Annotated in this window: 43 protein-coding genes and 1 riboswitch; of the genes, 6 read left to right on the top strand and 37 right to left on the bottom strand. The window is 61.1% G+C overall.

From position 1 onward, the window contains the following. Positions 1-254: 254 nt before the first annotated feature. The 11 genes from DW195_RS07140 to groES form a co-directional block, all read right to left on the bottom strand. Positions 255-1,538: an aminotransferase class III-fold pyridoxal phosphate-dependent enzyme gene (locus tag DW195_RS07140; RefSeq protein WP_118206303.1), complete on the bottom strand. Its 1,284-nt coding sequence runs from the start codon at positions 1,536-1,538 to the stop codon at positions 255-257. Positions 1,539-1,607: 69 nt separating this feature from the next. After that, on the bottom strand, positions 1,608-2,588 hold the full coding sequence (gene argB / locus DW195_RS07135) for an acetylglutamate kinase (protein WP_117798353.1): 981 nt from the start codon (positions 2,586-2,588) through the stop codon (positions 1,608-1,610). Positions 2,589-2,669: 81 nt separating this feature from the next. Next, on the bottom strand, positions 2,670-3,938 hold the full coding sequence (gene argJ / locus DW195_RS07130; protein WP_118206302.1) for a bifunctional glutamate N-acetyltransferase/amino-acid acetyltransferase ArgJ: 1,269 nt from the start codon (positions 3,936-3,938) through the stop codon (positions 2,670-2,672). Positions 3,939-4,072: 134 nt separating this feature from the next. Then, a complete protein-coding gene (gene argC, locus DW195_RS07125) occupies positions 4,073-5,143 on the bottom strand; it encodes an N-acetyl-gamma-glutamyl-phosphate reductase (protein WP_118206301.1) in 1,071 nt (356 codons plus the stop codon). A gap of 265 nt (positions 5,144-5,408) precedes the next feature. After that, complete coding sequence (locus DW195_RS07120) at positions 5,409-5,819, bottom strand: pyridoxamine 5'-phosphate oxidase family protein (RefSeq protein WP_118206300.1); 411 nt, start codon at positions 5,817-5,819, stop codon at positions 5,409-5,411. 51 nt (positions 5,820-5,870) lie between these two features. Continuing rightward, on the bottom strand, positions 5,871-6,317 hold the full coding sequence (locus tag DW195_RS07115) for a pyridoxamine 5'-phosphate oxidase family protein (protein WP_118206299.1): 447 nt from the start codon (positions 6,315-6,317) through the stop codon (positions 5,871-5,873). A gap of 30 nt (positions 6,318-6,347) precedes the next feature. Continuing rightward, a complete protein-coding gene (locus tag DW195_RS07110; RefSeq protein ID WP_118206298.1) occupies positions 6,348-7,148 on the bottom strand; it encodes an energy-coupling factor transporter transmembrane protein EcfT in 801 nt (266 codons plus the stop codon). Continuing rightward, entirely contained in the window at positions 7,148-9,052 is a 1,905-nt protein-coding gene (locus DW195_RS07105) for an energy-coupling factor transporter ATPase (RefSeq protein WP_118206297.1), read from the bottom strand. The genes DW195_RS07110 and DW195_RS07105 overlap by 1 nt, the downstream gene beginning before the upstream one ends. Beyond that, positions 9,049-9,639: an ECF transporter S component gene (locus DW195_RS07100; protein WP_118206296.1), complete on the bottom strand. Its 591-nt coding sequence runs from the start codon at positions 9,637-9,639 to the stop codon at positions 9,049-9,051. Before DW195_RS07100 ends, DW195_RS07105 begins: the two co-directional genes overlap by 4 nt. A gap of 5 nt (positions 9,640-9,644) precedes the next feature. After that, a riboswitch (FMN riboswitch) is annotated at positions 9,645-9,837 on the bottom strand. Positions 9,838-10,206: 369 nt separating this feature from the next. Next, a complete protein-coding gene (gene groL, locus DW195_RS07095; protein WP_006234938.1) occupies positions 10,207-11,844 on the bottom strand; it encodes a chaperonin GroEL in 1,638 nt (545 codons plus the stop codon). A gap of 96 nt (positions 11,845-11,940) precedes the next feature. Continuing rightward, on the bottom strand, positions 11,941-12,234 hold the full coding sequence (groES, locus tag DW195_RS07090) for a co-chaperone GroES (RefSeq protein WP_040358989.1): 294 nt from the start codon (positions 12,232-12,234) through the stop codon (positions 11,941-11,943). Between the two features lie 283 nt (positions 12,235-12,517). Between groES and DW195_RS07085 the strand changes: the two genes are divergently transcribed. Together DW195_RS07085 and DW195_RS07080 are read left to right on the top strand one after the other, a co-directional pair. Next, on the top strand, positions 12,518-12,886 hold the full coding sequence (locus DW195_RS07085) for a hypothetical protein (protein WP_118206295.1): 369 nt from the start codon (positions 12,518-12,520) through the stop codon (positions 12,884-12,886). Positions 12,887-13,238: 352 nt separating this feature from the next. Continuing rightward, a complete protein-coding gene (locus tag DW195_RS07080) occupies positions 13,239-15,302 on the top strand; it encodes an LTA synthase family protein (RefSeq protein WP_118206294.1) in 2,064 nt (687 codons plus the stop codon). A gap of 604 nt (positions 15,303-15,906) precedes the next feature. Here DW195_RS07080 and DW195_RS07075 read toward each other — a convergent pair. Then, entirely contained in the window at positions 15,907-17,544 is a 1,638-nt protein-coding gene (locus DW195_RS07075; protein ID WP_233539792.1) for an amidohydrolase, read from the bottom strand. 168 nt (positions 17,545-17,712) lie between these two features. Between DW195_RS07075 and DW195_RS07070 the strand changes: the two genes are divergently transcribed. Continuing rightward, complete coding sequence (locus DW195_RS07070) at positions 17,713-19,176, top strand: M20 family metallopeptidase (RefSeq protein WP_118206293.1); 1,464 nt, start codon at positions 17,713-17,715, stop codon at positions 19,174-19,176. 106 nt (positions 19,177-19,282) lie between these two features. Here DW195_RS07070 and DW195_RS07065 read toward each other — a convergent pair whose 3' ends face one another. The 13 genes from DW195_RS07065 to DW195_RS07000 form a co-directional block, all read right to left on the bottom strand. Next, the gene (locus DW195_RS07065; RefSeq protein WP_158566344.1) at positions 19,283-19,780 is read right to left on the bottom strand and encodes a DUF2752 domain-containing protein; all 498 of its coding nucleotides are present in this window, start codon (positions 19,778-19,780) and stop codon (positions 19,283-19,285) included. Continuing rightward, on the bottom strand, positions 19,773-20,450 hold the full coding sequence (locus tag DW195_RS10535; RefSeq protein ID WP_199576336.1) for a DUF4234 domain-containing protein: 678 nt from the start codon (positions 20,448-20,450) through the stop codon (positions 19,773-19,775). Before DW195_RS10535 ends, DW195_RS07065 begins: the two co-directional genes overlap by 8 nt. A 195-nt stretch (positions 20,451-20,645) precedes the next feature. Then, on the bottom strand, positions 20,646-22,007 hold the full coding sequence (locus DW195_RS07050) for a zinc-ribbon domain-containing protein (RefSeq protein WP_158567917.1): 1,362 nt from the start codon (positions 22,005-22,007) through the stop codon (positions 20,646-20,648). A gap of 149 nt (positions 22,008-22,156) precedes the next feature. Beyond that, the gene (locus tag DW195_RS07045) at positions 22,157-23,179 is read right to left on the bottom strand and encodes a YitT family protein (RefSeq protein ID WP_082435553.1); all 1,023 of its coding nucleotides are present in this window, start codon (positions 23,177-23,179) and stop codon (positions 22,157-22,159) included. A 206-nt stretch (positions 23,180-23,385) separates the two neighbouring features. Continuing rightward, complete coding sequence (locus DW195_RS07040; RefSeq protein WP_055251999.1) at positions 23,386-23,901, bottom strand: Asp23/Gls24 family envelope stress response protein; 516 nt, start codon at positions 23,899-23,901, stop codon at positions 23,386-23,388. Between the two features lie 44 nt (positions 23,902-23,945). Then, complete coding sequence (locus DW195_RS10595) at positions 23,946-24,323, bottom strand: DUF2273 domain-containing protein (RefSeq protein WP_040358983.1); 378 nt, start codon at positions 24,321-24,323, stop codon at positions 23,946-23,948. Further along, entirely contained in the window at positions 24,316-24,861 is a 546-nt protein-coding gene (locus DW195_RS07030; protein WP_147356496.1) for a hypothetical protein, read from the bottom strand. The genes DW195_RS10595 and DW195_RS07030 overlap by 8 nt, the downstream gene beginning before the upstream one ends. A 166-nt stretch (positions 24,862-25,027) precedes the next feature. Continuing rightward, positions 25,028-25,834 (bottom strand): YebC/PmpR family DNA-binding transcriptional regulator, encoded by an 807-nt coding sequence (locus DW195_RS07025; protein WP_006234926.1) that lies wholly within the window; start codon positions 25,832-25,834, stop codon positions 25,028-25,030. A 167-nt stretch (positions 25,835-26,001) separates the two neighbouring features. Beyond that, positions 26,002-28,185, bottom strand: coding sequence for a DUF6020 family protein (locus DW195_RS07020; protein WP_233540836.1), 2,184 nt, complete (start codon positions 28,183-28,185; stop codon positions 26,002-26,004). Between the two features lie 135 nt (positions 28,186-28,320). Further along, complete coding sequence (gene lgt, locus DW195_RS07015; RefSeq protein WP_118206289.1) at positions 28,321-29,142, bottom strand: prolipoprotein diacylglyceryl transferase; 822 nt, start codon at positions 29,140-29,142, stop codon at positions 28,321-28,323. A 109-nt stretch (positions 29,143-29,251) separates the two neighbouring features. After that, positions 29,252-29,530, bottom strand: coding sequence for a NifU family protein (locus DW195_RS07010; protein ID WP_118206288.1), 279 nt, complete (start codon positions 29,528-29,530; stop codon positions 29,252-29,254). A gap of 172 nt (positions 29,531-29,702) precedes the next feature. Continuing rightward, entirely contained in the window at positions 29,703-30,227 is a 525-nt protein-coding gene (locus tag DW195_RS07005) for a dCMP deaminase family protein (RefSeq protein ID WP_099432128.1), read from the bottom strand. 84 nt (positions 30,228-30,311) lie between these two features. Further along, positions 30,312-31,163: a type III pantothenate kinase gene (locus DW195_RS07000; RefSeq protein WP_118206287.1), complete on the bottom strand. Its 852-nt coding sequence runs from the start codon at positions 31,161-31,163 to the stop codon at positions 30,312-30,314. A gap of 192 nt (positions 31,164-31,355) precedes the next feature. Between DW195_RS07000 and DW195_RS06995 the strand changes: the two genes are divergently transcribed. Continuing rightward, the gene (locus DW195_RS06995) at positions 31,356-33,059 is read left to right on the top strand and encodes an OPT/YSL family transporter (protein ID WP_118206286.1); all 1,704 of its coding nucleotides are present in this window, start codon (positions 31,356-31,358) and stop codon (positions 33,057-33,059) included. Positions 33,060-33,259: 200 nt separating this feature from the next. On the opposite strand, the gene DW195_RS06990 is transcribed toward DW195_RS06995, so the two are convergent. After that, complete coding sequence (locus tag DW195_RS06990) at positions 33,260-36,769, bottom strand: CAP domain-containing protein (RefSeq protein ID WP_118206285.1); 3,510 nt, start codon at positions 36,767-36,769, stop codon at positions 33,260-33,262. A gap of 307 nt (positions 36,770-37,076) precedes the next feature. Between DW195_RS06990 and DW195_RS06985 the strand changes: the two genes are divergently transcribed. Next, positions 37,077-38,216, top strand: coding sequence for a DUF389 domain-containing protein (locus DW195_RS06985; RefSeq protein ID WP_118206284.1), 1,140 nt, complete (start codon positions 37,077-37,079; stop codon positions 38,214-38,216). A gap of 67 nt (positions 38,217-38,283) precedes the next feature. Here the strand turns inward: DW195_RS06985 and DW195_RS06980 are convergent, their stop codons facing one another. From DW195_RS06980 to DW195_RS06935, 10 genes are all read right to left on the bottom strand, one after another. Beyond that, a complete protein-coding gene (locus DW195_RS06980; protein ID WP_118206283.1) occupies positions 38,284-38,793 on the bottom strand; it encodes an aryl-sulfate sulfotransferase in 510 nt (169 codons plus the stop codon). Positions 38,794-38,877: 84 nt separating this feature from the next. After that, complete coding sequence (locus tag DW195_RS06975) at positions 38,878-43,665, bottom strand: 2-hydroxyacyl-CoA dehydratase (RefSeq protein WP_118206282.1); 4,788 nt, start codon at positions 43,663-43,665, stop codon at positions 38,878-38,880. Between the two features lie 11 nt (positions 43,666-43,676). Beyond that, positions 43,677-44,387, bottom strand: a complete 711-nt coding sequence (locus DW195_RS06970) for a TetR/AcrR family transcriptional regulator (protein WP_117821071.1) — start codon at positions 44,385-44,387, stop codon at positions 43,677-43,679. Between the two features lie 119 nt (positions 44,388-44,506). Then, a complete protein-coding gene (locus tag DW195_RS06965) occupies positions 44,507-45,364 on the bottom strand; it encodes an HAD family hydrolase (RefSeq protein ID WP_118206305.1) in 858 nt (285 codons plus the stop codon). A gap of 116 nt (positions 45,365-45,480) precedes the next feature. After that, a complete protein-coding gene (locus DW195_RS06960) occupies positions 45,481-46,743 on the bottom strand; it encodes an MFS transporter (RefSeq protein WP_118206281.1) in 1,263 nt (420 codons plus the stop codon). Between the two features lie 100 nt (positions 46,744-46,843). Beyond that, positions 46,844-47,506: a TetR/AcrR family transcriptional regulator gene (locus DW195_RS06955; protein WP_158567916.1), complete on the bottom strand. Its 663-nt coding sequence runs from the start codon at positions 47,504-47,506 to the stop codon at positions 46,844-46,846. Between the two features lie 74 nt (positions 47,507-47,580). After that, positions 47,581-47,919: a P-II family nitrogen regulator gene (locus DW195_RS06950; protein ID WP_117629936.1), complete on the bottom strand. Its 339-nt coding sequence runs from the start codon at positions 47,917-47,919 to the stop codon at positions 47,581-47,583. Between the two features lie 191 nt (positions 47,920-48,110). Then, entirely contained in the window at positions 48,111-49,388 is a 1,278-nt protein-coding gene (locus tag DW195_RS06945) for an ammonium transporter (RefSeq protein WP_118206279.1), read from the bottom strand. 198 nt (positions 49,389-49,586) lie between these two features. Continuing rightward, positions 49,587-50,606 (bottom strand): putative ABC transporter permease, encoded by a 1,020-nt coding sequence (locus DW195_RS06940; RefSeq protein ID WP_233540835.1) that lies wholly within the window; start codon positions 50,604-50,606, stop codon positions 49,587-49,589. 3 nt (positions 50,607-50,609) lie between these two features. Further along, positions 50,610-51,146 (bottom strand): HD domain-containing protein, encoded by a 537-nt coding sequence (locus DW195_RS06935; RefSeq protein ID WP_118206278.1) that lies wholly within the window; start codon positions 51,144-51,146, stop codon positions 50,610-50,612. Between the two features lie 228 nt (positions 51,147-51,374). Here DW195_RS06935 and DW195_RS06930 point away from each other — a divergent pair, with 228 nt between their 5' ends. Beyond that, a complete protein-coding gene (locus tag DW195_RS06930) occupies positions 51,375-53,156 on the top strand; it encodes a 1-deoxy-D-xylulose-5-phosphate synthase (protein ID WP_118206277.1) in 1,782 nt (593 codons plus the stop codon). 340 nt (positions 53,157-53,496) lie between these two features. Here the strand turns inward: DW195_RS06930 and DW195_RS06925 are convergent, their stop codons facing one another. After that, entirely contained in the window at positions 53,497-54,699 is a 1,203-nt protein-coding gene (locus tag DW195_RS06925; protein WP_117821065.1) for an iron-containing alcohol dehydrogenase, read from the bottom strand. Positions 54,700-54,873 lie beyond the last annotated feature (174 nt).

Raw genomic sequence — 54,873 nt, 5'->3', positions numbered from 1 at the left:
ACTTGCAGCGACGGACCTCGGGACGCTCTTACACCACGTCTGCGCGCGCCACCATTTCGACTTGCCATCTGGTCTTATTAGTCCAAAATTGCTGCGACCAAATCGGTAACAGTACTCATATTTAATGTTTTTTGACCAGCAGGTCTCCCCGCCTTAGCAAATCTAAGGCAAAACGGGCTCCAGACCGCTGAATCATGCCACATAGGGCACGTCCGCAGTCCGGAACCCGGTCCAAATTGAGTTATTGTGCCGCGTTAGCCCAAGACACCCGCCAGGATCTCGATCAGACTGTCCACGTCGGCTTCCTCGCAGACAAGCGGCGGCAGGAAACGCAGCGTGTGGGCACCAGTAGCGTTAATCACGGCGCCGGCGGCCAACGCGCGGGCAACAATATCATGCGCATCGCCCGCAGCGTCATCTAAATCGCAGCCGAGCATTAAGCCGCGACCGCGTACCTCGACCACGTGCGGCAGCTTGGTGAGCTTTGCCTCCATATAAGCACCCACCTTGGCAGCATGCTCGGCATAATCGCCGCGCACGAGCGCGGAGAGCGTCGCGGCGCACGCCGCGACAGCCAAGCAGCCACCGCCAAAGGTCGAGCCGTGGTCGCCCGGCTTAAACACGTCGGCGATCTCCTTCTTTGCCACCACGGCACCCATGGGCACGCCATCGGCAATGCCCTTGGCAAGGCTCATAATGTCGGGTTCCACGCCATAGGTCTGGAATGCAAACGGCTTGCCGGAGCGGAAGATGCCACACTGGACTTCGTCGGCGATAAGAACGGCGCCTGCCTCGTGTGCCAAGTCACGCGCCGCCGCCATAAACTCCTCGGTCATGGGGTGCACACCGCTCTCGCCCTGAATCGGCTCGAGCATGACAGCGCAGACCTCGCTTCCCAGCTGCTTAAAGATCGAACGCAGTTCGTCGACATCGTTGGGCGAGCAGGCCACAAAGCCACCCGGCAGCGGACGGAAGCTGTCCTGTAGCCAATCCTGCATGGTGGCGGCAATGGTCTCGAGCGTACGGCCGTGGAAGCCGCCGCGCATGCATACGATGGTGTTGCCGCCGTTACCAGCACGCTTGGCGTACAGACGTGCGAGCTTCATCGAGCCCTCGTTAGCTTCGGCACCAGAATTGGCAAAGAACGTCTCCCACACCTGCTCGTCCGCAGCCGGGGCACCGAGCGCAGCGGCCGTGGTCTCATCGCCGGCGGCAATGGCATCGGCCAGCACGCACGCACCATCTACGTCGTCGTTGGCAAGCTTGGACAGCAGCGCCGCGACCTGTCCGCGCTGCTCGATGTAGAAGTAATTGGAGACATGCATGAGCTTTTTGGTCTGCGCCTCGAGCGCCGAGAGCACTGCAGGGTTGCCGTGGCCAAGGCTGCACACACCGATACCGGCAAGAAAGTCAAGATACTCACGGCCGTCATCGCCGGTGAGCTTCATGCCGTGGCCTTCGACAAACTCTACCGGAAAGCGACCAAAGGTATGCATAACGTAATGGGATTCGAGCGATTGTTGAGTTGCAAGTGACATGGGATGCCTTTCGTTGGGCGCCGTACGGCGCAGGGCTATGGGTGCAGGGACGCGATGACCGCGGGTCAGCTAGACCGTCTGGAGCTTCTCGACCTCGTCGAGGTTCTCGGTCAGGCGCGCCGCAAACGTCGAAAGCGGGTGCGGATGCGTATCGAATTCGTAGGCCGTCTCGGTGGAGTGGATCACGGTACCGACGCCAGCATCGGTCAGCAGCTCCAGCAGCAGCGAATGCGGCGTCGTGCCGTTGATGATGTGGGCTCGGAACACACCGGCGGTAAGCGCATCGACGGCGGCGCGCAGCTTGGGAATCATGCCCTTGTCGACCTCGCCGCCGTAGAGCATCTCATTGACCTCGTCGAGTGTCAGGTTGGAGATGAGCGAATCCTTATCGCTAAAGTCCTTGTACAGGCCGTCGACGTCGGTCAAGAAGATCGCCTTGTGCGCATGAAGCGCCGCCGCAACGGCGCCGGCGGCGGTATCGGCGTTGATGTTGAAGAAGCCACCGTCCTCCCCCGCTGCGACCGTGGCGATAACGGGAATGTACTCGCTGTCGAGCAAACGCTCGATATAGTCGGTGTTGACGTGCGTGACCTTGCCTACGCGGCCGAGCTCTGGGTCGAGTGGCTCGGCGATAAGGGTACCGGCGTCGCTGCCGGACACGCCCACGGCCAGGTTGCCGTGGTGGTTGAGCGCCGCGACCAGCTCCTGATTGACCTTGCCGCCCAGTACCTCGCGCACGATATCCATGGTGGCAGGCGTGGTCACGCGCTGGCCGTTCTTAAACTCGACGGGGATGTCGTAGTGGCCGAGCGCCTCGTTGATGGCCTTGCCGCCACCGTGCACGATAACAGGGCGCATGCCGATAATCTTGAGCAGGACGATGTCGCTCATCACGTCACGGCGCAGCTGCTCGTCGACCATGGCGGCACCGCCGTACTTGATAACGACCGTCTTACCGGTCAGGTTCTTAATCCACGGCAGCGCCTCGAACAGCAGCTGCGCGGTAACTTCGTTGGATTCGCTCGAGCGACAATCGCGTGCGAACTTCATAGTCTGCCTCGTCTTTCGTGTAGCTATCGCGCCGCACCTCGTTGCCCGCGATTGCAGCGGGACGCGCGGCACATCGGGAGTCTAGGAACGGTAATCGCCGTTAATGGAGATGTACTCGTGCGTGAGGTCGCAAGTCCACACGGTGGTCGCCGCGTCCCCTGCGCCCAGGTCTGCCGAGATCACAATCTCGGGCGCCTCAAAGCGACGCAGCGCCTCGTCCTCGTCAAAGGGAACGGTCAGGCCATCACGGCAGACGGGCATACCCATCATGTCGATGGACACATCTTCTTGGTTAAACTGCACGCCGCACTTGCCGAGCGCCATGGCAACGCGGCCCCAGTTGCAGTCGTGGCCGGCGATGCAGGTCTTGACGAGCGGCGAGTTGGCGACAGCACGAGCGGCGATATCGGCCTCCTCGTCGTTCACGGCGCCGGTGACGTTAACCGTCACGAGTTTGGATGCACCCTCGCCGTCTGCGGCGATGTTGCGCGCCAGGCTCTCGCACACCTCATGCACGGCAAAGGCCAGCTCGTCGAAGGCGTCAGAGCCCTCGACAATAGGCTCGGCATCTGCGGCAGCGACGCCGGAGGCAAGCATGATGCAGGTGTCGTTAGTCGAGGTGTCGGAATCGACCGTTACCTTGTTGAAGGTCTGCTTGACGGTGGAGAGCAACAGGGCGTGGAGCGCCGCCGGCTCAACGGGGGCATCGGTAGTGATGACCGCGATCATGGTTGCCATGTTGGGCATGATCATGCCCGAGCCCTTGCACATACCGCCCACCGTATAGGCATTGCCTGCGTGCCCCGCGGCCTCGCTGCGGTAACACACGGCATACTCCTTGGAGTGCGTGTCGGTCGTCATGATAGCGCGGGCGGCATCGGCGCCACCGTGGGCGGAGAGCGCCTCGTAGGCGGCAGGAACGGCAGTCTCAAACGTGTCGATCGGCAGAATCTGACCAATTACGCCCGTGGAGGCGACCAGAATCTGCTGGGGCTCGCAGCCGATGACCTGCGAGGCGATGTTGCAGGTCTCGAGCGCGCAGGCAAGACCGGTCTCACCCGTGGCGGCGTTGGCGTTGCCGGAGTTGACCGAAACGCCGGCAATGACGCCGTAGCCCTTGTCGGCGCCGCCCAAGTTGGCACGGCTCACCTGCACGGGCGCCGCACAAAAGCGGTTAGTCGTAAACACGCCGGCACCGGGACAGGGTTTATCGGGGACGACGAGCGCGTAATCCAGGCGCTCGGGATTCTTGCGGAATCCGGCATGGATGCCCGCCGCCTTAAAGCCGGCTGCCGCCGTTACGCCGCCCTCTACGGCACGAATCTTGATGTCGAACTGCTCAGCATTCATCGTCTTTACGACTCCTTATGTCAAACAAAAAATGGACATCGGTTGGTGCGCCATGCCAGCCACAATCATGAGACCAGCTTAAGAGTGGCGCCCCACTCGATGCCCGACTACCAAATCGTTAACAATCGAATGTGCTACACCGGGCACGCCACTGTGGGCAAGCCTCGTCGCTCGTCAAAACCAAAGACGACGTTGGCGCACTGGACCGCCTGGCCTGCTGCACCCTTGCACAGATTGTCGATGGCGCCCGTAGCCACCAGAACGCCCGCGCGCTTGTTGAGCGCGAGGCCGATCTGGGCGGCGTTGGTACCGACGACCGAAGCCGTCTTGGGCTGCTGGCCGGCATCGAGTACGCGCACGAAGGTGCGACCGGCGTAGAACTGCTTGTAATGGTCGACAACGTCCTCAAGGGTCAAGGTATCGATAGCCTGCGGCGTAAGCGGCATCGTCACCGTAGAGAGCAGACCGCGCTTGAGCGGTGCCAGATGCGGGGTAAAGACGACACGATCGGTTAGGCCCAAGATCTGCTCGATTTCGGGCGTGTGACGATGCTTGCCCACGCCATAGGCCTCCAGGTTTTCGTCCGTGCTGCAAAAATGCGTACGGGCGTTGCAGGACTTACCGGCACCCGTTACACCGCTGATAGCGTCAACGATCACGGGGCCGCTCTGGGCAACCCAGCCAGCGCGCACGGCAGGCGCGGCGGCAAGGCTCGTTGCGGTGGGATAGCAACCGGCGCAGGCGACCAGTACGGGTTTGCCATCGGCATGGTCAGATGCGGCGGTCTCCAAATCCTGGCAGAACAGCTCGGGCAGACCAAAGGCGCGGCTCTTGAGTAGCTCGGGGCTCGTGTGCTCGGCGGCATACCAGGCCTCAAAGGTGGCCGGATCGCTCAGGCGATAGTCGGCCGAAAGGTCAATGCAGGAAACTCCCGCGGCAAGCAGGGCGGGCACCTGTGCCATGGCAGCTGTGTGCGGCACGGCCAAAAAGACCGCGTCGCAGTTCTTGAGCTCGGGGGCATCATGCGTCGTGAAGACAAGATCGCTTACGCCGGTGAAGCTCGGGTACACCGCAGACAACGGCTGGCCGGCATCGGCGTTGGACGTAATGGCAGCAAGTTCAAACTCGGGATGACCGAGGACGAGGCGAATGAGCTCGGCACCGGCATATCCAGCCGCACCGACGATTCCAACCTTTAATGACATATCAGACTCCTTGTCTGCAGTTATGCACCAATACGCATCATGCAGCCGTCGTTATGAAGTGAGTTGAAACTTTAGCACCAAAAGATGCATATATACGCAAATCTTTTGCATATTCATGCATTGAAACAGTCCCGACACATTCACTCAAAGGGATTGACAAATAAATACGGGCCCCATATTGCCCAGTGCGCCTTGCGGTGACGTTGCAATGTGGGGCCCGCTACATGCGAGAATTTGAATTGTCTAAGCTTGCTGAGAGACTCGTTTAGAGCTCGACCGGCACCCATTCGTCATGGTTGCAGATAAAGGCCTCGGGTTCCTCCACGCTAAAGAAGATGAGCGTTGGATCGTCTGCGCCCTCGTAGTGCTCGCCTAGGCGCTCCAGGTGCTTCCAGCCTGCCTCGCGCATATCGGGAGCGGCCTGGTCATCCAGACCCGCATGCCCGCGCAAGATGAGCCAGCCATGGCCCGGCCACCAACTCGTGGCCTCGAAGCGTTGATTTTGCAGCAGCTCTTGCCACACGTCTTTGGTGCGCGCCGTTACAAACCACAGCTTGCCGTCCTGGATCTGCGCAAACGAAAACGGACGCACATGCGGCTGCCCGTCAACGCTCGTCGCCAAATACCATGCCGGCACCGACGTCAGATACTCCAACACTGTATTCAATCCGTCCATGTGTCCTCCTGACGCTCGCCATTTTGAGATGGGTAGTTAATTTGAGACGCGCTAGAGCTCCAGGCGCTCCTCGCTGCCGTCGATATCGCAGAAGCGGGCGGCGATGTTGCGCACCGAGAAAAACGCAAGGCGACCGTCATTGGCGCTCTCGTGGTCTTCGCCGATGCCCACCATGTGCTTAAAGCCGGCTTGGCGCACCCGGTCGCTCACGACCGCGTCGTCCTCGAGCGCGGCCTCGCCGGTCAGCACAATCCAACACTCCCCCGGTTTCCAACCCGAAACCTCAAGCTTGGGGTTCGTGCTGAGCTCGGCCCACACGTCCTTATCGCGCGAGGTGCAAAACCACAGCTTGCCATCATCGACCATGGCAAACGAGAACGGCCTCACGCGCGGCTGATGTCCGTCCGTCACGTCAATCGTGGCGAGATACCACGCCGGAATACGCCTAAGATACGAACAGGCGCGCTCGAGCTGCGCCGTGCGGTCGTTGTCGGTCATAGGAACCCCTTTCCTGCGCTCGAATCGCGCCTAAACAAGTTGAAGATTGATGACGATGACGCAGATGAGCAGCAGCATCGTCACCACCGCTGCCAGCGCATCGCCGCGGCCAAACACAAGCGTATGCAGGCGCGTTCGGCCCTGTTCGCCATGATAACAACGGGCATCCATGGCGGCAGACAGCGTTTCGGCATGACGGAACACCCCCGTGAACAGCGGAATCGCCACACTGCCGAGCATACGCACGCCGCCGAGCGGGCCTCCCGTCACGCGCGCACCGCGGCTCGCCTGCGCATCGGCCGTCTGCTTTATCTCGGTGGCAAACTGCGGCATAAAGCGCAGCGCGATACCCATAATCATACCGAGCTCGTGCGCAGGAAGTCCCACACGCGCAAACGGCGCGAGCAGGCGCTCAAAGCCCGCGGTGAGGTCGAGCGTCGGTGTGGTGAGCGTAATGGCGCTCATGCCGGCCATCATCAAGGTCAGGCGGCACGCCATAAAGGCGGCGGAATGTAACGAGCCCTCGCTTATCTGCAAAAAGCCGAGCTGCCACAGAATGCGCCCGCTCTGGTCGGAAAACAGGTTGAGCACCGCGACCACCGCGACGATCGCCAGCAGCGGCGCCATCGATGACAGGACGCGACGAGCCGGCACCCGGGACACGGTATAGATCAGGACGACGAAGATTGCGACCGGGACCAGTCCGCGGAAGCTGTTGACCGTGAGCGTCGTGATCAGAAACACAAAGCCCAAGAGCAACTTGGTTCGCGGGTCCATGCGGTGGATTGCACTATCGCCGGGATAGTAGCTGCCAAACGAAAACGCCTCCATTAGCAGCCCTCCTCTCGCGCGACCGTCTTGGATTTAGCAATGTCCGCGACGTTAGAAGGACCGTCCGAGCGACCGATTAGCAGGTCCACCAACTCGTCTGCCAGCGACTCAACCGTATAGAGCCCGCCGCAACGCAGCGGCACGCCCGCTTCCGCAAGCGCCAGCGCCATGCGCTGGGCAGCGGGAACACCCAAGCCGATTGATTTAAGCTCATCCGCACGCGCAAAAACCTGAGCGGGCGTGCCCTCGGCAAACACCGAGCCCTCGTTCATCACGACAATACGGTCGCAGCAATTGGCAAGGTCATCCATGCTGTGTGAGACCATGACGACGGTCAGGCCCCCATGGTGAAGTCGATCGATGAGCTCCAGGAAATCGCTGCGCGCCGCCGGATCGAGCCCCGCCATGGGCTCATCGAGTACCAGGACCTCGGGCTCCATGGCAAGCACGCCGGCAAACGCCACGCGCCGCTGTTGGCCACCCGAAAGCTCAAAGGGGCTCTTGTCGCCCACCGTGGCCAGGTCGAGGCCCACGCGCGCGAGCGATGACTCAACGCGGCGGGCAACCTCGACCTGCGACAAACCAAGGTTATGCGGACCAAACGCCACGTCCTGTGCCACGGTCTCGGCAAACAGCTGACGCTCTGGATACTGAAACACCACGCCGACCTTTGCCTTAACCGCGGCGGCATCTTTCTTGTTTGCCAGGTCGAGCCCCAACGCGTAAACGGAACCCTCCTGGGGACGAATCAGGCCGTTGAGATGCTGAACCAGCGTCGACTTACCCGAACCGGTATGGCCCGCAAGGCCCAGGAACTCGCCACGGCGCACCGTTAGCGATACATCACGCAGTGCCCACGGACTGCTGGGGTCGTTGCCCCAAAGGGCTTGCTTGTTCGATTTGCCCGCAACAGCTGAGCGCTTGTGCCAGCGACGACGCTCGCGGGCGCTCAGCAAATAGCTATACGAAAGGTGCGAAATCTCGATGACGGGCTCCAGCGCGTCTGCGCTATCGATTGCAGAGGAGACGTTGTCGGGAATACGAGGATCGGATGCGAAAGGCCGCCCGGCGATGTCTGTCCTACTCCGCTCGGCATAAGCCTGCGCTATATCGGCGACCATATCCGCCTCGCGCACCTGTGCGCAAATGGGCACGCCCTTCGCGCGAAGCGCCCTGCCAAGACAGCACGATGCCGGCATATCCAGGTTCAGCCGCGCGAGTTCGTCCGCCTGCGTCAAGATCTCCTCGGGCGCACCGAGCATGGCGACGCGGCCCGCTTGGAAGACGGCAACGCGATCGGCCTCAGCGGCCTCTTCCATAAAGTGCGTAATCATCACGATGGTCATACCGCGTTCGTGCAGCGCGTGGCAGGCCTTCATAAGGCCCTTGCGCCCGCGCGGATCGAGCATCGAGGACGCCTCGTCCAATATGAGCACGCGCGGCTCCATGGCGAGAACGCCGGCAAGCGCCACACGCTGCTTTTGTCCGCCCGAAAGCGCATGGGTCTCGTGGCGCTCAAAGCCCACCAGGCCCACGCCTTTCAGCGCCTCGCGTACGCGCTGCGCAATTTGCGCCGATGGCACGCCTAGGTTTTCGGGACCAAACGCAATGTCATCTTCGACAAGCGTTGCCACCAGCTGGTCGTCGGGATTCTGGAACACCATGCCAGCAGTCGAGCGGATGTCGTAGACCAGCTCGGGATCGGACGCGTCCATGCCGTTGACGCACACCGTTCCCACATCGGGCTGCAGCAGCGCGTTCAAATGCTTGGCAAACGTCGACTTGCCCGACCCATTGCCACCGAGGATGCAGAAAAACTCACCGTCCTCGATGTTCAGATCGACACCGTCGAGTGCCGACACGGCACCGTCATAGCTAAAGGAAACGCCCCGACACTCAATCATGCGTGGCCTTTGACCTGGTCCTTTTTAGGCGTGATGAGATTGGAGACTGCCTTATACACCGCCAGCGTCAACACCGAATTAAGCACGGTCTTGATAAGGTTGAACGGCAGCACGGCAGGAATCATGAGCGGGGCGATCACATCGACCGAGCCATACCAGAACCATACGCCAATGGTAAGGTTTGCGACCATAGACAGCGCCGTAGCGGCAATGACGCCGAACACCAGGCCAATCACGGCACCCTTATAGGTGTGCATCTTCTGGTAGACGATAGCCGCGGGCAGAATGTAGCCCAGCGTGGCAACCAGGTTCATAAGCGCGCCGACCCAGTCACCCGTGGTGAGCGCATGGATAACGATAGCCATAGCGGCAACAGCTGTGCCGGCACCGGGGCCATACGCAAACCCGCACACCATCGCCGGCACCAGCGACGGGTCATACGTCAAAAACGGTGCCGAAGGAAGGATGGGCAGCTGCACGTACATAAACAGGGCGCCCAGGGCGCACATCAGCGCCATGGTAACGAGCTGTTTGGTGCTCCACCTATTCGTATTCTCAAAATGGATATGCTGCGACTGTTCAGACATAAGATCACCTGCCTCTTTCATCCGGACTCTAACCGTTGGTACTGGGATCTCACCAGTTCAGCCGGCATGCGAACCAACACACGCACGGGTCGCGGACTCATCGACTCAGTCGCAGGCACCTCGCCTGCTCCACGGCGCCCCTTTGGCACCGCCCGATTTACCGCCAGTGGGGAATTTCACCCCGCCCTGAAACAGCAATTGCAAGTGTAGCACGAGCAATCGTTCGCGCAAGTATGCCGAGGGTAATTTGTGGCGGGGACTAGTTGCCGCAACAACCACGTTCCCCACCCATCCCAAAGTAACGCGCCTTTCGCGGCAAAGCCGCGAAACAGCGACCGGGACACGTATCCCCATCAGCCACGATCTCCGCCCACGCCGACCTCAAGGCCGTAAACGCAGGGGATCCGGGGGCGTGACGGGGTTTCTCTCCGGAACATTCCGCAGGACGCAAAGAGGCTCCGCAGCGCGAAGCGCGATGCGGAGCCTCTTTGCATGTCCGAGGACGTTCCGGAGAGAAACCCCGTCACGCCCCCGGATTCCCGGTGGGAGTTCTAGACCTTGTCGGCCTTAGTACATACCGCCGCCCTGCTGACCAGCGGTGGCAGCAGCAATAGCGTCCTCAAGCTGAGTGTTCTTGGGCACATCGGAGACGGTGGCCTCGGTGATAAGGATCAGGCTGGCGACAGAAGCAGCGTTCTGCAGGGTGACGCGGCTGACCTTGACGGGGTCGAGAACGCCCATCTCAATCATGTCGCCCCACTCGCCGTTGGCAGAGTTGAGACCCTGGCCGGCGGGCAGCTCGGCAACCTTGTCGACCACGACAGCGCCCTCAAAGCCAGCGTTCTTGGCGATGGTGGCAACCGGGGCGGTCAGAGCCTTCTTGACGATGTCGACGCCGATCTTCTCCTCGGGGTCGTCGATCTCGACAGCATCGAGCGCAGGAGCAGCGTCCATGAAGGCGACGCCACCGCCGGCGACGATGCCCTCCTCGACAGCAGCGCGGGTAGCCTGCAGGGCATCCTCAACGCGGTGCTTGATCTCCTTGAGCTCGGACTCGGTAGCAGCGCCGACCTTGATGACGGCAACGCCACCGGAGAGCTTGGCCAGGCGCTCCTGGAGCTTCTCACGGTCGAAGTCAGAGGTGGTGTTCTCCATCTCGCCCTTAATCTGAGCGATACGGGCGTCAATGGCCTCCTTGGAGCCAGCGCCGCCGACGACAACGGTGTTGTCCTTGGAAATGGTGACGGACTTAGCGGTGCCGAGCATATCGGCGGTGATGTCAGCGACCTTCACGCCCAGCTCGTCCAGAGCAGCCTGACCACCGGTGAGGACGGCGATGTCCTCGAGGATGCGCTTGCGGCGATCGCCGTAGCCCGGGGCCTTGACGGCGCAGACGTTGAGAGCGCCACGGATCTTGTTGAGGACCAGGGTCGGCAGAGCCTCGCCGTCGATGTCCTCAGCGATGATGAGCAGGCCACGGCCGGCGCGCTGGACAGCCTCGAGAACAGGCATGATGTCCTGGACGCTGGAGATCTTCTGGTCGGTGATGAGGATGTACGGATCCTTCATCACGGCCTCCATGCGGTCGTTGTCCGTGACGAAGTAAGCGGAGACGTAGCCCTTGTCGAACTGCATGCCCTCGACGGTGTCGATGGTGATGTCGAACGTCTGGGAATCCTCGACGGTGATGACGCCGTCCTTGCCCACGACCTCCATGGCCTCGGCGATCTTCTCGCCAACCTCGGGGTCACCAGCGGAGATGGTGCCGACAGAAGCGATCTGCTCCTTGGTCTCGACCGGCTTGGCCTGCTTCTTCATCTCGGCGACGGCGGCGTTTACAGCCTTGTCGATGCCGCGACGGATGGCCAGCGGGTTGGCGCCGGCGGCGACGTTGCGCAGACCGTCGTTGACGATAGCCTGAGCGAGCAGGGTTGCGGTGGTGGTGCCGTCACCCACGGTGTCGTTGGTCTTGGTGGCGACCTCCTTCACCAGCTGGGCGCCCATGTTCTCGATGTTGTCCTCGAGCTCAATCTCCTTAGCGACGGAAACGCCGTCGTTGGTGATGGTCGGGGCACCGAACGTGCGCTGCAGAGCGACGTAACGGCCCTTGGGGCCCATGGTGACGGTAACGGCGTCGGCCAGAGTGTTGACGCCCTTGGCGAGCTTGGCGCGGGCATCGGTGTTGAACGTAATGTTCTTTGCCATGGTAGGTAATCCTCCAAAAGAAATGTGACTCGCGTCGCCGCTTCCGAGTCCTATGCGGCGGGCGCGTTCAAAGACGAATCAGAGATTCTGACGAGACTAGGCCTCGACGACGGCGTAGATGTCGTCGGCGCGCATCAGCAGATACTTCTCGCCGTCGACCTTGACCTCGTTGCCGCCGAACTTACCGTAGATGACAACGTCGCCGACCTGAACGTCCATAGGGATGCGCTCACCCTTGTCGTTGACCTTACCGGCGCCAACGGCAACGATGGTGCCGCGCTGCGGCTTCTCCTGAGCGTTGCTGGCGATATACAGACCAGAAGCGGTCTTCTGCTCGGCCTCGTCGGGCTTGACCAGGACGCGATCTGCAAGCGGCTTCAAAGACGACATGCTTGTTTCCTCCTTTGTGGGCCGCGCGGTCATGCCGCGCGGGTTAACCCTTTTTGTTTGCGTACGCGTTGAATGGTACCCACGAATGGCGGGTTATACAACACGGAGTCAAAAAATCTTATTTTTTGGCACTTAGATTTTCTGAATGCCGGGGGATAACTTATGCTCGGCCCCAAGGCGGACCGGAAAGCATGAAGTTTTAGCGCGGCAACTTTGTGAATCAGCTTCTCAAGACTACAATCCTCCAGATGAAATATGCCCAGATGAGAGGAAGGGAGGGCAGATGACTGATGAACTGAGCACCTCGGCGTGGCGAGATATAGCACCGAATCGCGATGCACACGACTCCATGCCGCCCGTTCGCACTCGCCTGCTCGCCCTGGCTCTCGTCTTCGCCCTTCTCGCGGTAACCATCCTCTCCCCCATCGCAGCCGCCCATGAGTTGCATCATGACTGCACCGGCGCGGGCTGCACCATCTGCGCCGAGCTCGCCGGCAATCTGTCGATCGCCCGTGGCGGTGACACCGTCCCCGTGGGCGCGACATCGTTCATCATCCTCTTGCTGATCTCCGCCCTAGCCGTCATCGGCACCGAGCGATCTTCATATGCCCCGGTCACCCTATTATCCCTCAGGGTCCGTCTGGACGATTAGCGGCTCCCAATTGAATCAAATAGCTACCGCGTGCCACAGCGGCATCGCCTTCGGCCGTCGGCACCCCGACGCAGCCGTTTTCAATTCAGGAGCAATCTATGGACAACCGAATCTACCGTCGCCATCCCAAGCGGCGTCCTATTCGTCACCGTGGCCCCATGGCGGCGGCATATATGCCCCTTTTAAGTGCGGTCTTTGCTCTCGCCGCTTCTGACGACAATGCGTCCAGCTCGACCCCGTCGAGGGGCTCACTGACAAACAGCTTAAAGCCGGCGAGGATTACCCACCCATCATGAACGACAACCTGGAGAAGCTCGTGAAGACGCTGAACTAGGAGTAAGGAACAGAGACGATGAAGATGAGCATGAAGGATCTGAAAAGCTGGATGACCGACCATCCCTACCCCCGTACGCTGGCAACGATCGGCGGCGCATCGATATGCTCGATGCTCGCCCTCGAGCTGCCCTCCAACCATGAACTATGGAAGATGCAGGCCGGACCGGCACTTTTAGAGCTTTTGCTCATCTTCTGCTTCTTGTGCCTGTTGTTCTATCTGCCGCACCGCCGTAAGACCCCCGCAATCGTTGGCATCGTTGCGCTCGCCAGCATCGGTATCGCCGAGTACTTCGTAATCACGTTCAAATCGATGCCCATCCAACCCGGAGACCTGTTCGCCCTCTCGACCGCTGCGACGGTCGCCGGCAGCTACACCTATGAGCTCAGCACTTTCTGCTTCATGGGGCTTGCCGCCGCGGCCTTGGGAATCGCGCTTATCGTCCTCATTCCGCGTGATGCATGTGGGCGACCGCCGCGCCGCGCATCGGAAACGTCCCCCGAGTCCATCGACCATGCGATGTCTGCGTCCTTGAAATCGAAGGACTCAAAGGCGTCTCCGGCAACCGAGGGGACATCGACAGCGCCGAGGGAGCATCCAGTCGCAACCAAATCCAAACTCCCCCTCTCCGTCGACCGTCGTACCGCACTTGTTGCCGGAGCCGCACTGGGGGCGCAGGCCTTCATCAGCTATTACGACACCTTGGGCATCAAGCTTCATACCTGGAAGCCCCTCGAAAGCTATTACAGTCAGGGGTTTCTCCCCACCTTTATTTCGAGCGCGCAAAAAATGGTGCCGCCTAAACCCAAGCACTACAAGAGCGGTGAGGCCTCGGCGATCATCAAGCGCCTTGCCGCGCGCTGGAACGCGGGCACGAACGGCATCGCCGACCCCTCCCGTGCCGCTGCCGTCGAACAGTTTGACCAGCTCAAGCCCTCAGTCATCTGTATCATGAACGAGTCCTTCGCCGACCTTTCAATCTTTAACGAACTGGGCTGTGGCTATAAGGGGCCCGAGCGCTTCAAAGCCATCGATAACGCGCTTCTGCAGGGAGTGAGCTACATGAGCGCCTTCGGTGCCGGCACCTGTAACAGCGAGTTCGAGTTCTTAACCGGACACTCCATGGCATTCCTGGGCGCTGGCGTCTACCCGTTCATGAGCTACAACCTGGCCCCGAGCGAGAACCTCGCCCGTCAGTTCAAGAGACTCGGCTATCGCACCGTGGCCATGCACCCCAACCACGCCACCAACTGGAATCGCGAGAACGTCTTCGCGGACATGGGATTCGACGAGTTCCTCTCGATCGAGGACTTCGCCGGCGCACCCGAGCTCTGCCGCAAGGTCACCGACGCCGCCACCTACGACAAGTGCCTCGAGGTACTAAAGCAGAGCGACCAGCCGATCTTCATCCACGACGTGACGATGCAAAACCACTCCGCCTATGACACGGGCTTGGTGCCCACCGACCAGCAACTGCACCTTGCCGTCGAAGGTGTGTCCGACAAAGTTATCACCTGGACCAATGAATACTGCTCGCTCATGGAAGCGTCCGATGCCGCCTTCGCCGCCTTCCTGGAAAAGCTGCGTGATCTCGACCGCCCCGTCGTCGTGGTGATGTACGGCGACCACCAGCCGTTCTTCACCGACCGCTACAACGACCTCTACTTTACCGATGAGGACGATGCCACCCATACCGAGCGCATCTGGCAGACACGCTATGTGGTCTGGGCGAACTACGATGTCGCCGGCAACGCACAAACGAGTGGGGAACTCAACACAAGCATCAATAACGTCGGTGCACTCGCACTCAATGCCATCGGTGCCCCGCTCACCGCCTACCAACGCGCACGCTTGCAAAACCGAGCGCACATGCCGGCGATAAACGTGGTGGGGGCGCAGGATGCGCACGGCGTTTGGTATACAGCCGAGGCCAAAAACGTTCCCGCCAAGACCGCTAATGCGCGCGATCGCCTGGACCGCATGCAATATCGTAAGCTCTTCGACCACGAAGGCTCGGTCTTTGCCACCCATAAGCAGGCGGCCGCCAACGAAACCGACCCCAACGCAGCTCCGGGAGCCTAGGGTTGACCAATCTCGGGCCCGGTATTCAGAAAAGTCAGTGCAGCAAAATGGCGATGCGGGCAGCGACTTGGGCATGGTTTTCGCCGCTCGCACGGGTCCCCTGGGGAGCAGCGTGCATTTTTGGGAGTTTTCAGCAGGCCAGGACGGCTGCATACGCGCCGGACACACCATATTGGTCCCAAGAACGCCTTTGACCGGCGATTTGGGTCGACGGGCAAATCCCGTCAGGACAAAAAAGCGTGCCTCGCGCCACACCGGACCCCAAAATGACGTCGATCTCCGCAATGCCACCCGACTGCAGCGGCACCGGCAGAGCTCACGGTGCTGAATACTCCATTTTTTGCACGGCCCAGGCGGGGGTACATCAGGACCGGAAAGAACATCTCAACTTTTTTTGCAATCTGCAACTGGAAGTATGCAAAACGCTAAGAGAAAGCATCGCTGATGTCCCAATTGAGCGCGCGGAGCAGCAGCGCTTCCACCCTGCGCCCAAATCCAGCAGAGAGGGGACGCTCCTAACGAACCCCCATCGGCAAACAAACGCGGCTCGAGCGCCATCCCAAAACAGGCTGCCCGAGCCGCGTTTAACGGTACGGCATGAATATTAGCGCTCGTAGATTAAGTTGCCCGCCAGGTAGGTGGCCTGAACCTTGGTGGCCTGGAGCTCTTGGGGGTCAACGGTGAGCAGGTTTCGGTCCAGGACTACCAGGTCGGCGTATTTGCCGGGTTCCAGGCTGCCGAGGTTTTGCTCGTCGCCCGCTGCGTACGCGCTGCCAAGCGTGTAGCTGCGCAGGGCCGTTGCCGCGTCGATACGCTCGCTCGGCAGCCAGCCGCCCTCGGGCCAGTGGCTGCGGGGATCTTGGCGCGTGATAGCCGTGTAGAGCACGTTCATGCTGGTAACGGCCGTGATGGGGCTGTCGGTACCGAAAGCTTGACGGATACCGCGCTGCTGATAAGTTGCGAACGGCCACATGATGCGGCTGCGTTCCAGGCCCAGGTCGCGCTCCGGGCCACCCGGGTCGAGCGTGATGTGGCAAGGCTGGCTCGAGGCAATGACGTTGAGCTTGCGCAGACGATCGATGTCCTGAGGCAGCAGATTCTCCAGGTGCTCAAGCGTATTGTGGCCGTGCTGGGGCAAGCCGTAGAGCTCTGCCGCCTCCTCAAAGATATCGAGCGCAGCATGGATGGCACCGTCGCCGATAACGTGGATGCGCACGGTATGGTCACGCTCGGCTGCCGCCAAAACCAACTTGCGCATACGCTCGACAGGGACCGTCAGGCGGCCCTGGTCGCCCGGGAAGCGCGGGTTGGTATAGGGCTCAGTGAGGTATGCGGTATGCTCGCTCGACACGCCGTCGAAGAACTGTTTAAAGCCTGGCGCCGAGAGCAGCGCGTTGTTCGCGTAGCGGGTCTGGAGTTCTTCCAAGCGCGACTGGTCATCCAGCAGCGTGGGAAACAGATGGGCGCGGATGCCCAGCTTGCCGGAGGCCTGCAGCTTGTCGTAAACATCGTCGCGAATAAAGTCGCAGCCCGGCATGGGCATGAGCGACATATCGCAGATTGAGGTGATGCCTTGCTCGGCCATACGCTTCATCTGGTCGGCGTAAGCGCTCGCGATGCGGTCCTCGCCCAGCCACTCCAGGCAGCGCGGCAGCAGCTGCATAGCAGCCGCCTCGTGGGCGATACCCGTAAGCTCGCCATTTGCATCTTTGTCGTAACTGCCACCCGCCGGAGGCTCGCTGTCGCGCGTAACGCCGAGCGCCTCGAGTGCGCGGCTGTTAAGCCACAGCGTGTGCCCGTCGCCCGAGTACATAACGCAGGGACGATCGGGAAATGCCGCATCGAGGGAGGCCTTGGTAGGGTGCTCGGGCGGATCCCAGCGGTAATCGCGCCAACCCTGGGTCACGACCCAGGCGTCATCTGGCAAGCCTTGGGAAAACTCGAGCGCATGCTGCACCAATGCTGCCTCGGACGTGCCCATATCCATGAGCATGTACGGCGAGGAGCCAACCGAAGTATGGAAGAAATGCAAGTGCGCATCGTGGAAACCGGGGCAGACAAACTGCTCGCCGTAATCGACCACCGGCGTGGCGGCAGGTGCGGCGTCAATCACGTCATCGGGCGCGCCGACTGCGACGATGCGATCACCCGCGATGGCGATCGCCAGCTCGCGGGCGGTATCGATACCGTCTTGGGCGGTAAAAACGTTCTTGGAGCGGATAATCCGATCGATATGCTGCATGAGCATCCCCATCTCTGGCAGGTAATTCAACATCCCCGAGTGTACTCCCCCGCCCTTGCAACAAAACCCCAAGCGGCAAACGGCAACTTTACCAGCCCTAGCGGCAGGTGGCATACTGGAGAGAGCCTGTACGATTTTGCGATCGAGCCAGCAAGGAGCAAATCGACCATGACGAAGACCAAGGCACAGCAGATTATGGCGGCAACCGAGGTTCGCGCGGCAGACGACGTCACCGCGGCCATCCATGATATCGCCGCCGAGTTTGAACCCTACATCATCAAGCAGCGCCGGCACTTCCATAAGCACCCGGAGCTGAGCCTTGCCGAGGAGCGCACGACTTCCGACATCGCCAACCAGCTCGACGCCATGAATATCCCCTACGAGCGTCCACTCAAGACGGGCCTGGTGGCGACACTCCGCGGCACCGCGCCCGATGCCTACCGCGAGGACGGCACGCCGCGCCGCCGTATCCTGCTGCGCGCCGACATCGACGCCCTGCCCGTCACCGAGCAGACCGGCGAGGAGTTCGCCAGCGTCAACGAGGGCTGCATGCACGCCTGCGGCCACGACTGCCATATCGCCATGATGCTCGGCACGTTGCAGATTCTGCGCCACATGACCGATGACATCCACGGCGAGATTCGCATCGTTTTCCAGCCCAGCGAGGAAAACGGCCAGGGCGCCAAGCTCATGATCGGCACGGGCGTACTCGATGGCGTCGACGGTGCCTATGCCGCGCACATCTGGAGCGAGGTCGATGCCGGCACCGTGAGCTGCGAGCCCGGTCCGCGCATGGCAAACACCGACTGGTTCCGCATTGATGTCCGCGGCACCTCGTGCCATGGCGCCATGCCCCAGCGCGGCCACGACGCCGTTATGGTTGCCGCCGAAATCGTCAACGCCCTGCAGACCATCGTCTCGCGCGAGATTAGCCCCTACGAACCCGCCGTCATCACCGTCGGCGAACTGCACGGCGGCACCGCGCGCAACGTTATCGCCGGCACGGCATACCTCGCCGGCACGGTGCGCACCTATGGCGACAAGACGCATGAGGAAATGCCCGAGCTTATGCGCCGCATCGTGGAGCACACCGCAGCAGCACTAGGCGCCGAGGCCGAACTCACCGACTACACCATCGCCAACTACAAGGTCGAAAACGATGCCGCCTCGAGCGAGCGTTGCCGCCAAGCTGTGCTCAAGTGCCTGGGCCCCGCAGGCGAGGGCCATTACCGCGGCACGCTTTCGGGCGAGGACTTCTCGGAGTACCTGCGCCGCGTGCCGGGCGTGCTCGCCTTTGTTGGCACGCGCAACCCCCAGATTGGCGCCACCTATGCCCAGCACTCCTGCTTCTACAAGATCGACGAGAGCGCGCTCGCCAAGGGCTCCATGGTAGCCGCTCAGTATGCCATCGACTTTTTGGCCGAGCCCACACAAGAGGAGCTCGACGGCCCCACAATCGCCGCGGTTGCCGAGACCAATCCCGACCTGGCAGCCAAGCTGCGCTCTGCCAAGGCAACGGCCGCCGAGGCCCGCGACGCCGTGCACGACGCCCGCACCGCCCGCCATGCCGCCATCAAGGGCATTCACGATGCCCGTGCCGCTGCTCGCCACGAGGAGAAGCATGGCGAGTAGCCGTCACGTCCACCCGTAACAACCTGGCTAGAGCAAAGCGGGGGCGAACGTTATCTCAACGTTCGCCCCCCGCTTATGTGTCGATGCTTTTCTAGCGCGTCCTCCGTCACGACAGGTAAGAGCGAAGGATGGTGAGCCAGCGTGGGGTTTCGAGGTGGATGATATCGGTGGGAACTCCGGTGGGAACGTGACCACCAAGGAGCAGGCCCGCGTCTGCCGGGTTGATAAGGCGCACGATCCATACGGCAACGACCAGCACACACAGAACAATAACCGCAATGTCGATGCCACGCTTTAGCTTGCTCGATACCGCCTCCTCGCGCACGAACGCGAGCGCAAACGCAATCGGCACCACCCAAAACAGCGGATGGTAGGCAAAGGCAGCCGCAAAACCGAGGCGCAGTGCTGCCAGCCAGGCCCTTGTCATGCCGCATCCCGGACAGGGAATGCCCGTCATCAGGCGAAACACGCAGCCGATATCGAGCAGGTAGAGTGCGAGCCAGGCGACAAAGAGCGCGCCGATGCAAGAAAGGGCGCGGCGAATGAGCTCCGCCGCGCCCTTATGTCCCTGGGAGCTGTTCACGCCGTTCTTATCGTTAGGCACGAGCGCCAAGACGGGTGTTGTAAGCCGTTGCCATGGCATTGGTGTTCTTGATGATGATGTTCATGGCAAAGATGGGGCCAAGGCCGCACAGCAGCGCGCCGACAATCTGCCACATAAGAACGGTAGTACCGTTCTCCTGGAACATCAGGCCATAGCGAGGGGCATTAGCCTGCAGGCGGTTACCGATCTTGTAGTACCAGTAGAGTCCGTAGAAGCCGCAGGTCACGAACGACAGCAAGATGAATGCTGCCAGACCCGGCGTGGAATCGCCGTCATCCTGGCACATGACATTGATGTCGCGGGCAAGGCAATAGAGGAAGTAATACGAATAGATGCCGCAGGTCACGATGGAAAGCAGGAGCCAGCCGATCACGCCACGGTCGGTCTTAATCGGAGCATAGCCCATCGGGGCAGGTGCAGGCTGCTGAGCATACTGCTGCTGGCCGGCGTACTGCTGCTGCCCGGTGTACTGCTGCTGAGGCTGGGGCTGAACTGCCTGAACCGGAGTGGGCTGAATCTGCGTGGGCTGCGGAGCAGGCTGGGGCTGAGGCGCAGGCTGCGGCGCGGGCTGAGGGGCCGGAGCGGTGGGAGCGGCACCGATGGCAGAACCGCAAACAGGGCAGAATTTGGCATCATCCGAAATGGGAGAACCACAAGTGGGACAGAACATAAGCTTCTCCTTTTCCTAAGGCGTCGCACGCCTTCAAACCTTACACGTCTATGTTCTCAACAATAGCCGCGACGTTGTTGCGCAACATTGACCAATTTCCGAGAAATTTATCTGCAACCGTTTTCCCAGGTATTGTCTTGCTTTCACAGTAGAAAAAGGCACCCCGGGCTCAGTTGCCCAGGGCGCCTCGACCGACTATTCGGTTTGATTGTTTTCGGCAGCAGGATTATCGCCCGGCTCATCCGCCGGCGTGGCAACGGCATTCCAATCGGGTTCTGCAGGCGTCGCCTCGGGCGCGGGGGCCGGTGCCGGGGCAGACGTCGGTGCGGGCGACGTTGCAGGCGCAGGTGCGGGTGCCGGCTCAGGCACAGGCGCCGGCTCGGGTGCAGGCTCAGGCGCAGACTCGGGCGCGGGCTCGGGCTCGGGCGCAGGTGCCGGCGAAGCATCCGGAGCGCTGTAACCCGAAGGAGCAGACTTCTTCTCAAACGGCAGCACAAAGGTCAGGACGTCGTCCTTGTCCTCGTCGGCCCACTCGCTTGCGTAGCGCGCAACCCAATAGCCAACGGCACGGTGCTTGAGCATCTTGCCAAAGACCGTGAGGAATACCGTGACAAACGCCGTCAGCACCAAGAACAATACGAGCGTGATGCCACCGCCGGTAACAAGCGCCTCAATAGCCGTAGGACGGTAGTAGTAGCTATACATACCGACAGAGGCAATGGTGCCAAAGACGAACGTCAGGATCCAGGTGACAACGTTGGCGACCAGGCCCGTCAAAAACTCGGGAAGGAACGAAGCGCAGAACAGTTTGGTCTTGTTGTGCTTAAAGGCCGCCCAGACCTTATCGAGCGAAAACGCGCTCTCGACACGACCGGTCACCGCAAAGTGCATCACGGCAATGTCGGCGAACATCTTAAAGAAGACCCCCAAGACCGCCGTGGCAATCATAGCCAGGACAAGCAGGCCAAGCGAGCCGAACAGCGCTGCCTCGAGTGCATAAGAGCCGTAATACGAATACGAGCCCGCGGCGCCAATTACCACGCTCTCCACCAGCGAAAGCACTACACCGATAACGGGAATGGCAGCGATAACCTCGAGCACGACCGAGATAACGCTCGAAAAGACTCCGAGGCCAAACGACGTGGAACGCATGAGTGGACGATCCATACCGTCATCAACCTTGAGCGACAGATCGCGACCCCACTCAATACCAAAGCCGGAACCACACACGCTCGCAATGCAAGCTGCCAAAAAGCCGATGGCAGCCGCGATACCGCCGATAACGGGAATGAACAGCACGAGCACTGACACGACACAGATGAGCGCCGGTAAAAAGGCAATCTGGCACACGCGCTGCAGCACGCCCGGAGTCTTGGTCATATCCTCAAACGCCTGAGCCACACAGCCCTTGGACGCATTCGCCACGGGCGGTTGCGGAACAAACTGCTGGGGCTGACCCTGAGGGGCAGAGGCTGCGGCACCGGCATTGGGGGCACCACACGCGCCGCAGAACTTGTCGTTATCGCCCATGGGGGCGCCACACTGCGAGCAGAACATAGAATCATCCCTTCGTATCTCGAACGAATCACTTGGATCGCAAACGATGTCTTTAGCATCATTATTGCCCAATGTGGGGACAAATACTCCAACATGACGCATTTGCAATGCGCAGGGCGCTATTCGATTGTTTGATGAGCTCGACCGCGTTAGTTCGTTCCGCGGAAACCCTTGCCGACGATCTCGGAGCTGTCGACAATCGTGATAAAGGCACCCGGATCGATCTCGCGCGCGTAGCGACGCAGTTGCACGGCCTCGCGACGACTCAGCACGCTCATAATCACCGTCACGCACTTGCCCGAGAAAGCACCGTAGCCGCGGCTGATAGTCGCCGTACGGTTGAGATGCTTGACGATAAACTCCTCGACCTTAAGGGGCTCGGAACAAATGACCGTGCAGACTTTGCGCAGGTGAATGCTCTCGATGGCCTTGTCGACCACAAGCGTCTTGGCAAACAGGCCGAGCACGCAGTACAGACCGACGCGCGGACCGTACAAGAAGGCCGCGATGGTCACGATGCCGATATCGACCAACAGCAGCGCACGGCCGATCTCAAGCGTGGTGCGGCGTTTGAGAATCATGGCGAGGATGTCCGTGCCGCCCGTCGAGGCACCAATATCAAAGACGATGGCGCTGCCGAGCGCCGGCAGAATCACGGCAAAGCACAGGTCGAGCCACATATCGCCCGTCATCGAGACATCGGTCGGAATAAAGAGCTCAAACAGCGAAACATAGGCGGACAGCGCAAACGAGGCGAAGACGCTCCACAGGATTGCCTTGCGCTCCAAAAAGATAAAGCCCAGAACGACCAGGACCGCATTGATAATCCACATAAAAACGCCGACGGGCAGGGTCGGGAACAGCGTGGACAGAATGACCGACACGCCCGAGGTGCCGCCAAAAGCAAAGTGATTAGGGGTTTTAAACGCAACGATGGCAAAGGCCGTGAGGATCAGGCCCAAATTGAGCTCGGCAAAAAAGCGCGGAAAGCCCGGCTCCTGGCTGCGCTTGCGACCAGCGCGCTCGCCCCGCTCGATAACATCGCGATCGACCACGCGCTCCATCGGCACCACGGGAGGACGATGCACCTCCTCGGCAGCACGCGACGCCGCCTCTGCCGCAGCGGCCTCAATCGCCCATGCCTTGCTTTCTGTTTCGTGCTCGTCGGCCATTACGGCAACTCCTCGTTAACAATTTGGAAACAATGCGCCCATTAGAGTAACGCGGAACGTAGGGATTGCAACCCCCAGTTAGACGAGCGGTATGACTACATCGGGAGCGTATAAAAACGGCCGGCCACGCTTTTGCTTGCGCGGTCGGCCGTTTAACGTTTTCGCAGATAAAACCTGCCAAAACAAACCTGTCCCCTTTTGGAAGGTTATTCGTGCTGGCTGGTGCGGTGCTCGTACTCCTCGGGGGTGATGACATCCTCGATGCGCAGGTTGACGCCCGCCACCTCAAGGCCAGTCATCGCGGCAAGGCGCTCGGTGACACGTGCCTTGACATCGTCGAAGATCGCGGGCGCATAGGCGCCGTACTCGATGATGACGGAGATGTTGACGACCACGCGATTGTCATCGGTGACCTCGACCGTCACGCCCTTGGTCAGATTCTCGGCACCAAACTGCTCCTGCACAAAGTGCATGAGGTTACCCTTCATGCCCAGAACGTGCGGAACCTCGCGAGTGGCCATGGCAACGATCTTCTCGATCACGCCGTTGGAATAGGTGAGCGAGTCCTCGGACTCGTCCGCTTCCTCGTCATCCTCATCCGTATCGGACTCGGCCTCGACGAGAGCCTCGTCCTCGAGCGTCACATCCTCAGCTTCGGCGACGACCGCCTCGTTCTCCTCGAGCTCGGTATCGGCTACATCGACCTTCGTATTAAAAGCCATGGTTCCTCCTTATGCCTGCCGCGGATGCGACAGTCGAATACATATTAGCGGCCGCTAAACAGACGGCCGAAGAAGTTGACGATCCCGTTCTCGCCGTCGCGAATTTGACCGATCACAGCGCCGATCAGCACGAAGAATGCAATGACGAGCGTATCCCACAGGCCCAACGTGAGCACCAACACGGCGAGGATAAAGCCGGCGACGGCACCGAGCGTGGTGTTGGGATGACGCACAGCATAGCTCCAGATGGCAGCGCCCGTACCCTTGATGAGACCCATAGCCTCGTCAAAATCCGCGGCTGCCGCGTCTTGTAACTCGGTTGCCTCTGCTTTGGAATCAACAGGTTCGCTCGCCGGCGTAGCGCTCTGGTCAATCGTCAGGCGCGGCGTACGAGCGGTCTTATCTTGATTGGTATCACTCACCGGAAACCTCCACGGTCTGGACGGTAGTCTTGGACGGCAAAAAACGGACGCGCGCGGTCGTACCCGGCGCGCCGAGCATGGTATCGCAGGCTTCTTCGATGCGCTGCTGCATCGCGGTAGCCAGAGATGCCACGTCCTTATCGTCAAGCGCGATAGCCTCGACCTTAAAACGGACGTGCGAATCGTCGGGGCCTTGGACGCGGGCCTCGACATGCTCGACCATCACGCGGTCGTCGCGCTCGGCAGCAACCCTGGCGCACGAAGAAAGCGCCGCAAGGGTAACCTCGATATTGCGCTCCCCCGCCGGATGCACGCAGGACGGCTCGCGACGGGCGAACATCAGGCGGAAAAAGCTCAGCAGTACGCCAAACGCCACGACGCCGGCGCACGCCGTCACGACGATGCGCGGCATGGGGTCGCGCATCAGCAGCATAAAGCGATACGTATACGGCCCCCAAAACTGGCAGACAAGCGTACCCAGCGCCACGATGGTGGCGGCAAGATACACGATCGCTAGGGCTCGTTTGAGTACGCGCACGCGGCGCTCCCTTCAAATCTCGGCTCTCGAAATGCAGAACGGTTCGCATCATTATAAAAGAGCCGGGTCCGGTGCTCTACGCACGCGGATCCGGCTCATCTATTCCACGAGGCTTGCATGCTCGCTTCATTATGCCCAGATATGCACGGCTTAACCCGTGCGGGCGCTACTCCTCCTCGAGGGCAGCGATGACCTCGTCGGTCATGTCCATGGTGCTGTAAACATCCTGGACGTCGTCGAGCTCCTCAAGACGGTCGATGAGGCGCTGGACCTTCTTGGCGTCGGCGCCGGAGACCTCGGTCGGGGTGGTCGGGACCATGGTGGTCTCGGAGCCCTTGACCTGGACGCCCTGCTCCTCGAGCGCCTTGGAGACAGCCATGACCTCGTTGGCAGTAGTCCAGACAATCCACTCCTCGCCGGCATCCTCGTAGTCCTCGCCACCGGCCTCGGCGATGGCCATCATGAACTCATCCTCGTCACCGGCAGCACCGTTGGCGATCATGGTCTCCTTCTTGGCGTTCTCGTCCAGGATCTCCTTGGCGACGACGATCTGGCCCTTACGCTCAAACTGGAAGGCGACGGAGCCGGAGGTGCCCAGGTTGCCACCAGCGTGGGAGAAGGCGGAACGGACATCAGCGGCGGTACGGTTGCGGTTGTCGGTCAGGCAGTCGACGTAGACGGCGACACCGGCGGGACCGTAGCCCTCGTACACGATGTTCTCGTAGACGGCGGCATCGGCACCCGAACCAAAAGCCTTGTCGATAGCGGACTTGATCTTGTCCTTAGGCATGGACTGAGCCTTGGCCTTGGCAACGGCAGCGGCGAGGCTGGCGTTGTTCTCGGGCAGCGGGTCACCGCCGAGACGGGCAGCAACGGTGATGTTGCGGCTGAGCTTGGAGAAGAGGGCGGAACGCTTGGCGTCCTGCGCGCCCTTACGATGCTTGGTTGTGGCCCACTTAGAGTGTCCGGACATACGTGTCTCCTATCGGTTTCGACCTAAAGCCCAGCGCAGATGCTCGGGCAATATAAACAAACGTCGTTATGATATACCTACTGGCCTGCAAGATAAACCCCAAAATGAAGGCGTCGTGATGATGGCCCCTTTGGTGCAGCAAAGAAACCTGACCCCAATGCACCAGGTTAGGACCAGAGGAAGTCACTGCGGGTGACGGTGGCGCCGATGGCGAAGGGCATGCAGGCGATGACCGGATACAGGTAGCGCATGTAGGTCGAGCCGTTGCACGGACCAATCAGGCACACGGCGAGCACGCCCAACAGCGGCACCCAGATCGCCAGCGCACGCCATGAATGACGACGCAGCAGGTAGACCACCACGGCGATCATAATCCACACATAGGTGGCCGAGCTCATGGTGAGCGAAATAAACGGGATGCGCTGCACCGCCACACGGTACAGATTGATCAGGCGGTCGCACCAGCGCACCACGTTGCTGTCAACCGGATGGAAGTCGAAGTACTTGAGGTTGTCGGGACGCGCCATAATCTCGGCACTGCGCGCCGTGCTGTAGACCCAGGCATCGCGCGCGCTCGGATAAAAATAACCATAGTAGTTATTGATAAGCGCCGAAATATAGCACTCGGGATCCTTCTTAAACATCTGAGCCCATACCTCAAAATAGGCATCGATGTCCTCCTGCGAGGCGTACTCGTTAAAGCAATTTTTGACGGCGTCCGACTTATCCGGGTTGTAACGGCGGCCCAGATTCTCGTACTTGAGTACGCGATCGATCACGGCACGCTCTTCGTCGGTCACCAAGCCGTCGCAAGGAGCCTCCACGATGGTGCCGTCCTCCTTAACCGTGGGGTTGACGCCCGAGTTGAGGCCGTCGTGCTTTTGGACGAAACGAGCCGTCTGCTGGAACGGGATCGAGAGGATTTCGCGCTTGGAACCAGGCGTGATATCGTGCGCCGGCATAAAGACCTTGGTGAAGTACATATTAGAGGCAAGGCAGAGCGCGAGCACCGCGAGAACGCCAACCCAGCGAAAACGCGGGATGGCGCCCGAAGGCGCAGCACCAGTCTGCTTGGCTGCACGACGAGCCACATGCACGTCCCATACGCAAAACGCCACCGCGATTACGCATGCCGCCAGGGGAAACACAAGGCCGCCGTTGCGCAGGAGCGTGGAACCCATGGCGCCCAGAGCGAGCAGCAGCCAGTCGTGGCGCGCAAAGAGCACAGGGGCTTTCTCGCCCGCTCGCTCGACATTGGCATCACGACGGGGCAAGCCACATGCCACGAGCTTGACGGTCTGTACCAGCAGCACCAAGAACGCGTCGGCAAAGAGCACGTCTTTGGTGAGCAACACCGCGTAGTTAGAGAACATCGGCATAAACGCAAAGAACAGCAGGATCGCACCGCGAACCGGCAGACTCACGCCCAGTTTGCGCAGCGACGAAATGGAATAGGCCATGCAGGCAGCCGTGATGACGAACTGAGCACAGGTGTAGATGGCAAGACCTGCGTTGGCGCTGTTGAACAGCGAAAGCCCCAGCTGAACGCACGAGCCGATAATGGCCGTGTGCACTACAGGATGATGCCCGTTGAGCAGCACGTTGGGGTTGAGTAGGCGCAGGTAGTCGCTCGTGCCGTTGGGATAGTTGAACCACTGGCGAATCTGCGCGCCCGTATCTCCCATAAAAAGGCCAGGCAGCGAAGCGATGAGCGTGGGCGTCCAGGCGATCATAAGCACCAGGAAGGGCCCGGCAAAGGGATGGACCGAGAGCACGGCGTGAGTCACACGCCATACGCGGCCAAAGTGCGCTTCGGAAAACGGAATGCGCCGAGAGCTCAGCCAATCTAGACACTCAAAGGCAAGGTAGAAGGCAACGACCGCCAAGAGCATCCAGCCCGCGCCGCCAATCCAGGCGCAGATGATGCGGGCTTTGTCGCCAAGGACAATCTCGGCCGAGTCGGTGAGATCGTAGCTGCGGCCGAACACCATGCAGATGGCGAAGAGCAGCGACGGCAGAATGATCGATGGACGCCAGGTGTCGCCACGGCCAAAGAACACGTAGCGAAACGGCAAGGTGAGCAGGCAGGCAAGTGCAAGCAGCATGACCGCGTCGGTATGGCCGGCAAACGAGAGGAGCACCTCGTAGCACACGTACAGCATGCCCGAGGCTTTGGGGTCAATCGCCAAGACTGCGTTGCTCGACACCGGGGCAGGATCGATGGAAAACGCCGTGGTCGCCAACAGCGCAAGCAAAAAAGCGATGAGCGTCTGCTTGGCGGGGTAGCGCTTAAACCAGACGATGCGAGCGGCATCGCGCGCAGCCGTTGTGGAGAGGTCGGAATCCTTCACAGTCCAAAGAGCCTTTCTAGAAACCTACCAAAAAGGGACAGGTTTATTTTGGCAGGTTTTATCTGGGGAAACGTTACGGTTCTGTCATCGTTGCCCAGCGAACCACCACAAAGGTGCCTGTCCCCTTTGTGGTGGTTAGGCGTCGAGGTAGATGCGCTGGGGACAGTTGCGGCGACGAGCAAAGATGATGAGCGCCAGGCCCGCAATTACGAGCGGCAGGCTCAGCAGCTGACCCATGGTGATGACGCCACCAAGCAGATAGCCCAGCTGGGCATCGGGCACGCGCACAAACTCAATGAGGAAGCGGACGATGCCGTAACCCATCACAAACACGCCCATAAACGTGCCTTGGGGCAGTAGCGGCTTTTTGCGGCTGAGCACCTGCAGAATGCAAAAGAGCACGATGCCCTCAAGAAATGCCTCGTAGAGCTGGGAGGGGTGACGCGGCATATCGCCCGCGGTGCCACCGAAGACCACGCCCCAGGGCAGATCGGTCGGCTTGCCCCACAGCTCACCGTTGACAAAGTTGGCACAACGGCCCAGGCACAAGGCCAGCGGCGCGCCTATGACGGCAAGGTCTGCCAAAGTCCAGGCATCGAGCTTATACATGCGGCACACGATGATGCCGCCGATAATGCCGCCCACCAAGCCGCCATGGAAGCTCATGCCGCCCTCGTTGGTGGCAAAGATCTCGAGCGGGTGCGCCCAGTAGTAGCCATCACCGTAAAAGACGACGTAGAACAGGCGCGCACCGATAATGAGGCCAAAGACCACGCCGACCACGACACTCGTCAGGTCGTCAATCGTGATGTTAAAGCCCCAGCGACGCTGTGTGCGGTACATGACGACCGCCGTGAGCAGAGCGCCGACCACGTAGGCCAGGCCGTACCAGTAGATAGTGATGGGGCCCGCCGAGATCGCGACAGGATCAAGCATATGGTAGAAGTCGTTGAGCATGTCGACCCTCCTACTCCCTACATACAAATGCGGCCGCGGGCCTTGCGCTCGCAGCCGCATATTTGGGCGTAACGTCTATGCGGAGTATGCCGTCCGCAGCCTTCGCATCTTAGAACGGCGCGTACTCGTCGTACAGGTCGTCGGTCTCGCCGGAGGCATTGATCTGCTCGACACGGGTAACGCCGGGCACATGCTCCTTCAGGATGCGCTCGATACCCATGGACAGGGTCAGTGCGCTCATAGGGCAGCCGGCGCAGGCGCCCTGAAGCTCAAGCTGGACGACGCCCTCGTCGTCAACGCCCACATACTCCATATCGCCGCCGTCGGCCTGCAGGTTGGGGCGAATCTCTTCAAGAACCTTCTTAAGCAGCTCTTCGTTAACAGCCACAGGGGCTCCTTTCTCACAATAACGCGGGCACGCCCGCGGACAGGGGCCATGTTACTACAGCCATGTACCCGCTTAGGCGCCAGCCATGCGTGCGGACACGACTTTCACGAGCGGTCAATTTGGGACGGGTCTCTTTTAGCTGCCTTTTGTTGCCAGATGGCATTGCCACGCGCTACTGCTGAGCCTGTCCCTCGGTACCGATGTGAACATCGACGATAACCTGGCGGTAGCTAATACCGCAGGAGTCGAGAATGCGGCGGCTGATGCGGCCGTCGTCGGTGTCGGCGTACTTGTTGTCCAGGTAGACAACCTCGCCCACACCCACCTGCGCCAAAATCTTGGCGCAGTCATGGCACGGGAACAGCGTGACGTAGACCGTGGAACCCTCGAGGTCCTTGAGCGAGCCACGGTAGTTGAGCACGGCGTTGGCCTCGGCATGGACCACGTAGTTGTGCTTGTCCTGCAGCGGGTCGTCGCTCGTACCCCACGGGAAAAAGTCGTCGTTGAGCGCCGAGGGCGTACCGTTGTAGCCCACCGAAAGGATACGGTGGTTGGTGCTGGCGATGCACGCACCCACCTGCGTGTTGGGGTCCTTGCTGCGGCGCTGTGCGGCGATGGCCACGCTCATAAAGAACTCGTCCCAGCTAATGACGTCCAGGCGCTTGCCTGACGAAGTTTGATGAAGATCGTCCGACATGGCAGACACCTCCGTAATCGCAATAGTTTGACCCATTGTAGCAGGTGAAAGGTGGGGGCGTTTGTCCCACCGGCGCCCTCACTTTTACACGCGGCGGGGCTTTTGGTTGATGCGGTAGAGCTCGGCGAGTCCTCGCAACGTCAGCGCGTCGTCTACCGTCAGGCTGTGGCCGACCAGCGACGCGAGCGCCTCGGCGTCGTCGCCGGTAATGACGATGGGCACGTCGCCCTCCCCCGCGGCCTTGGTCGCGCGCATCTCGGCGAGCACCATGTCGAGCATGCCGTCGATGCGGGCTACCTCGCCCAGAACCACGCCCGAACGCATGGCCTCGCGCGTGTTGCGACCGATCACATGCGTGGGTGCCGAGGGCTCGACCTGCGGCAGACGCGCCGCAGCAGCCGAAAGCGAGCGGGCGCCAAGCGCCAGACCCGGCGCGATGACGCCGCCCACAAAGGTGCCGCGCGCGTCGATGACCTCGATATTGGTCGTGGTACCCAAGTCGATCACGATGCAGGGAGAGCCGTAGACGGCGCGTGCCGCCACGGCGTCGGCGATGCGGTCGGGGCCGATCTCGGCCGGATCGTCGTAGTGCACGGGCATACCGGTCTTGAGACCCGGCCCCACGGTGAGCACGCGCCCCGTGCAGGTGCGAGAAAGCGCCGTCTTCCACGGGCGCTCGAGCGCCGGCACCACGCAGCTCAGCACGGCAGCCGTGGGCACAAGCGCGCCCGGCATGCCCGCATCGGCTGCCAGTGCACCCATGACCTGCGCGAGCCTCATGCGCGCCTCGTCTGCCGTAATGCTCGACGGCGTGGTGATCTCGCACGTCGCGAGCGGGCATTCCTGTGCCGCGGCTGAATCCTCGGCAAACAGGCCAAAGCGAATGAACGTGTTGCCCACGTCGACCGTCAATATATATGCGCACCCATTAAGCATCGTCGGCGCTCCTTTCGTCTGCCCAGCAGTATATCGCCTACCTAAACCAGTCATCCCAAAATGACTAGCTTGCGGCTATACTGGTGCGCGGTCGCGCGCGAGCTCACGCGGCGGCCCTTGGTAACCCGACTTCCCGCGCCGTATCCGTAACGGCGCTCCCGGGGGAAGCGGATATACGCAAAGGAGTTTTATATGAGCAATCCCTCGAACCGCGCTTCGATGCGCGGGCAACTCACGCTGCGCGGCGTCGTCATCGGCGTCCTTGGCTGCGTGATCATCACGGCAAGCTCGGCCTACACCGCCCTCAAGATGGGCGCACTCCCCTGGCCGATCGTCTTCGCTGCCGTCATCTCGCTGTTCTTCCTTAAGCTCATGGGCAACGCCAGCCTCAACGAGGCCAACGTCACCCACACCATCATGTCCGCAGGCGCCATGGTCGCCGGCGGCCTGGCGTTTACCATCCCGGGCGCCTGGATGCTGGGCTATGCCGACCAGATCAGCTGGCTCGACATGTTTATCGTGGCACTCGCCGGCACCATCCTGGGCCTGCTGGCCACCGCACTCATCCACCGTCACTTTATCGTGGACGCCGCGCTTGAGTTCCCCACCGGCAACGCCGCAGCTCAGACCTTGCGCGCGACCGAGGCTGGCGGCAAAACCGGCAAGCAGCTCTTTGGTTCCATGGCCATCGCAGGCATCTACAGCGTGCTTCGCGACGCTCTGGGCGTGGTGCCCAGCATGCTATGCACGCTCAACATCCCCGGCGTGACCTTTGGCATCTACAACTCGCCCATGCTGCTCTCCGTCGGCTTCCTCGTGGGCTTCGCCCCGGTCGCCTTCTGGTTTGCCGGCGCCCTGCTGGGCAACTTTGGCATCATCGTGGGCGGCACCGCTGCCGGTCTGTTCGACGTTGTGACTGCGCAGGGCATCGTCAAGTCCCTGGGCATGGGCCTCATGATGGGCTTTGGCGTCGCCGTCGTCCTCAAGGACATCCTGCCGCAGGTCGCCGGCATCGTCCGCGGTCTTGCCGCCGACAGCTCCACCGACACCGACGAGCAGTCGCTCATCTCGGGCTCCCTTAAGCTCGACGCCGGCATCATCGGCCTGGGCGCTGCCGCCATCGCCGTGATCATCGCCATCGTGCTTGACCTTGGCCCCGTTCCGGCCGTCATCGTGACGCTGTTCACCTTTGTCACCACCATCATGAGCGCACAGAGCTGCGGCCAGACGGGTATCGACCCCATGGAGATCTTTGGCCTCATCGTTATGCTCATCGTGGCTGCCTTTGCACAGATCGCTCAGGTCAAGCTGTTCTTTATCGCCGGCATCGTAGCCGTGGCGTGCGGCCTTGCGGGCGACGTCATGAACGACTTTAAGGCCGGCGCCGTGCTGGGCACCAACCCGCGTGCGCAGTGGATCGGCCAGGCCATCGGCGGCATCGTGGGCGCCCTGGTCGCCGCCGCCGTCATGGTCGCGCTCGTCACCGCCTATGGTCCGGACGCCTTCGGCCCCGACAAGAGCTTTGTGGCCGCGCAGGCAAGCGTGGTCGCCACCATGGTCTCGGGCATCCCGAGCGTGCCGTGGTTCGCAGGCGGCTTTATCGCCGGCATCGTCATGTACTGGCTCGGCATTCCGGCCATGATGATCGGCCTGGGCGTGTACCTGCCGTTCTACATGTCGCTCACGGCCTTCCTAGGCTCCTGCGTTAAACTCGCCTACGACAAGTGGTCCGCCCACCGCGACGCCACCGCTGGTCTTTCTGACGAGGAGAGAGCTGCTAAGGACGCCGCCTTCCAGGAACAGGGTCTGGTTGTCGCCAGCGGCCTGCTCGGCGGCGAGTCCATCGTCGGCGTTATCCTGGCGTTTGTCTCCGTGGGCTTAAGCCTGCTGGGCTAAGCTGAGCAGCTGCTCGACAGCAACCATATTGTCTACGATTTGCCCGGTCGGTAGCTTTCGCGGCTACCGACCGGGCTTTTTGATACCAACGCAAAGAAAGGCCGGCGCGCTGCGTATGACAGCGCGCCGGCCTTATCGTTTGGCTATCGAGACGGTCCCGCTATGAATTGAAGTTCGTTGCAGAAACTACGCTCGAAACGCTACATCTGCTTGCGACGACGATCGCCGAGCGTCACACCCGCGGCAACGAGCGTAATGCCGCCGATGACGAAGACCTCACCTGCAAGCGCGGAGGTATCGCCCGTCTGAGCAAGTGCACCGTCCGTGGCCTTCTTCTTGGCGACAGGAGCCTTTGCGGCAGCCTGCGCAACCTGAGGCTTGGCCTGCGGCTCAGCCTTGGGATGATACTTGTCGTACTCGGCCTGCGCGGCAGCCAGGGCATCCTTGGCATCGCCAAGCTCGGCAAGCGCGGCAGCATAGGCGTCGTTGGCATCGGACAGCTTGGCATCGGCATCGCTCAGAGCAGACTTGAGGCCAGCGGCGGCATCGACGGCGGCCTTATAGCGAGCGTAGGCTGCGTTCAGCTTGACCAGCTTCTCGTTGCCCGTCGTGCCCGCGGCAAGGGATGCCTTGTGGTCGACAGCCTCAAGATCGGCCTTGAGTGCCTCGTCGTTGGCAAGCTCGGCCTTGGCCTTGACGATCTCGAAGTTCGCATCGACGACGGCTTCGTTGGCGGCCTCGAGCTGCTTCTGGGCATCGGCGACACCGGCGACGGCAGCGTCATAGGCGGCCTTGGCGTCGTCGACCGCCTTCTGAGCGCCGGCGAAGCGCTCGAAGGCCTTATTTGCGGTGGCAAGCTCGTCCTCGGCGGCCTTGGCCTTGGCCTGCGCGTCGGACACAGCCTGCGCCTTGGCGGCAACTGCCTGCTTGGCGTCCGAAAGAGTGGTCGCGGCGTGCGTATCTGCGGCCCGAGCCTTGTCAACGCCAGCTTGGGCAGCGTCGTCGGCCTTCTTGGCATCGTCAAGCGTGCCCTGCTTGCTCGCAAGGTTCGCATTAGCGGCATCGCGCTTGGCAGTAAGATCCTTGACCGAAGCGGTGGCGTTGTCATAAGCCTCGTTGGCCTTGTCGGATTTTGCCTTGGCAGCATCGCAGGCGCTGCGAGCCTTCGCCTTGTGAGCAGCGGCATCGGCCGCCTTCTTCTTGCTGTCAGCAAGCGTGGCGTTTGCCTTATCGAGAGCTGCCTGGGCAGTAGCGGCCTCGCTCTTGGCGGCGTCGAGCTTGGTCTTGGGCGTCTTGACGTCGATACCCTTGAGTTTGGCTTCGGCGGCGTCGTATGCCGTCTTCGCGGCGGCGGTGCCGGACTTGGCCTTCTCGTACTCGCCCTTGGCGGTGTTCATGTTCGTGTCGGCCGCGGTATAGGCGTCTTGTGCGTCTTTCTGATTATTGAGAGCAGCGAGATATGCCGTATCGGCCGTGCCAAGCGTCTTCTGCGCCTCTGCCAACTTATTCTGAAGCTGCTTCAGCTGCTCCTTCTGCGCCTGCGTGCCGCCTGCATTGTAGGCGGAATCGATGTAGTCGTTGACGAGCTTCTTGAACTCGGGGACAGTGAAATCAGCCTGAGTGTCATCAGCACTGTAATCGAAGACGGTTACCTCGGAATCGGTGTTCTTACCGCTACCGGTCGCGATGCCGATAGCCACCGTAGCGGAATCGATAATGTTGAGATAGTGCCCGCAGGCGTCTCCTCTTTGATTGCCATTCTTATCTTTTGTACCGTGATACACATCGTAATAGTTTTGGTAGATATAGTACGAATCATAGCGATGAGCCATGAGGTCTTTGCCGGCCTCGCTATCCACACCGTACTTTTTAATCCAATTCTCGTAATTAACCTTCTCCTGAGTATAGAGACCGGTATAGGGCCATCCGAGAGTGTCCTCAGTCTCGCCGCCGGTATATGCGCCGCCGCCGCCAGCAAGGTTTTCTCCATTGTCCCAGTAGCAGCCCGAGTGTCCCCAGATGTTCGATGAATATGATGCATTAAGGGCGGCTGCCACAGTCATGCGGAGGCTGACGCTGAGCGCCGACTGACCGTTCGCCTTGCGGAGGTTGTTCTGGGTGTCGAGATATGTCAGGGCGTTGCGCATCTGCTCCAAGGAAAGCGGATTGGTATCGCGAGACATGTTCTGATCGACGTAATTGTCATACCACTCGGCTTTATCGTCTGCGCCGGTCAGCATTGATACAGCGTCCTGGGCGTTCTTTTTCTGCGTAGCTGTGAACTGGCTGCCGCCGATGATGTAGTTCATGAAGCCGAACATACCCTGGCTGATGACTTCCTGGTCAACGGTCATGTTCGACTTGAGGTCGGCAATCTGCTGGTTAAGAGCCTCAACCTGGGCATTAGCAGCGTCATAAGCCTTTTCCGCGGCGTTCGAAGCGGCGCAGGCTGCCTCCCACTCGCTGCGCTTCTGCTTGCGAACTTCGACAAGCTTATCGTACGCGGTCTTCTTGTCGGCCTCGGTCTGCTGGGCCTGCTCGTATGCCGTCTTCGCGGCGTCACGCTTACTGACCGCGTCCTTGTACTCCTTGTTTGCCGCATCGTATGCAGACTGGGCGGATGCCACGGCAGCGTTGGCGGCGTTGACCTTTTCCTGCGCGGCAGCGACGGCAGCCTGGGCGGCCTGCAGATTTGTCTGTGCGGTGGCGTCGGCATCCGTCGCGGCATTGAGCTCCGCCTGCGCGGTCTTGAGCTCACCAGCAGCAGCTTTCTTGGCGGCCTCAAGCGCACTCAGGTCAACACCCGTACCCGAGACGGCAGCATCGAGCGCGGCCTGCGCCTGGTTGAACTTCTGCTGGGCGTTATCGCGCGCGGTGGTTGCGGCTGCGAGAGCAGCGGCAGTCTCCTGCTTCTTGGCCTGGGCAGTCGTCAAAGCCGCCTCGGTATTCTGCTTTTCCTGCTGGGCGCTGGCCTCGGCAGCCTTGGCCTGGTCCAGATTGGCCTGTGCAGTAGTAACGGCCTTATTGGCGTCATCGAGCTTTGCCTGCGCGTCCTCGACGGCCTTCTTGGCGGCCTCGTACTCGTCCATACCCATGGCCTCGAGCTTGGCCTGGGCATCATCGAGGGCCTTCTTGGCCTCATCCTGCTTTGCCTTGGCGTCCTTGAGCGCCTGGGTCTTATCCTCGACACTCTTGTTGGCCTGTTCGAGCCGATCGTTCAGGTCGCCCAGCTTCTTCTGCTGCTGCTCGGTCTTTTCGACGGCGGCTTTGAGCTCGTCAATCTTCTCCTGGAGCGCGGCGACTTCTGCTGCGTTCTGCTCGGCGGCGTTATCGGTCACGGCCTGCGAGGCCTGATTCTTTTGCTGCTGCGCCTGCTTTTGAGACTGGCCCGCCGCGTCGGCCTTCTTCTGGGCGGCATCGTAGGCGGCCTGAGCGTCCTTGAGCTGCTTTGCCGACTCCTCGGCCAGCTGGGCAGCCGTCTTTACGACCGCTTGGTTACCGGCGGCAACGGTATTCTCTACAGAACTACCCCCCCCCTGAACAGAATCGCCGTTACCGGTTGACGGTGCGGCGATTGCCGCCAGCGGCGACATGAGCGGCTGAGCGATGAGGCCCGCCGTCAAAACGGTTGCGACGGCGCGGTTGGCAACGCCCTTGACGTTGACGGCCTTAGCCCGAGGCTCAAAGTGTTGTGGACTGTAGTTTGCCATGGCTTTCTCCCTTTGACACGGATTTATCCATACGCTTCAAACTGTAGGTGCCGATTTTTGAATTCTGTTGCGCAACATTGGTCACCAGCGGATTTTTTGAAACTCGCACTCTCGTGCTTCACAATTTCGTCACATATGTAGGAGCTGGTGCATCATATTATTGCGGGATCAAATTGAACCTGTGATTTGCATTTGCTCCCGCGTCATCCGCCCTATCGGATTCCTCATCCAACAGACACCTCGTCCGCCACGGTGTAGAGTTAGGACAACGGGCGCGTTGCGCGGCCCGTGTCAGAACGAGGTGGACATGGAACTCGACAAGCAACAGATCGAACGACTGCGTGAGCGTCATCATCGGCGTCACGGCATCCGCCCTGCTCATAGCGAAGCCATGGAAAACGTCACCCGCTTCCTCAAGCGCGCGTTCAACATTCGCGAGGGACGCGCACCCTATCACGTGATCCGCAAGCGCTTTGTAAACGGGGCACGCCTGACCGGCTCTCACCTGTGCATCCTCATCATCGCCATGCTCATCGCGAGCATCGGCCTCGATATCGATTCGGACATCGCCATCGTGGGCGCCATGCTCATCTGCCCGCTTATGGGATCGGTCCTTGCCATGGCATATGGCATCGCCACGCTCGACCGCGAGATTACCGTCGAAGCCGTCGCCGGTCTTGCGCTGCAAATGGCCTTTTGCCTGGTCACATCCACGTTGTACTTTAAGCTCTCGCCCCTTGGCACCACCACAGCCGCCATTATCGACAACTCGACGCCCACCGTGTGGGACCTCGCTGTCGCGCTCGCCGGCGGCTTTGCGGGCGGCCTAGGCAACTCACGCGACCAGGAGCCCGCAACGCTCATCGCCGGCGTGGCCGTGGCGACCGCGCTCATGCCGCCCCTGTGTGCGGCGGGCTACGGCATCGCCATCGCAAGCGGGTCGCTATTTCTCTCGGCGCTTTACGAGTTTGGCATCAACGTGGTCTTTATCGCACTGGCCGCCGAAGCCGTGCTGCTTCTTTTGCGCGTGCCGCTCAAGCGCGACCTCAACGGCGACGGCGTTGTCACCGCCCAGGAAAACGCCGCGGTCGACGAGCTGTCACGCAAAGTGCGCCGTCGCATCATCGTGGGTACGGTGATCTTTGCCATCCCCTGCATCGTCATGACCGCGGGGTCCATTGGCTCGGCACAGGCCGGCGTGCAGGACGGCTACGGCGTCACCGAGACCACACGCGAGCTTGCCGCGGTGCTGCCGGGCTTTAGGGATTACACCGTCGCCGTCGAGACCTCGGCCGCCGAGGGCGACGAGGAGGGCATCGTCGAGCGCGAGATTGTCGCCCATGTGACGACAGGCGAGGCGCTTGGGGCACACAACCGCCGCGTTGCCCGCAAGCTCATCGACCTCAACGTGCCCGAACTCGATCGCGTGGAGTTTGATGTGGAGTGATGCGGGACGCGAGGTGGACCCGGCACGAGAGCGCGGCCGCGGGGCACAGGCACAGCCAAGCGCAGCGCTACAGCCCGTACTTGTACACGCGGTAGATGTACTTCTCGGCTTCCATTTCGTAGGTGGCGATGGGCAGTCCATAGCAATCGTACTCGGCAAAGGTCTTGGCCTGGCCCGATGCCACGAGCATGCTATTCGAATCGCCGACGCGCTGCGCACTGCTGACGTAGCCCGAAAACGGCACGGCGATCTGGTCTTCGAGCCCGTAGGCGCACGTGGCCTCGTCCACCGTAAAGATGCGCCCAAACGAATGCGTTCCCTTGCTGTAGTCGGTCACCACCGCGGCGCCCAGCTGGCCCCAGTCGAACTTGGGATAGCTCTCGGCCGCACCAAAGTTGTTGTCGTACAGCAGCACCTGATAGCGACCGGGCGCGGTCGTCTCGTCGTTTGGCAGATAGGTCACGCTGTGCTGGCCCGCGTTGAGCGAAAAATCACCCTGGGCTTGCAGCAGCTTGTCCTCAAAGCCCGAACCGGCCCAGAAAACGGGCGAGCCCACGGAAGGCTGCAGCAAGGTCATTTACGCAACATATGTCCAACAAAACGGGTGGTAGCCGGTACGGCTACCACCCGTTTGTCTCATATCTAGCCCATAGCAGGCAAGCTACTTCTTAATGCCGCGCCCCAGACGCTCGGCGACCGATGCAACAGCCTCCTCGCTGGCCGGTCCGCAGCTCACGCAGCCGTCATGGGCACGCATCTGGCCGGTGACCTCGTCCATCGCGAGCGGTGCCACCTTCTCGAGCTTAAAGCCCTTACCGGCGCGCATGTTTTCCTTGGCCACGCTGATCATGAGCTTAATACGGTTGAGCTGGTTGACCTCGGACGCACCAGGATCATAGTCCACCGCGACAATATTGCTCTCGGGGTGCTGACGGCGCAGCTCCTTGATCACGGCCTTGCCCACCACGTGGTTAGGCAGGCACGCGAAGGGCTGCGTGCAGATGATGTTAGGCGCACCATGGTCGATCAGGTCGAGCATCTCGGCCGTAAGTAACCAGCCCTCGCCCATGTTGTTACACACCGAAAGCACCGTACGGGCCTTGTCGGCCATGGTGCCGATGCGCTCGGGCGCCTCAAAGCGGCGGGACTTTTCGAGCATCTCCTCCACCGGCGTGCGCATCCAGTCCACGAGCTTGATGAGCGCCTGCATGCCCGCACGCGTCGTGGCAGAGCTGCCCAACTCGTCCTTCTGCAGCTCGGCGTTGCTCATGGAGTACAGGAAGAAGTCGAGCAGGCCCGGCACCACAGCCTCGCAGCCCTCGCGCTCGATAACGTCGACCACGTGGTTGTTGGCTGTAGGGTGGAACTTGACCAGGATCTCGCCGACCACGCCCACGCGCGGCTTGGTGCCCTCGCCCACGAGCGGCATGGTGTCGAACGCGCGGATGGCCTCGCGGCACAGCTTGGTGTAGTTGTGACGGTTGAACTTGGGCGCCAGCTTGCGGGCTCGTGCCATGTACTCCTCGTAGAGCGCGTTGGCGGCACCGGGCGTTGCCTCGTACGGGCGGCAACGATAGAGCATCTGCATCATCACGTCGCCAAAGAGCACCGCGTAGACTGCCTGTTTAAGCAGCGCCGGCGTGATCTTAAAGCCGGGGTTGTCCTCGCCGAGCGCCACGGCCGAAAGCGAGATTACCGGGATCTCGGGGTGGCCGCTCTCGCGCAGGGCCTTACGGATGAGCGCGATGTAGTTGGTGGCACGGCAGCCGCCGCCGGTCTGGCTGATGACCACGGCCGTCTTGGACAGGTCGTACCGACCGCTCTCGATGGCCTCCATAATCTGGCCCGTCACCAGAATCGACGGATAGCAGATGTCGTTATTCACGTAGCGCAGGCCGGCCTCGACGGCATCGTGATCGGTCGAGGGCAGCAGCTCCAAGTTGTAGCCGGCACCGCGGAACACCTCTTTGACCAGGTCAAAGTGAATCGGCGCCATCTGCGGGCACAGAATGGTGTAGCCCTCCTCGCGCATCTGCTCGGTAAAGGGCACCTTGGGCCACGCGGTCGAAGCACTCTCGCGCTGAGCCTCAAACGTGTACTTGCGACTCGCGAACGCGGGGGCATCCGTGGAGGGCGTCACCGGCGCGGCATCGCCCTGCTCGTAGGCCTCGCCCGCGGCCGTGGCCTCGGCCAAGCGCTCGGCCTCCTGGTCCTTGAGCGCCGCCATGAGCGAGCGGATGCGGATGCGCGCGGCGCCCAGGTTGGACACCTCATCGATCTTGAGCACGGTGTAGATCTTGCCGCTGGCCTCAAGGATTTCCTGCACCTGGTCGGTGGTCAGGGCGTCCAAGCCGCAGCCGAAGGAGTTGAGCTGAATCAGGTCCAAATCGTTGCGCATGGTCACAAAACGGGCGACGGCGTACAGGCGGCTGTGGTACATCCACTGGTCGACAACGCGAATCGGACGCTCGGGCTTTACCAGATGCGCGAGCGAATCCTCGGTAAAGACCGCAAAGCCAAAGCTCGAGATAAGCTCGGGCAGGGCATGGTTGATCTCGGGGTCGTTATGGTAGGGACGGCCGGCGAGCACGATGCCGTGACCGCCGTGGTCCTCGACCCACTTAAGGGCCTCCTCGCCCATGGTCTGGATGTCCTCGTGGAAACGTGCATCGGCCTCAAAGGCAGCGTTGACGGCGGCATCGACCTCGGAGCGCGTGATCTTGGGTCCACGCACGCGACCGCGACCGGCCTCGGCGTCGGCCACGCGGTCGACGGCGAGCACTTGGTACAGGCGGCGCTTGAGCTCGGTCTTGTCGTGATACGGCACAAACGGATACAGGAACTCGATGTTCTGCTCGCGGATCTCGTCAATATTGAGCGCCAGCGCCGTGGGGTAGCTCATGACGATGGGACAGTTATAGCAGTTGCCGGCGGTCGGATCCTCCTTGCGCTCCCAGCGCACGCACGGCATCCAGATAAAGTCGACGTCACGGTCGATGAGGTTCATCACATGGCCGTGGCTCATCTTGGCCGGATAGCACACGCTCTCGGACGGCATGGACTCGATGCCCGCCTGGTAGGTCTTCTTGCTCGACTGGTCGGACAGCTGCACGCTAAAGCCCAGGCGCGTAAAGAACGCATGCCAGAAGGGGTAGTTCTCGTACATGTTGAGTGCACGCGGGATGCCGACGGTGCCGCGCGGGGCCTCGTCGGGACTCAGCACCTCGCGGTTAAAGAGCAGCTCGTTTTTCTTTTTGAAGAGGTTGGGGGCCTCGGTCTTCTGCTTTTTGTGGCCGGCACCCTTCTCGCAGCGGTTACCGGTAATGAAGCGCCTGCCGCCGCCAAAGTCGTTGACGGTAAGCTGGCAGTTGTTGGAGCAGCGGCCGCAGCGGACATGCTTTTGCGTCACGGTAAGGTGCGCGATGTCTTCGGCCGAAAGGATGGCCGAGGTGCCGTCGGCGCCGGCACGATCGCGGGCGAGCAGGGCCGCACCGTAGGCGCCCATGCAGCCGGCGATGTCGGGGCGCACGGCATGAACGCCGGTGAGCTGCTCAAATGCACGCAGCGTGGCGTCGGACATAAAGGTGCCGCCCTGAACGATTACCTGGCTGCCGATCTCCTTGGGGTCGCGCAGCTTAATGACCTTGAACAGGGCATTCTTGATGACGGAATAAGACAGGCCGGCCGCGATGTCGCCCACCGTGGCGCCTTCCTTTTGCGCCTGCTTGACGCGCGAGTTCATAAAGACCGTGCAGCGGCTGCCCAGGTCGACGGGGGCCTTGGCATGGATGGCGGCATCGGCAAACGCGCGCACGTCCATGTTCATGGACACGGCGAAGCTCTCGATAAAGCTGCCGCAGCCCGACGAGCAGGCCTCGTTGAGCATGATGTGCTCGATGACGCCGTCTTTCACGCGCAGGCACTTCATGTCCTGGCCGCCGATGTCCAGAATGAACTCGACGCCGGGCAGGAATGCCTTGGCGCCGCGTAGGTGCGCAACGGTCTCGATCTCGCCGGAATCGGCCTTGAGCGCCTCGATGAGCAGCGCCTCGCCGTAGCCCGTGGTGGTCACGTGGCCGATGGTACAGCCCGCAGGGATGTGGTTGTAGAAATCGGCCATGATGACCTTGGCCGTGCCCAGGATGTCGCCGTTGTTGTTGCCGTACCAGGTGTGCAGCAGCTGGCCGTCCTCGCCCACGAGCGCGGCCTTCATGGTGGTGGAACCGGCGTCGATGCCGATGAACACGCGGCCGGTGTAGCCGTCGAGCTTGCCCTTGGGAACGACCTCGGTGTCGTGGCGACCCTTGAACTCGGCAAAGTCCTCGTCGGTGGCAAAGAGCGGATCCAGACGCTCGACCTCGGCACCCTGCGTGTCACCCAGGGCATCGATGGCCTCGATGAGCTGCGGGAACGTGCTGAGCTTGTTGGACTCGTGCGCCATGGCGGCGCCGCTCGCCACAAACAAGTGGGCGTTTTGGGGCACAATGCGGTGCTCCTCGTCCAGGTTGAGCGTGAGGTAGAAGCGGTGGCGAAGCTCGGAGAGATACTGCAGCGGGCCGCCCAGGAAGGCGACGTTGCCGCGGATGGGACGGCCGCACGCCAGGCCCGAGATGGTCTGGGTCACGACGGCCTGGAAGATGGAAGCGGCCACGTCCTCGGGGCGGGCACCCTCGTTGAGTAGCGGCTGCACATCGGTCTTGGCAAAGACGCCGCAGCGGCTTGCGATGGGATAGATGGTGGTGGCGTTGGCCGCGAGCTCGTTGAGGCCGCTCGCGTCGGTGTGCAGCAGGGTTGCCATCTGGTCGATGAACGCGCCCGTACCGCCGGCGCAGGTACCGTTCATGCGCTGCTCGATGCCGTTGTCAAAGTAGATGATCTTGGCGTCCTCGCCGCCCAGCTCGATGGCGACATCGGTGGCCGGGATGAGGGTCTCGACGGCACGCTTGCTGGCGATGACCTCCTGGACAAACTCCAGGTCGAGCCACTGGGACAGCAGCAGGCCGCCCGAGCCGGTGATGGCGCAGGTCATCTGGGCCGTCGGCAGCACGGTCGCAGCGCCCTCGAACAGGTCGCGGGCGCAGGCACGGACGTCGGTATGGTGGCGCTGGTACTTGGCGTAGACGATCTGGTTGTCATCGTTGAGCACGGCGAGCTTAACGGTGGTGGAGCCCACGTCGATGCCCAGGTGCAGGTTGCCGCGGGCGGCCTCGGGGTTGAAGATCGCGCCTTCGGGGGCGTGGGCGGCGGTGGCGGCTACGGGCTCGGCGGCGATGGCGGGCTCGCTAGCGATGGACGTCTCCCCTGCCGTGTTCTTGGCATCGGCAACTGCCTCGGCGACCTTCTCGGCAGCGGCAGTCGTGGCCTTCTGCGCGGCGTCCACCACGGCGGGCGCGGCCTCGCGTGCGGCAGCGACCATGCGGTCCTTAATGCCCTCGACGAGTTTGCTCATTGTCTCTCCTCTTAGTTGTTGGACTCGACGGTTGCGGCGGTGTCGACCGCGTCCTCGAGCTGCAGATTCAATAGCTTCATGCCGTATTCCGGCACGTTGATATCGATGGGTTGGCCATACAGGTCGCCGGGGCGCACAAAGGCGATAACCGTCATGATGCGCGCTATGGTCTCGGGCGATTCGGTGAGCCCACGCTCAAACCAGCGCTGAATCAGGCCGACCTCGGCACTCACGACGTAGGTGACGTAGTAGTCAAAGAACGTGCCTAGCGCCAGGCCCAAAATGCCCGTCTGCGCACGCGGCGCCACGGCCTCACGTGCGGTGTCGATAATCCTTTTAATGAAGGCCTGGTCGCCGCCCGGACCCAGCAGCGCACCGATTAAGTCGCGGTTGGCCGCAAGATAACGCAGCAGCTCAACCGAACCGGGCGCCGGCTCGAGCTCGTCAATGTTACGGTAAAGATCGGGCAGCCGAGCTGCGGTGATGAGCTCAATGCGCTCACGGATCTCGGCCAGCAAGCCGTCCTCGATTTGATTGATAAAGTCGGGGATATCGCGGTAGTGCGAATAGAACGTGCGGCGCGTAAGGCCGGCACGCTCGGTGAGCGACGCGACGTTAATGCGCGAAAGGTCGCCGCTTTCGGCAAGCTCGCTGGCAAGTGCCTGGCGAAGGGCACGCTGCGAGCGAAGGGACCGGCGATCACATTTCTCGAGCTGGGACAAGCGTCCTCCTTGTTACTCAGCCTGTGCGCTATTGCACAGTGCGAGTATTATTGCACACCGTGTGCATCAACACGTAAAGGCAATATTTAGATTGTGGCAAAGGGCAGTCCCTTTGTCCCTTATTCGATGATGGTGCGGGAGTTTTGCTTGCGCATGGTAGCGAGCATGTGTTTGGGGACGGCGTGGACCATGCAACTGCCGATAGTCGCGCTCGCGGCAGCCTTGGCTGCATCGCTTGCGTTTTTGGTCGCGTAGCTGTGGCGGAAACGCTTGAGCATGGCGATGTCGTTGCCGCCGTCGCCGTAGACCGCGACCTCGTCCTCGGCAATGCCGTAGTAGCCCGCCAGCCAGGCCACGCTCTCGCCCTTGTTGCATGCCACGTCCGTGATTTCGAACATCACCGGATCGAACGGCGCGTTGACCACGCGGTCCGAGCGCTCGGCCAGATACGCCTTAAGGTCGTGCTCCAGCTCGGGCGAGGTCACGCGACAGTTGATCTTGCACACATCGTGGCGCAGGATGTCACCGATCGACTGGTCGAAGTACTGTTCCTCGTGGTACCCGCCACGCGCACGCATGCCGCGCATCACAATACGCTTGATGGGGCTGTCCTTTTTAAAACCCGCCTGGTGCATCTCGAACGATCCGCTCGAAAACATGCCATCGGGCGTGGAGCAATCAAAGCAAATGTCCGGGAACGCCTTGAGCAGCTCCTCGGTAACCTGCGGGTCGATGGTCCAGGTCTTGAGCACCTCGCCATGACTGTCGCGCACAATGGAACCGTTAGAGCAGCAGGCATCGAGCGCCAGCCCCGTAAAGCCATGCTCGCCGATCGGCAGCGTCGAGCGTCCGGTCGCGGGAACCACATGCAGACCAGCCTCAGTCAGCTCGCGAATGGCACGGCGGATGGTCCCATCTGCCTCGTGCAGGGCGTTCAGCAGCGTTCCGTCTAAGTCACTCGCAAACATCTTGATCATGGGCATGCCTCTCTTTCGTCTGCACGATATTGTAGACGAAGGAGAGGCATGCCCATGCAAGGGTGTTCCAACGCGCCAGGACATTCGCTTCCGCAAAGCAACGGTGCCCCAGCGCGTCAAGACAATCGCCGCAAGCGACTTTTCAGCCGATAAAACAGCGCCGTCGTCAGCGCCAGCACCGCCAACATGCCTGCGAATACAATCGCCGGTGTCCATCGATCATATGCAGCCCCGTACGTCAATTGGCCGATAGGTATTGCGCAGGAAAGGACTGTGTAAACGACCGAAAGCACTTTTCCGCAGAGCTCAGTCGGCGCTGCCCGCTGAACAAACGCGATGATTTCAACCGACGCAATGCTTGCCCACACCATGACCCATGCCGAACCAACCGCAAACACGGTGAACATGCATGCATCTGCGCCGAACAGTAGCGTGACAATGATCGGTGCGACTCCAAAACAGATCATCGCAACATATCGACATATGCCATTGAAAGAAAAACGATGCGGCCAAATGCCGACCAAGCCACTGCCGGCAAGACCACCCAAGCCCATAGCCACCTCAACTATCCCAACGCAGGACGATTGCATGCCGAGATGCTTTGTAACAATAATGGGAGCGCCAATCGTTAGCCCAACCAACGCAAGGTTCAAAACGGCCGCAAGCAAAATCACGGCGACCAATGATGCATTTTGCAACAGATACCGAATCGACTCCCGAAAATCGTTTCGGCATGTCGTACGAGTCGCGCCGTCTCCCCTCGTTTCAGATGAGGCATTTTGCTTGAGTGCGACCCCAAACAAGAGAGCTGAAATCGCAAACGCCACCGACGCGGTTGTGCAAAGAGTATCGATGCCAAAGCACCCATAGACTGCCGTCCCGACCACAGGACCAAAGATATTGCTCACCATGGTCACCTGCGAAACCAATGCAGTGGCCCGCTCAACCTTCTCTTCACCCGCCATGCGCACCGTCTCAATTTGGAGCATTGGCTTCAGCAGCGATTGAACACCATATTGAACACAAAGTATCGCTACTACGACGACCGCAAGAGGCAACGAGCGCTTCATGGGGATAGACAACAGCGATGCAGTCACCAGAGCAATGCCGAGGGCCACGAGGACCTCGCGATGTCTTCCCCTATCCGCCAAGATTCCGCCAGCCGGAGTTGCGAGTACGCCGGATATGAACGCCGTCGCCACGACGGCGCCATATAACATTGATGATCCGCTGCAATCGAACAAGTAAAGCGGATACGCAAAGCACAGCGCCGACAGCATCGAATACATGCACAGCTGCGCAACAAGAAGGCCAAAAAGCCTGATAGATCGCACTGTTTTTTGCGTCAACGAGACGCTACTCCCCCGCATTCCAGCCATAAGCCTACCCCCTATACATACCGCTAGTATGTATTTAATGACTTGAAAAGGGCAGCCGGAGCTGCCCTCACAAATCAATTACATACCGTTGGTATCTATATTACCACCCGGCACGGTCCCATACGTCCCAAATCTGCACCGTTGTCTGAGGCACTTCCTCACCCAAATCGAGTCCCACCGCGGCGGCCATCTGCGCCAAACATTGAGCGCGAGCGAGCATTCGATCCTTGGGCTCGAGCGGACGAAACAGTGGCAGCAGCCAGAGATTCGCCAGCAACGATACGGCCTCTGCCGCTTCGCGCGGGCATTCGCACGCAATGGATCCGTCGGCGATGCCCTCCTCGATCACCGGCAAGAGATAGCCATCGGCCGACTCGTCAAATGAGCCCTGATACTGCATCGCCAGTAGACGCGAGCTTTTTACCGGATCTGCTGCAGGACGCATACGTGCCCATAGCTCAATTTGCGGAACAACGGACTCGGGAGCGTAAAGCCTTTTTAGCTTTTGGGCGCCGGTCATATTACCGACGCCAAGCATCGAGCGACGGTGCTCAACAATCGGAGTCATCGCCCGATCAAACGCGGCGTTGAAAATCTCTTCTTTGCTCTTGAAGTGATGATAGACAGCGCCCTTGGTCATGCCATCGAGACGGTCAACGATATCTTGAACGCTCGTCCCCTCATAACCCTGTGCACAGAATAGCTCCAGTGCCGCGTCGAGAATCTTCGCGACCGTCTCCTCGGGATATTTATTGCGACCCATAATCCGTCCATCCGCAACGCAAGCCTTGTGCCTCATTGCAGCATTTTAACGTTGCGGATGGCAGACGGTCGATTCTACACCGCAGCGGGGCCATGTTCGCCGGTGCGAATGCGGATGACTTCTTCGACCGGCTCGACCCAAATCTTGCCGTCGCCGACGGCACCGGTGCGAGCGGCGTTGCAGATGATGTCAACGATACCGTCGACATGCTCGTCGGCGCAGATGAGGGTGAACTGCACCTTGGGGATCGTGTTGACGAGCAGCTCGTTGCCGCGCACGTATTCCTTCCAGCCATGCTGCGCGCCGCAGCCCTGCACCTGGTTGATGGTCATGCCGCGAACATCAGCAGCAAACAGCGCATCTTTAAGAACCTCAAGCTTTTCGGCACGAACAATCGCCGTGATCTTTTTCATAATGAATTCCTCTCTTTATCAAATAAATGAATTGCCATTCAATGACGCGGGTTTCCCAGGTGCCGCAGATTGGGTTGAAAGAGGAGCGCCGCGTACTTTTGTACGCAAGCGACGGTTTGAAACCCAAGGTGCGGTGCCTGGGGAAGCCGCGCGACGGTTTGAAGGGCAAGGTGCGGTGCTTGGGGAAGCTGCTAATCGAGTCCGGAGAACGAAGGGTAGGCGCTCTCACCGTGCTGACTCGCGTCCAAGCCCAGTGCCTCGTCGGCCTCGTCCACGCGCAGGCTACCGTGGAACAGCGCCTTGACCACCGCGGCGATCACCAAGTCGAGCACCAGCACGATAACGACCGTCACCACAATACCCAAGATCTGCGAGATGAGCAGCGACACGTCGCCCGTGTAGAACAGGCCACCCTTACCGGTCCACGAAAGCTCCGGCACGCAGAACAGGCCCGTGAGCACGCCGCCCAAGATGCCGCCGATGCCGTGGCAGCCAAACGCGTCGAGCGCATCGTCGTAGCCAAACTTGGTCTTAAGATGGCTGATGGCCAGGTAGCAGACGGGCGAGACGATCAGGCCCATGACCAGCGCCGCCCACGGCTCGACAAAGCCCGCGCCCGGCGTGACCACCACAAGGCCCGCGACCAGACCGGTGCTGGCACCCACCAGCGTGGGGCGACCGGTGTGCACGCGCTCGACGGCAAGCCACGAGACCATGCCCGCCGCGCTGGCGGTCACGGTGTTGAGGATGGCGAGCGCCGCCACGGCGTCGGCCTTAAACTCGCTGCCGCCGTTAAAGCCAAACCAGCCAAACCAAAGCAGGCCGGCGCCCAGCGCCACAAACGGCACGTTATGCGGACGGTAGCTCACCATGCCAAAGCCGCGACGACGGCCGAGCATTAAGCAGAGAATCAGGCCCGTGAGACCGGACGAAATGTGTACCACGTCGCCGCCGGCAAAGTCGAGCGCGCCGATGATGTCGCCGATAAAGGAACCATCGCCGCCCCAAACCATGTGGGCGAGCGGCGCATAGACCACGAGCAGCCAAATGCCCAGGAAGGCCGTCATGGCACCAAACTTAACGCGGCCTGCCAGACTGCCCGTAACGATAGCGGCGGTGATCATGGCAAACGCCATCTGGAAGGCGATGTTGATGATCTGAGGGTAGACGGCACCATCCGCAGCATTGCCCTCGGCCGCCTGCAGCACCTGGTTGAGCACCGGCAGGCACAGCAGCTGGTCAAAGCCGCCAATAAACGGGCTAGAACCGTCGCCACCGTAGGCCAGCGACCAGCCGGCAACAATCCACAGCACACCAACCAGGCCAATGGCGCCAAAGCACATAAGCATGGTGTTGATGACATTTTTGCGCCTGGACAGGCCGCCATAGAAAAACGTCAGACCCGGTGTCATTAAAAACACGAGCATGGTGCAGATGAGCATAAACGTTGTCGATCCCGTATCGTACATTCGCTCCCCCTTGGTCGCATGAACGTTGTCGGCGCCCATAATGCGGCCGAGGGGCAACTGGTGTAGACCAGATACGGCGCTGTTAAACGCTGCGTTGTCGAATGGAAACGGTGCCGCAATCTTGGAAACGGCACGGCAACGGGCGCGAAACGAACGGGAAATACGCGAGCAAGGGGGCCGTGAGCGTGCCCGCCCCGGCTAGCGCCGAAACAGCTCGTGGGCGCGGTCGCGGAGATTAGTTGCTCGGATGACACCTTCGTAGCGATTGATGCGCAGACGCGGGAAGGCATTGAAGAAGCGCAGGTCGCGACGACTGAGTGACACGCTCGGCACCGGACGGTTCGCGCGCCTGCCGGCACGGAGACGGGCGAGCGATGGATGGGGCACGCTCGGCGCGGCATCGGCCACGCGGCGGGCGGCAAGCGCCAGGCCATGAGCGCCGTCCGAGATAAACGTCGGCATCGAAGCCTTCTCACGCAGGGCATCGAGCGCTGCGTCGCCCAGCTCGGCCAGCCACGCGTTAACGGCACGGCTGCGGATATGCGTCTGCGCCACCGAGTCGATCGCCGAATCGGGAATACGTTCGAGCATGGAATCAGACGCATCGGCAAGCGACTCATTGATGCGGTCGGCAAGGTCGGCACGCACACGCTCCAGCTGATCGGACAGGCGGCGCCAACTGGCCAACGAGCACGCTGCGTCAACCATCATCGCGACCGCGACGATAAAGGCGGACAGCCGCACAATCAGCACCGGCAAATGGCCGAGCAAGCCCAACACCGCCGGTTCCACTACGCGGCAAATGCACAACGCGCCCAAGCCAAACGCGCAGGCCCAGTACAGGCAGATGCGTCCGTGCAGGTTAAACGGCAGGTGCGAATAGTCCCAAAAGCGAGCGCCTGTTGTCTTTTCCAATAGGAGGCCCACACTGTACTCGATTACGCTGCACACAAGCGCCGCGGCGACAAACTGGCTCGAGGCATCCGAAATTCCGCGTAGCAAAAGCCAGCAGGCTATGCCGCCCACACCATAGATAGGACAACAAGGCCCCAGCAAAAATCCGCTGTTAGCGAAGCGTCCTTGGTTGAGCATGGCGCATACTGTCGACTCCCATGCCCAGCCGCAAAGCCCGTAAAAAGCAAACGAGAGCACCAGTGCCGAGAGCGGGCAAGCGGCAAGCGTCGCGCCGCCAAACGCCATATCAATCGCGTTTTCCACCGTCTACCCTCTCCTCTTTTCGCTCGATTCGCCACTCACGCCATCGTCCACCTCGTCCTTGCGCGGCAGGCGGCTGGCAACTGTCTCGCGCAGCGCGCACCATTTATCTGCCAGACACACAATCCATGCCTCACGACACGTCGGCGGCACCGGCACCAGCGGAAACATATGCCGCACGATAATATTCCGCTCGCGCGACGTCAGCTCAAAATCTTCCTCCGCACGCGCCAGGGCAAAAAATGGATGCCGAAATCCGTGCAGTCGATGGCTCGGGTCGGGGTCATGCCAATCGTAGAGAAAGTAATCGTGTAACAAGGCTCCACGCAGCAGCGAGGCACGGTCGACCGAAATGCCAGCACGGCCCAAGCGCTCGGCAAAGGACAGGCTCGCCCGCGCAACCGAGGTCACATGTGCATAGACCGTCACGTCGCCATGCTGGATAAACTCGTGCGTTAGGCCCAAGCGGCCCGCCTGGGCAAGCTGACGGGCGGCATCGTCGACCTCGCGCGCGATTTTCTCGGCACGAACGGTATCGGACATGCTGCCTCCTTCCAGCGGCTCACGGCGGCAAGCCACGGACTGCACGCATTGAATAAAATCATCATCGAATCTACCAGTATGGCATCGGACAAAACGTTTTGCCCCTCCAGTTGGCGAATTACCGCGCCGCCGTCACATATCAAACGCCAAAATGTGCGAGACTGTCTTGTGCAATTGTGCCGGCCGAGGGAGCGCCGGCGCACGATTCGCATGGAGTAACCCACAACGATGCTGCTTACGCAAACGACAACGCCCGAGGACGTCAAGGCTCTCGACCGCGCCGAGCTTCCGCTGCTCTGCGGCGAGATCCGCCAGGCAATCCTCGAAAGCTCCGCCGCTGTCGGCGGACACGTTGCCCCCAACCTGGGTGTCGTTGAGCTCACGGTCGCGCTCCATCGCGTGTTTAACTCCCCCACCGACAAAATTGTCTTTGACGTGTCGCACCAGACCTACGCCCACAAGGCGCTGACCGGGCGCGCGTACACCTATATCGACCCGGAGCGTTATGGTGAGGCTTCCGGCTTTGCCAATCCCGACGAGTCCGAGCATGACCTGTTTGCCATGGGCCACACCTCGACCTCGGTGAGCTTGGGTTGCGGCCTTGCCCACGCCCGCGATCTGGCGGGCGACAGTTACAACGTCATTACCATCATTGGCGACGGTTCGCTTTCGGGCGGTCTGGCGTTTGAGGGCTTTAACAATGCCGCCGAGCTCGACAGCAACTTGATCATCGTCGTCAACGATAACGATCAGTCCATCGCCGAAAACCACGGTGGCCTCTATCGCAATCTGGCCGAGTTGCGCGCCAGCAACGGCACCTGTGAGCGCAACATTTTCCGCGCGCTGGGGCTCGACTATCGCTACCTGGACGCCGGTAACGATGTCCAAGCGCTGGTCGATACGCTGCAGGAGCTGCGCGATATCGATCACCCCATCGTGCTGCACGTCTCCACCGCCAAGGGCAAGGGCTTTGAGCCGGCCCAGAGCGACCCCGAACACTGGCATCATGTAGGACCCTTCGATATGGCAACCGGCCGCAAACTTTGCCCGGGCCACCCAAGCGAGCCCGCACCGCGCACCTATGCCGATATTACGGGCGAGGCACTCAACGCCGCTATCGCGAACGACCCGCAGGTTGTCGCCATCACGGCTGCCACGCCCTATATCATGGGCTTTACGCCCGAGCTTCGCGCCGCGGCAGGCAAGCAGTTTGTCGACGTGGGCATTGCCGAAGAGCACGCCGTCACCTTTGCCACCGCGCTCGCCAGCGCCGGCGCCAAGCCAGTCTTTGGCGCGTACGGCACGTTTTTGCAGCGCGCCTACGACGAACTGTGGCACGACCTGTGCCTCAACGACGCCCCCGCAACCATCCTGGTGTTCGGCGCTTCGGTCTTTGGCACCACGTCCGAGACGCACCTCTCGTTCTTTGATATTTCCATGCTGGGCGGACTTCCCAACATGCGCTACCTGGCACCGGTCTGCATGGAGGAATATCTGTCCATGCTAAGCTGGTCGCTCGACCATCGCGAGCATCCCGTGGCGATTCGTGTGCCTGGTATTGGCCTGGCAAGCCGTCCCGATCTGGCGCCGGCCGAGGGCACCGATTACAGCGTCGCGCGCTACAACGTCGTGCGTCAGGGCCGCGATGTGGCCGTGCTTGCGCTTGGCGATTTCTTTGAGCTGGGCGAGCGCGTGGCAATCCGCTTGGCTGCCGAGTACGGTATCGAGGCCACGCTTGTCAACCCGCGCTTTGCAACCGAGCTCGACCGCGAGTTCCTCGACAGCCTTGCCGCCGAGCATCGCGTTGTCGTCACCCTCGAGGACGGCATCTTGGACGGCGGCTGGGGCGAGCGCGTGGCGTGCTATCTGGCATGCACGCCGTTACGTACGCGCACCTTCGGCATCGCCAAGGGCTTCCCCGACCGCTACGACCCCAACGAGCTGCTCGCCCAGAACGGCATGACGGTCGAGAACATGGCCGCCGAAGCCGTAAGGCTACTGAACGAGTAAAAAACCTCCGCAAGGGAAGCACCCCTGCGGAGGTTTTTGTTTTTCGAGCTCAACTTTCTCGATCTGTAACACCTAGCGGACAAATCCGCGTCTAACTGTTACAGATCTAGATAAGACGTCTTAGTCCCAGACCTTTGTCTCAATCTGTAACAGATAGGGACCTTTTGGCCGTCCAGATGTTACAGATTGAGACATTCGAATTCCCCTGAAGAGAAAATCTCGATCTGTAACAGTTACTCGGCAAAAATGGCTGCAGATGTTACAGATTGAGACAAAACAGCAAGGCATGCCACTGCATCGGCCAGAACCACCACAAAGGTGCCTGTCCCCTTTGTGGTGGTTAGCGGTAGCTTTGCTTGAGGATTTCGACGACGTCGGGGTCGGTCAGCGTCACGGGGTCGTGACTGAACAGGACGCCGTTGGTCGTCAGGGCATTGTGTGCGATGGCAGGCAGCTCTTCGACCGTAATCCCCCACTCGCTCATGGCGAGGTCGGCCACGTGGCAGGCCTCCATCAGGCGCGTTAGCTCAGTCACAAAATCGTGCGGATCGCTGGCGGTAGCATTGCCCATCAGGCGCGCCATGTCGATATAGCGCTCGGGTGCGGCACCGTGATCGATCATCCACGTGTGATAAGCACGGGCGATCATAATGAGGCCCGCGCCGTGCGGCAGGTCATGATGATGCGCACTCATGCCGTGCTCAAGGCCATGCGAGCCCGTGGTGCCCGAGGCATCCATGGCATAGCCGCCGAGCGTGTTGGCAAACGCAAGGCTCGAGCGCGCCTCCAGGTCATCGCCATTATTGACGCACGTAGGCAGCGCCGCGGCGGCTCGGCGGATTCCTTCGCGGCAAACCATGTCACCCATGGGCGTGTTGGTATTTGAGATGTAGCACTCAACGCAATGGAACAGAGCGTCGAATCCCTGATAGGCGGTCAGACGCGCCGGGACGCTCACCATGAGCTCGGGATCAACGATCGAAAGCACCGGGAACAGGCGCGGATCGCCCAGGCGAAGCTTCTCGTCATTGTCCTCGCAGGACAGGACACCGCCCGCATCGACCTCGGAGCCGGTACCCGCCGTGGTGGTTACGCAAACAAGCGGCAGCGGATCGTTGGGGATCGGCAGGCCGAGCGCAGTACCGCCATTTACAAAATCCCAGATGTCACCAGGGCATTCGTTACCCTCGGCATCGGTATGCGGGTTGGCCGCTACCGCGCAGATGCCCTTGCTGCCGTCCATGACCGAGCCGCCGCCGAGCGCCAGGACAAAGTCGCAGCCATGGGCACGCGCCATCCAGCCACCTGCGTTGACGGTCTCGCGCAGGGGATTGGGCTCAATGCGATCGAACAGCTCATGCGCCACGCCGGCGCGTTCGAGCTCGGCCTCCACGCGTCTCAGGTATCCAAAGCGCTTGACCGAGTTGCCGCCGGTTGTAACGATGAGCGCTTTGGTGCCGGGCAGCTTCTGCGCGCCCAGCTCGCCCAACTTGTCCGCGCCAAACAGCACCTTGGTCGGCGCGAAAAACGAATAACCGTTCATACGCGATCTCCTTACTTATATATGCGTCACGTTGCCGCCATTATAGCGACCGCCGCGAGCGACCACGCCGTCTGCAAAGCGCTATCTCAGCTGTAATAATCGGCGTTTGTCCAGATAAAACCGGGACTGCGGACGATTTCTTGGACCGCTACGCGGCCCTTCCCAGCGCGGCGC

Source organism: Collinsella sp. AM17-1, from assembly GCF_003470665.1.
Taxonomy (GTDB): domain Bacteria; phylum Actinomycetota; class Coriobacteriia; order Coriobacteriales; family Coriobacteriaceae; genus Collinsella.
This window is presented reverse-complemented; position numbering and strand designations above follow the sequence as displayed.

What these genes read in the sequence shown, in the direction of transcription:
- DW195_RS06950 (WP_117629936.1), bottom strand. Translation starts at nt 47,919, where the DNA reads ATGAAAAAGATCACGGCGATTGTTCGTGCCGAAAAGCTTGAGGTTCTT.
- DW195_RS07025 (WP_006234926.1), bottom strand. Translation starts at nt 25,834, where the DNA reads ATGTCCGGACACTCTAAGTGGGCCACAACCAAGCATCGTAAGGGCGCG.
- DW195_RS06935 (WP_118206278.1), bottom strand. Translation starts at nt 51,146, where the DNA reads ATGTCCGATACCGTTCGTGCCGAGAAAATCGCGCGCGAGGTCGACGAT.
- DW195_RS06955 (WP_158567916.1), bottom strand. Translation starts at nt 47,506, where the DNA reads ATGGGTCGCAATAAATATCCCGAGGAGACGGTCGCGAAGATTCTCGAC.
- DW195_RS06985 (WP_118206284.1), top strand. Translation starts at nt 37,077, where the DNA reads ATGGAACTCGACAAGCAACAGATCGAACGACTGCGTGAGCGTCATCAT.
- DW195_RS07080 (WP_118206294.1), top strand. Translation starts at nt 13,239, where the DNA reads ATGAAGATGAGCATGAAGGATCTGAAAAGCTGGATGACCGACCATCCC.
- DW195_RS06980 (WP_118206283.1), bottom strand. Translation starts at nt 38,793, where the DNA reads ATGACCTTGCTGCAGCCTTCCGTGGGCTCGCCCGTTTTCTGGGCCGGT.
- DW195_RS07110 (WP_118206298.1), bottom strand. Translation starts at nt 7,148, where the DNA reads ATGGAGGCGTTTTCGTTTGGCAGCTACTATCCCGGCGATAGTGCAATC.
- DW195_RS07000 (WP_118206287.1), bottom strand. Translation starts at nt 31,163, where the DNA reads ATGCTTAATGGGTGCGCATATATATTGACGGTCGACGTGGGCAACACG.
- DW195_RS06995 (WP_118206286.1), top strand. Translation starts at nt 31,356, where the DNA reads ATGAGCAATCCCTCGAACCGCGCTTCGATGCGCGGGCAACTCACGCTG.
- DW195_RS06930 (WP_118206277.1), top strand. Translation starts at nt 51,375, where the DNA reads ATGCTGCTTACGCAAACGACAACGCCCGAGGACGTCAAGGCTCTCGAC.
- DW195_RS06965 (WP_118206305.1), bottom strand. Translation starts at nt 45,364, where the DNA reads ATGATCAAGATGTTTGCGAGTGACTTAGACGGAACGCTGCTGAACGCC.
- lgt (WP_118206289.1), bottom strand. Translation starts at nt 29,142, where the DNA reads ATGCTCAACGACTTCTACCATATGCTTGATCCTGTCGCGATCTCGGCG.
- DW195_RS06945 (WP_118206279.1), bottom strand. Translation starts at nt 49,388, where the DNA reads ATGTACGATACGGGATCGACAACGTTTATGCTCATCTGCACCATGCTC.
- DW195_RS06960 (WP_118206281.1), bottom strand. Translation starts at nt 46,743, where the DNA reads ATGGCTGGAATGCGGGGGAGTAGCGTCTCGTTGACGCAAAAAACAGTG.
- DW195_RS07085 (WP_118206295.1), top strand. Translation starts at nt 12,518, where the DNA reads ATGACTGATGAACTGAGCACCTCGGCGTGGCGAGATATAGCACCGAAT.
- DW195_RS07075 (WP_233539792.1), bottom strand. Translation starts at nt 17,544, where the DNA reads ATGCAGCATATCGATCGGATTATCCGCTCCAAGAACGTTTTTACCGCC.
- DW195_RS06975 (WP_118206282.1), bottom strand. Translation starts at nt 43,665, where the DNA reads ATGAGCAAACTCGTCGAGGGCATTAAGGACCGCATGGTCGCTGCCGCA.
- DW195_RS07050 (WP_158567917.1), bottom strand. Translation starts at nt 22,007, where the DNA reads ATGTTCTGCTCGCAGTGTGGCGCCCCCATGGGCGATAACGACAAGTTC.
- DW195_RS07100 (WP_118206296.1), bottom strand. Translation starts at nt 9,639, where the DNA reads ATGTCTGAACAGTCGCAGCATATCCATTTTGAGAATACGAATAGGTGG.
- DW195_RS06990 (WP_118206285.1), bottom strand. Translation starts at nt 36,769, where the DNA reads ATGGCAAACTACAGTCCACAACACTTTGAGCCTCGGGCTAAGGCCGTC.
- DW195_RS07120 (WP_118206300.1), bottom strand. Translation starts at nt 5,819, where the DNA reads ATGGACGGATTGAATACAGTGTTGGAGTATCTGACGTCGGTGCCGGCA.
- DW195_RS07045 (WP_082435553.1), bottom strand. Translation starts at nt 23,179, where the DNA reads ATGGCCGACGAGCACGAAACAGAAAGCAAGGCATGGGCGATTGAGGCC.
- DW195_RS07115 (WP_118206299.1), bottom strand. Translation starts at nt 6,317, where the DNA reads ATGACCGACAACGACCGCACGGCGCAGCTCGAGCGCGCCTGTTCGTAT.
- DW195_RS07070 (WP_118206293.1), top strand. Translation starts at nt 17,713, where the DNA reads ATGACGAAGACCAAGGCACAGCAGATTATGGCGGCAACCGAGGTTCGC.
- DW195_RS07040 (WP_055251999.1), bottom strand. Translation starts at nt 23,901, where the DNA reads ATGGCTTTTAATACGAAGGTCGATGTAGCCGATACCGAGCTCGAGGAG.
- argC (WP_118206301.1), bottom strand. Translation starts at nt 5,143, where the DNA reads ATGTCATTAAAGGTTGGAATCGTCGGTGCGGCTGGATATGCCGGTGCC.
- argB (WP_117798353.1), bottom strand. Translation starts at nt 2,588, where the DNA reads ATGAAGTTCGCACGCGATTGTCGCTCGAGCGAATCCAACGAAGTTACC.
- DW195_RS06925 (WP_117821065.1), bottom strand. Translation starts at nt 54,699, where the DNA reads ATGAACGGTTATTCGTTTTTCGCGCCGACCAAGGTGCTGTTTGGCGCG.
- argJ (WP_118206302.1), bottom strand. Translation starts at nt 3,938, where the DNA reads ATGAATGCTGAGCAGTTCGACATCAAGATTCGTGCCGTAGAGGGCGGC.
- DW195_RS07005 (WP_099432128.1), bottom strand. Translation starts at nt 30,227, where the DNA reads ATGTCGGACGATCTTCATCAAACTTCGTCAGGCAAGCGCCTGGACGTC.
- DW195_RS07140 (WP_118206303.1), bottom strand. Translation starts at nt 1,538, where the DNA reads ATGTCACTTGCAACTCAACAATCGCTCGAATCCCATTACGTTATGCAT.
- groL (WP_006234938.1), bottom strand. Translation starts at nt 11,844, where the DNA reads ATGGCAAAGAACATTACGTTCAACACCGATGCCCGCGCCAAGCTCGCC.
- groES (WP_040358989.1), bottom strand. Translation starts at nt 12,234, where the DNA reads ATGTCGTCTTTGAAGCCGCTTGCAGATCGCGTCCTGGTCAAGCCCGAC.
- DW195_RS07105 (WP_118206297.1), bottom strand. Translation starts at nt 9,052, where the DNA reads ATGATTGAGTGTCGGGGCGTTTCCTTTAGCTATGACGGTGCCGTGTCG.
- DW195_RS10535 (WP_199576336.1), bottom strand. Translation starts at nt 20,450, where the DNA reads ATGTTCTGTCCCACTTGTGGTTCTCCCATTTCGGATGATGCCAAATTC.